Below are 57,671 nucleotides of genomic sequence, written 5' to 3' on the forward strand. Positions count from 1 at the left end.
TGGTGAATTCAGCGTGGTCGAAACCGGGAATGGAATTTACACATAAATCTGGACTTGACTCTTTCTTTAGCGATTTTAGCACTCATTTCGTAAAACTTGCGCGCAGTTTGTTCCAACTGGAGCGCAGATGGGACTAAACTTAACACCTTACGACCGATCGGCCCGCTGGGGCCGAACCGAAACCGGTCTCGATTCGGCGAGACTCGCGCCGACAGAATTATCGGTTTTCAAATTAGGGTTCTGGGCAGGGAGTGCGATTCAATCTTCGTGGCGTTGCGCGGACGAATGTGAACATGGCTTTGGAACTAGATTGCCGTTTATTCTCGTTAAAGTGCTGAATCTAATTCCATTAACGGATGTTTGGAAGTAGATGCCGATCGATTGGAATCAGAAAGAGGCTAAACGGGCACATATGAGTGAATCTGATTCCAATCGGTGATCTTTGGAACCTGTTCTCCCGCCCCAGCTTCAAAAACCGTGCAACTCAGAAAGAAATCTTACCATAGGAACTCCTATGGTAAGATTTCTCTTCTTTTTCGCACCCAGGTGTTGCAAATCCTACCATAAAAACGGCAAATCATACCATAGAACGAACAATGGTGTGATTTTAGCTAAATCAACTCCCGAAATAGAAAAAATCTTACCATAGCCAGAAGCCACCCCGAGGTTTGCTACGTAAAACGCCAAGTCTCTAAAACCGTAGCACTGTCTACACTGCTCGTTCTCATAGCCCTCATCGTTAGACCGAGGAGGCCTCGGCGACCTTGAAAACACGGAGGTCGTCTTATGCCACCGAGGTTACACTGATCGTCTGGACTGCATAGAAAAAGGAGCTGTGCCGAAGGTCTATGCTAAGACCTAACTGTACAGCCCCCTTTACGATTACTTCACCGTTTGCGATTTCCCGCCATCAAACGTAAGATCAAGTGTAAATTCTTTTACTTCTTTTTCGGATAACTGAAGTTTGTCCAAAACCTTTAATTTCATTTGCTCATCTTGAAGATCTTGGGTGAGTCCTAAACTGAATATAAACGATTCAATTTCAGGTTTCGCTTCTTCACCGCTAAGCTCCTGGTCATTCATTTGATACTCGTAGGTTTCATCAAACAAATGGTATGTTATTCCATACGATTCTTCTGCATGTACAACCAGCTCAAAATCGGTAATGCTTGGACTGGCGTAGCAATTGACGATACAAACCCGCTGAACAAGATTAGAATGAGGAGCAAGATGATGATGACTTTCTTCACAGAATTCCCTCCTTTGTGTACGTGTTTCATATTTTTTACCAATGGATGAATGACTATACTACTGAAAGAGAAACGCTAAGCGAGATATGATAAAATATGAACAGCAATAGAGAACGGAAAGGGGTCTTCCATTGGAGAAACTTGTACTTATAGACGGAAATAGTATTGCCTATCGAGCATTTTTTGCATTGCCACTCCTGACAAATGATAAAGGGGTGTACACAAATGCGGTGTACGGATTTACGAACATGCTTATGAAAATTCTTGAAGAGCAAAAACCGACACACATTCTGATTGCTTTTGATGCTGGGAAAACGACGTTTCGTCACAAACAATATGAAGCGTATAAAAGTGATCGACAAAAGACACCACCAGAGCTGTCAGAACAGATGCCGATCATTCGTGAGGTGCTAGAATCATTAAGCATTCCATCGGTTCAAGTTGAACTATATGAAGCGGATGATATTATCGGAACGCTTTCTAAGCGTGCCGAAGAACATGGACAAGACGTGCGTGTGTTTACAGGTGACAAAGATTTATTGCAACTCGTAAGCGAGCGTACTCACGTCGCCATTACAAAAAAAGGAATTACGAATGTTGATTGGTATGATGAAGCGGCAATGAAGGAGACGTACGGCATCCCAGCTACACACATTCCTGACATGAAAGGACTTGCAGGTGACTCGTCCGACAACATTCCAGGGATCCCTAAAGTTGGAGAGAAGACGGCGCTCAAGCTACTAAAAGAGTTTGGCGATATTACTGAGGTACTGGACCATGCAGATGATGTGTCGGGTCCTAAATTGCAGGAACGATTAAAAGAGTTCCGGGATCAAGCGCTTATGAGTAGAGAGCTGGCGGTCATTGACCGTGATTCCCCTGTTGATATGAGCATCGAGGCATTGGCGTATTCAGGCTTTGATTCGTCGGCTGTGCGGAAACTATTTAAGGAGTATGGCTTTAACTCCTTAATGAAGCATCTCGACAACGACGATGATAACTCAGAAGAAGCCAGCGCTGAATTGGACGATTTTACATTTCAACATGAAGACGAAGTGACGAGTCAAATGCTCGTCTCACCAGCTGCACTCATTATTGAAGACCCTGTGGAAAATTATCATCATGCGGACCTATGGGGGATGGCAATTGTAAATGAACAAGGTTCGTTCACCGTGCCGATAGAAGCGGCGCTCGCGTCGGATGATTTTAAAGGCTGGCTCGCTGACAGCACGAAAAAGAAGTATCTGTTTGACGCAAAAAAATCTACGGTAGCACTAGGTTGGCGAGACATTGCACTTCAAGGGGTTGAGTTTGATGCGCTCATTGCTTCTTACTTAATTGACCCGTCATTATCTAGTCACGATCTTGCCGACATTTCTGAACGAAGAGGACAACATACCGTGCTTACGGACGAGGAAGTGTATGGCAAAGGTGCGAAGCAAAAGAAGCCAGAAAAAGATGCACTACTTGATCATATTGCAAGAAAAGCAGCGACGCTTTGGAAACTCGTTCCGATGCTTTCAACAGAACTCGAACAGAACGATCAAAAAGACCTTTTTGAGACGTTAGAACTTCCTTTGTCCACAGTTTTAGCTGAAATGGAGCTGTTTGGGGTGTCTGTTGACCAAGAACAGTTGAGAGTGATGGGGACAGAACTAGAAGAGCGTTTAACGACGTTAGAGAAGGACATTCACACACTTGCGGGCACAGAGTTTAATATCAACTCACCGAAACAGCTTGGACCGATTCTTTTTGAACGCTTGGAGCTTCCGGTCATTAAAAAGACGAAAACAGGCTATTCCACAGCGGCAGATGTATTGGAGAAGCTCGAGGACAAGCATGAGATCATTCCTAAGCTGTTGCTCTACCGTCAAGTGTCCAAATTGAAATCTACGTACGTAGAAGGGTTATTGAAAGTGATTCATGAAGATACAAACAAGATTCACACTCGGTTCAACCAAGCGCTCACGCAAACAGGCCGATTAAGTTCTGCGGATCCGAATTTGCAAAACATCCCGATTCGACTTGAGGAAGGACGAAAGATCCGAAAAGTATTCGTCCCTTCAAAAAAGGATTGGGTCATTCTAGCTGCTGACTATTCACAAATTGAGTTACGTGTGCTTGCACATATGTCTGGTGATGAGAAGTTGATGCAGGCTTTTCATGAAGGAGAAGACGTGCATACAAAAACAGCTATGGATGTTTTTGATGTGTTGAAGTCTGAAGTGACGAGTGAAATGCGAAGAAACGCAAAAGCGGTCAACTTCGGGATTGTATATGGAATCAGCGACTACGGCTGTCTCAGAACTTAGGGATTACGAGAAAAGAAGCACAGTCTTTCATCGATAAATACTTTGAAACGTACCCGAAAGTGAAACAGTATATGGATGACTCGATTTCACATGCAAAAGATGAAGGGTATGTGACGACGTTATTAAAGCGTAGACGGTATTTGCCAGACATAAACAACCGGAACTTTAATTTGCGCGGATTCGCAGAAAGAACGGCGATGAACACACCGATCCAAGGCACTGCAGCTGACATCATTAAAAAAGCGATGGTTGACGTGGCGAATGCATTGACAGAACGAAATTATGAGAGCCGCTTGTTACTGCAAGTGCACGATGAACTCATTTTTGAAGTACCGAAGAATGAACTGGCGGATCTTGAACAACTGGTTACGCAGTTAATGAGTGAAACTCTTGCGCTGGATGTTGAACTCGTCGTAGATGTCGAGCATGGAAACACTTGGTATGAAGCAAAATAAGGAGCTAGACGTATGCCGGAACTTCCTGAAGTAGAAACAGTCAAACGAACACTCATGAGCTCGTCGAAGGAAAAGAGATTGTAGAAGCCCAAGTCGGATGGCCAAAATTGATTAAGCGTCCAGATGATGTTGAACATTTTAAAATGCTCGTTCGTGGCCAGCGTATGGAAACGATAAAACGAAAAGGAAAGTTTCTGATCTTTCATCTGAGTGATTACACCCTCGTTTCTCATTTGCGTATGGAAGGAAAGTACTCTCTTGTGACGACGAATGAGCCGGATAAGCATACACATGTACGGTTTCTTTTTACCGATGGTACGACGCTTGAGTACCAAGATGTGAGGAAATTTGGTACGATGCATCTGTTTGATAAAGGTGATGAGCTTATTCATGCACCGTTGAACAAGCTAGGCCCAGAGCCCATTCTTCCTGATTTCACAGCCGAGTACCTTCTCGGTAAAATAAAAACAACGTCTCGGTCCATTAAAGCGGTGCTTCTCGACCAGTCCATCACCGCAGGTCTTGGTAATATCTACGTGGACGAGGCGTTGTTTCGAGCTCGGATCCATCCTGGGAAGATCGCGTCTCAGCTCGATGCAGAAGAAGCAGCCCGAATTGTTATCTACGCAAAAGAGACGCTAGAAGATGCCATTCGTGCGGGCGGCTCTTCCATTCGTTCTTACTTGAATGGCAATGGGGATATGGGTATTTTCAACAACAATTGTTTGTTTATGGTCGCAAAGGCGCACCGTGTAAAGTATGCTCCGCCCCGATCGAAAAAAATGTAACAGCGGGCAGAGGCACACATTTTTGCAGTCACTGTCAGCGGTAACGAAAAGTACCTCCTCAATACGTACGTCGGATAAGTCTAAAACATAGGCTATTGTGAGTACGTAGTTTGAGGGGGCTGACTCGTTTGGATTCCTTTGTTGCAATACTTATATTGCGTTTGCCGTAAGTGTAGATGGTTTTGGTGTTGGGATGACGTATGGATTAAGAAAACTGCGAATTTCAATGATCCCGATATTGCTCATTGGTTTGTGCTCGTTCTCCGCAGTATTAGTATCTGGGATGGTAGCCAACGCCTTGTTTCAATATATACCGGTTGCGTTTGGTGATTACATTGGCGGGAGCATTATCATTCTCATCGGGGTGTACGCTATTATCCAAGCCGCACACCACTCTAACGAAGCAGGAACAGTACCATCTGTGCAAATCAAACCTCAAGCAGATGAAAAAATGCTCAAGTGGGAGTTTAAAAAGCTCGGATTAGTGATTCAAATTCTAAAAAAACCGACCGTTGCTGATATGGATAATTCCGGAAGTATTGGCGTGAAAGAATCCGTGCTTCTTGGAATTGCCTTGTCTTTAGATGCATTTGGCGCGGGATTTGGTGCCGCAATACTTGGTTATTCCATGATTTGGTTTGCTTTGTTAGTTTCGGTGATGTGTGTGTCATTTTTAATACTCGGAAAAAAAAGCGGCCGAAAACTGGCCAATGTAATGATGTTCGAAAAGCTCGCGTTTGTCCCAGGATTATTACTCATTTGTATTGGTCTCATTAACTTTATTTAAGGAGCAAGGTACGTATGATCATCGGTCTTACAGGTGGAATTGCCAGTGGAAAAAGTTTCGTTGCCGAACTATTACAGCGAAATGGCTTACCGATCATTGATGCCGACCAGATTGCCAGAAAAATCGTCGAGCCTGGAGAAAAGGCCCACGCTCTGATCAAGGATCGGTTTGGTAACGGCGTATTTCACGATGACGACACTCTCCACCGCAGAAAACTCGGGGCGATTATTTTTAACGATGAAAAAGAGCGCCAAGCGTTAAACGACATTATGCACCCGCTCATTCAGGAAGAGTCAACGCGGAAACAAAGATATTACGAAGAAAAAGGTCATCAGACGATCGTGTATGATATTCCTTTACTTGTAGAAAATAATCGCATGGACAGCGTCGACCAAGTACTTCTCGTATTTGTGGACGAAAAGACGCAATTGCAGAGGCTGATGGAGCGTGACAACAGTAGCGAGGAAGAAGCAAAGTCCAGAATGGCTTCGCAGATCCCTCTAGATGAGAAAAGAAAATTTGCAGATGAAATTGTTGATAATTCAGGATCTAGACTTGACAGTGAAAAACAAGTAGAGAAGATTCTAAAAAAATGGAATGTGCGTTCTTAATGTACAAATAGAAGAAAAACATCGTACAAGTATATGTTATATGATATACTAATTGGCGAATGAAGAATAATTAGTATATCATATTAGGGGGCACCGAGATGAAAGCAAAAGTTGCGATCAATGGATTTGGAAGAATAGGCAGAATGGCGTTTAGACGCGCCTTTTTTGAAGATGATATTGAAATCGTTGCAGTGAACGCAACGCATTCTCCAAAAACCCTCGCACATTTGTTACAACATGATAGTACACATGGGAAATTTAGTGCTCAGATTGATACAACTGATGATGCGTTTATTGTAGATGGTAAAGAAATTCGACTCATTCAAAACCGCAATCCATTGGAACTGCCATGGGAAGAGCTTGGCGTGGATGTCGTTATTGAAGCAACGGGCAAGTTTGTTACGGGTGAAACCGCAGGCATGCACATTCAAGCTGGTGCAAAGAAGGTGGTCATTACAGCTCCAGCTAAAGATGAAGATGTGACTGTCGTTATGGGTGTAAACGAAGAGGATTATGACCATGAACATCATCACGTCATTTCCAATGCGTCGTGTACAACGAACTGCTTAGCACCTGTCGTGAAAACACTTGATGACGTGTTTGGTGTGGAAAGTGGCATGATGACAACGGTTCATGCGTATACAAATGACCAAAAGAACATTGATAACCCACATAAAGACTTGCGCAGAGCGAGAAGCTGTGGACAGTCGATCATTCCTACTACAACAGGGGCAGCAAAAGCGATCTCACTCGTTTTACCTCATTTAGAAGGGAAGCTGAACGGGATGTCACTGCGCGTACCAACGCCTAACGTTTCGCTCGTTGACTTGGTATGCGACTTGCAAAGTGATGTGAGCGCAGAAGAAGTGAATGAAGCATTTCGATCTGCAGAAGAAAAAGAAATGCAAGGCATTCTCGGTGTTTGTGACGACCCTCTCGTCTCCATTGATTTTAACGGAGATGATCGATCATCGATTATAGATAGCATGTCGACAATGGTCATGAACAAGCGTCAAGTAAAAGTGTTTGCATGGTATGATAACGAATGGGGCTATGCATGCCGTGTCGTAGACCTCGTCAAGTTAATTGGTAAGAAGATTAATGAAACGACAGCTATTAAAGGTTAACATTAAGGCGAATGAAGACGTTACGTTTTCATTGTGTTTTTTCATGTTTTCTCGGAATGGAACAGCTGTTCAAGACATGGTATAGTATGAGTAGAATGCAAATTACAAAGAAATGGGGAGTGAATCAATGATCTGCCCGGTATGTCACTCGAATGGTACACGAGTGCTTGATTCAAGGCCGCATCATGAAGGCCGTTCAATCCGTCGCCGCAGAGAATGTGAGGAATGCTCCCATCGGTTTACGACATATGAAACGGTCGAAGAAACGCCAATGATCGTCGTGAAAAAAGACGGTAATCGTGAGGAATTTAGTCCGGATAAGATGCTTAGAGGGTTGATTCGCGCCTGCGAGAAGCGACCGGTTTCCATGGATACGCTTAAAGAGATTGTGCAAGAGACTGAAAAGCAATTGCGAAGCGATCCGGAGCTAGAAGTGCAAAGCGGCCGAGTGGGAGAATTAGTCATGGAACAGCTGTCCGAAGTCGATGAGGTGGCATATGTCCGCTTTGCATCGGTGTATCGACAGTTTAAAGATATTAATGTGTTTATTGATGAACTGAAAGATCTTATGAACCGCAGTGATGAAGGGGCCAAGAAGTGAACAATTCCGCTGAAGGGCCTTTTTGTGTGTAGAAAGAGAAAGCAGGTGTTGGTTTTGTCTTGGACATGGAGCGAAGTTCGGCCCGTTGATGGATATCGTGTGCGCATGATGGGACCGTTTTCGGAAATGGACCAAAAAGCACTCGTGCTGTTATACCAACCTTTAATTGGCGCTTTGGCCGTTAATGTCTATTTGACGTTATATTATCGGTTGGAAAGAGACACGTATATGTGTCAAGGAAGCACGCATCGTGAATTAATGGTTACTTTAGGCGAACAGATGCATTTGATTTTAGAAGCACGCAAAAAACTAGAAGCAATTGGGCTGCTAACGACGCTCATGCAACACCAAAACGACGGTGAAGACCGGATGTTTGTTTATGATTTAAAGACACCGTTATCAGCAAAAGAATTTTTGGAGGATCCGCTGCTCGGTGTTTTCTTACAAAATCGCATTGGAAAAAATCGATTTAAAGAAGTTCGAAGAAGATTTAGTACTTCAAAACTTACCGGTGAATGGGAAAATAAAACGGCGGCGTTTAATGATGTGTTCCAAGCGATAAAAGATTCTGAGCTTCAACAAGATCCTGTCGAAGAGCATGTGGATACAGCCACAAGTCGACAGACTGAACAGCCGGTCATTGCAGGAGAACCTTTGGATTCAGTGACGTTAAAGACATTCTTGCCTCCTTTCTTTTTACAAGAACAGTTGCTTACGAAAGAAGTGTTGGTCGTCGTACAACAACTGGCGTTTATCTACAAAATTGATGAAAAGACGATGAGCCGTTTTCTCGTCGAGGCAATGGTCGGTGACGACACGATTGATACAGAACGCTTACGCTTGAAAGTGAAGGATTGGTACCGGACGACCCACGGACAAACCCCGCCAAAACTGGGGATGCGTACGAGTAAAGTGAGTCAAGATTCAAGTAAACAACCAGTAAGTGAAGATGATAAGATGGTGCAATACTACGAGCGAATCTCTCCACTGGACCTTCTTACTAGTCTATCGGATGGTGCTTCTGTCTCCCCTGCAGATTTACGTTTAGCAGAGTCACTCGTTCATGATTATCAATTTTCGCCAGGCGTAGCGAATACACTCATTGATTATGTGATGCGAACGAACGACAAAAAGCTTGACGCTGCTCTCGTGCAAAAGATTGCGGGTCATTGGTCGAGAAAACGGATTAAAACTGTGGAAGAAGCGATGCGCCTTGCTAAACAAGAATACAAGAACCGTAAAGATGCAAAGCATAAACAAACCAATGCTCAAAAATCGGCTCCAAGAAAAGCACGCAATCAAGGTCAAACAGGCAGGATAAATTACCGAAGTGGTTGACAGAAGAGCCTAAGGAAACAAGCGAAGATACAAAGAAAAAGAAAACGAAAGAAGATCGACAAGCATTTGAATCTTTATTGGAACAATATCAACGAGGAGGTGGGGAGTAAACAATGGAACCGATTCGTGATTCAATTAGAAAGTATATGAATGAGAGTGGCTGGAGTTCGAGGTTGAAACAAACGAGTGAACGGTTGTTTCAAGACGAGCGAATTGAGCAATGGTTACAAACGCATCAGGATGAGTTAGAAGATGGAGCCATTCAGCAAGGACTTTCACAGCTATATGAATATAAAAGTTCAAGTATCGACTGTGATCGGTGTACGAGCTTGGATGGTTGCACAAACTTGATGCGAGGCCATCAACCTGAACTTTATGTTGAAAATGGTCAAATCCAAATGAGGTATTTACCATGCCCGAGTAAGAAAGCACATGACGCGAGGCGAGTGCGAGAAGGACTTGTCAAAAGCATGTACGTATCCGAAGAATTCAAGAAGGCTTCTTTTAATGCGATTGATTGGATGAATCAGATGATACAAGGGGAAAAGCGGTCATACAGTCGCTTCGGTTTGCTAATGAAACCCATCCAGGTGAGCAAGGTGAAGGCCTTTATTTGCACGGAATGTTTGGCGTCGGCAAAACGTATATTGCAGCGGCCATCCAGAACACGCTTGCCGAAAGAAACATCCAATCGATGCTCGTCTACGTTCCTGAGTTCTTTCGAGAAATGCGACAATCGGTTGCCGACGGAACCGTCACTGAGAAACTAGAAGCGGTCAAACGTGTACCTGTGTTGCTACTCGACGACCTAGGGGCAGAAACGATGTCAAGTTGGGTGCGTGATGATGTTTTAGGTGTGATCTTACAATACCGCATGACAGAAAAATTGCCGACGGTGTTTACGTCTAATTGGGATTATGATGAATTAGAAGATCACTTGAGCTTCTCCCAAAAAGGGGGGAAGAACGCTTGAAAGCCAAGCGGGTGATGGAACGAATTCGACCGCAAACAACAGAACTTTTTGTAGCGGGAAGAAATAGACGTCACACATAAATGAGCAAAGATTGTCGCAGCAAAGAAACACACTATGTTACGATAGATGTTGAATAGAATTTGATTCGGGATTAGGAGGAGTCTTCATGAGTATCGATCACATCCTTGAAAAAGCAACGGCTGGGGAACGATTGACAATGGAAGATGCGGTTAGGCTATATGAAGTTGATGAGAACAACGAACAAGAAATGGAGAAGCTCGGAAAAGCTGCAGACACAATGATGAAAAAGTGGCATCCCGATCCGATTACGACGTTCGTCATCGGACGGAATGTAAATTATACGAACTTTTGTGATACGTACTGTCGTTTTTGTGCGTTCTATCGCCCGCCAGGACATGAGGAAGGTTATGTTCTCTCCGACGAAGAAATCTTCAACAAAATCCAGGAAACCGTTGATGTAGGTGGAACGGAGATTCTTATGCAAGGTGGAACGAATCCTGATTTGCCGTTTACATACTACACAGACTTGCTAAGGAACATTAAAAAACGCTTCCCGGACATTACGATGCACTCATTCTCACCTGCTGAGATTTATAAGATGATGGATGTTTCAGGCATGGAACTTGAAGAAGTGTTGCAAGCGTTGAAAGATGCAGGACTAGACTCATTGCCTGGTGGTGGTGCAGAGATTCTTACAGAAGAGAATCGCAAGGCTGTAAGCCGTCTGAAAATAGACTGGAAACAATGGATTGAATGTATGAAGACAGCTAAGAAAGTTGGAATGCATGGAACGGCTACAATGGTCATTGGTTTTGGTGAATCCAATGAAGAGCGTGCGTTACATTTACAACGTGTTAGAGATGCTCAAGACGAGACGAACTGTTTCCTTGCGTTTATCTCGTGGACATTCCAACCAGACAATACCCGTATGAAAGGGGAGAAAATCACCCCGAACGGTTATCTGAAAAACGTAGCCATTAGTCGACTGTTTCTAGATAATGTCCCGAACTTCCAATCTTCATGGGTAACGATGGGACCAGAAACAGGAAAACGTTCGTTACATTTTGGTTGTAACGACTTCGGAAGTACAATGATCGAAGAAAACGTAGTATCTGCAGCAGGTACTACACACAAAGTAAACAATAACCGGGCGCTAGACATTATTCGTGAAGCAGGCAAAACACCTGCTGTACGTGACACGAAGTATAATACACGTCACGTGTTTGCTGAAGATGAACGAGTATCCAGAGACTTTGAAATGCAAAACTAAACCGATGGTTGAGAAGAAGTCCTAGCGACTTCTTCTTTTTATGTCTATTTTTTTGGCATGTTTGTCTTCCTAAGCCATATGATGAATCAGAGTGAAGCGCTGAACGGTACGCGTACTGTAATAATTGACGTATGGCACAGAGGGGGCTTGGGTGTGCATTCCATTGAATTTAATGATGGCATTAATAGTGTGAGTGTTTATGAAAGACTAAAAGGAAGCATTCGAGAAATCGCCGCGGATTTCTCAGTCGAGCAGCATGAAGGACAATTGCGTGTTCAACATTCTGGAACGAGTGATGAATGGTTTCAGTCGATTATTCCGTATATAGCTGCAATTCTAACCGATGAGATTGTGGAGCATTATGAGTGCAAATTCATGATCCAAAAATTCAAAAAGAGTCATGCATTGAAAGACCGTACTGAACAAGAACAAGTAATGGAATTGATGAAAGCCATACTATCAGGTGAAAGAACAGAGATCCCCATTGGAAAGCGAGTGAATCAACGTGTTGATGCGCTCTATTATTGTGTATATCAGCACCTTCAACAGTATGCCGTATTTCAATGGAACCCCTTCTTAAACTTTTGCATTGGAAGTTATATTCATTATTTGGATGATTTAACAGCAGCCGTTTTGGAAGAGTACACACTTGAACAAGAATATCAGACGATTGTAGAACAGCTTCGGTCTTATGTAGAAAGTTCAGAACCACAATGTACCGAGGTTCATCTATGGTATCCGAATCAAACGGAATTTCGCTTTTGTGATCAATCTGGAGTAGAGTGGGGACTTGCCAGAAGAACACACCATACAGAAGGCAACCTTGTCTTTGAAGAGGGACTGCTTCCGAAAGAGCGCATTATAAGTCCAATCGCTAGTCTCGCTCCAAAACGACTTTATGTTTACACAGACCGAGATGACGGTGTGATTTTGACACTTCGTAACATCTTTCAAGAGAGAATTAACCTCCGCGCCTTTGAGCAGTGGGAGTTCGTTTGAGAAAATTGCTACAAAAACAAACGGTGGACATGATGGTCGCTTAGTGAGCCGCAAAAACATGCCATAGCTCGATACTCGATCGCAACTCGCGTCGGGTTTTTTTTGTGAAGAAAATTTATGTTTCGTAAATAGTTAAAATAATATAAATTGACACTCATTTTTGTCTCATGTAAGCTAAGTACAACTCGCACTGTTGGAAGGGAGGACATGCTTATATTGTAAGCGGTTTCTTGAGTGTAGTAAAGTGGAATTTATTTAACATTTTTTGTGAAAGAGGGGAATGATTCGATGCTCCTTGTTCTTTTTTGGGGAATTGTCATCGCTAGTATATTTCTGACGGTACGACGGAAGCAGCCGATCTATTTAGGTGTGCCCATCGCTGCAATTGGTCTCTACCTTTTCGTTTCCATCATCCAAGTACCGCTTTCATTCCGTGAAACAATCACCTTTATCTTTGGTTTACGGTAATCAATGAGGAGGATTTCAGATGATCAAAGTATCAAATAAAGACGCAGAAAATTATTACAAAATTCGTATAGTTATGATTGTTTCCTTTCTTGTAATTGCGTTTACAGTTTCATTTGGTGTAGCTCTTTTTGCAGAATTCTTCTCGCAATTTTCCTTCATGGGGATGCCTCTTCACTATTATATGGGCGCTCAAGGTTCTGTACTCGTGTTTATCGTATTGCTTATCTTAAATGCTGTACTGAATGACCGATTAGATGCGAAGTATGGTGTTGATGATTCAGAGAATGAAAGAATTGTTGCTTCAAGCGGGAGAACACTAGACGAATAAAGTGATGTGAACGTCGGGAGGAGGATTATGTGGATACGCAAACACTAGTTTCTGTCGGAATGATCTTAGCTACCTTTGCTCTATATATTGTAATTGCGATTTATACACGCTCGAAAGAAACGTCTGAGTTTTATGTAGCATCAAGAGGAATTCCTCCGTTTTGGAACGGGATGGCGATTGGTGCAGACTGGATGAGTGCCGCTTCGTTTATAGGTATGGCAGGTACGGTTATGATTCTTGGATACGATGGTCTTCCATATATCATGGGTTGGACAGGCGGGTACTTGTTCTTAACCTTTTTACTCGCACCCCAACTACGTAAATACGGGCGTTTTACAGTGCCAGAGTTTATTGGAGACCGGTTTCGAAGCGATACTGCGAGGGTAATTGGTGCTGTAGCTACGTGTATTATTAGTTTTACTTACTTAATTGGACAGTTGTCCGGTTCAGGGGTCGTAATTGGACGTTTGTTTGCAATTCCTACTTGGGCTGGTGTATTACTTGGAGTGGGAATAATTGCCATTTATGCGACGCTCGGTGGGATGAAAGGGATCACGTGGACACAAGTTGCCCAATATCTCATTTTAATTATTGCTTACGTCATTCCAATTATTTTTATGTCACTGCAAGTGACGGGCAACCCACTTCCTTGGTTGACGTACGGAAATGTTATTGATGAGATTGGAGCAATAGACCGTGAATTAGGGCTCACTGAATATTTTGCTCCATTCTCAGAAAGTACACAAAGTCAATTTATTGCTCTCATGTTTACGCTAATGCTAGGTACAGCAGCTCTTCCCCATGTTATTGTGCGCTTTTACACAGTAACTACAATGAAGGCAGCAAGATGGAGCGGTGCTTGGGCACTGATTTTCATTGGGGTGTTATATTTATCAGCACCTGCATACGCCGCATTTTCGCGCTTTATTCTGATGACACAAGTTGCCGGTCAACCGATGGATCAATTGCCGGCCTGGGTGGATCGTTGGGTCGATACAGGTTTATTGTCCGTAGCTGACACAGATGGTGATGGAATTCTAAGTTGGCAAGAGATTACCGTCTCTCAGGATATGGTCGTTATGGCCACCCCAGAAATTGCAAATCTTGGCCTTTTTGTTATCGGTTTGGTTGCTGCCGGAGCGATGGCAGCCGCTTTATCTACTGCAGGGGGACTGTTAATTACGATCAGTTCATCCATTGCTCATGATGTATACTTCCGCTTATTGCGTCCAGATGCTAGTGACAAAAAGCGGTTAAAGGCCGGTCGTATTGCGATCTTTTTAGCAACGATTGCTGCTGGGTTGTTGGCGCTTGACCCGCCAGGGGTCATTACGCAAATTGTCGCTTGGGCATTCGCCATTGCTGGCGGTACGTTCTTCCCTGTCCTTTTCTTAGGGGTGTGGTGGAAGCGCATGAACAAGCAAGGGGCGATTGCCGGGATGTTAATTGGTCTGAGCACAACGCTCGGGTACATCTTTATGGCAATGAACGGATTCACGTTGTTCGGTGTCGGTGATACTGGGGCTGGGATCTTTAGTGTACCGATTAACTTGATCACGTGTATCGTCGTTTCCTTAATGACAAAAGCACCTTCACAAGAGATACAAGAAGAAGTCATTAACCTTCGATACCCCGAACAAATGACGTATAAAGATGGAGAGATTTGGCTCGATAAAGAAGACAACGTGCAGAAATAAAGATTGCTGAGACGCAGAGCTAACATTAGCTCTGCGTTTTGTTCATTGTTTCCCGGGAAATAATGCGGGTAGGTTTTTCGTCCAACAATGAAGGGTACTGCACTCATAAAGGAGTTGTTTTTTGTGTATATTTTATTCATTGTTGGAATCATCGCCTTAAACTTTATAGCGCTTTACTATGTGATTAGATGGGCAGTCGAGCACGGCATTAATGCTTCAAAACTCGTTAATAAAAATGACGACACTTTTGAGGAACCATTTGACAGTGACAAATTTTAGGGGATTTTGTAGAAATGATAGTAGTTCTGTCGGATTGTGTTGGCATTGAAGGAAACCACTTGCCGTTTCACGTCGAACTGAATACACTAATGAGTATAGGCTGATTGAATTGGTGCGTCGTATGTAATTATGGAAGGTGGAGTGGGAATGGGTAAGCTGAAAGAAGCATTGCGAGAAGCGATGGATAAAGATCGCACGTTGGCACAATCGTTAGCGAAGGTGGCAGGGTATTCCAATCCAACACCTATCTATAAATTTGTTAATCATCCCGCGCGCGAGTTTCAATCTTTTGCCACCTTGTTGAAAGTGACGGAGGCCGCATTCCCAAATCGCATTGTTGAACTTATGGAAACGTACATACCTTCCCTAGACGTAAACGGCAAAAATGCCCGCTATGCGTTAGAATATACGTCTATTGAAATGCAACACCTTCACGACCAGCATATAGAACGCATGTTGGACGCTTCAAATGCGGAGAGTGTCATCTATGCGCAATACTACAAGATTATGCAACAGATGAAAGTGCAGCTTTCTCCTGATGAAGATATGATTAAGAATATCTCCAAACTTCCAGCACCAACAGACGAAACGTACACACTTAAATACATTTCTATGGCTTATCTTTTTGCGCATGAAGGGGAACATTCATTGTTTACGTTATGCTCTAAACTCGCTTATAAGAGCATTGCCTTTTTGACAGAAGAATACATGGCGGAGAGCTATAAAATGCGGATACACGTGTTGTTAGGAGTGTCTTATACTCAACTTAATCAGCTTGAGAAAGCTAGGCATTACTTGAGGCAATTATATGACATTCATCGACCGGCGCTACAATCTTGGTTTTCGTTACATATGGGACGCTCTTATTTGTTCTCTGATTTACAAAAAGCAGAGAATTATTTTACGAAAGGAATGAATAACCCCTATTCTTTAGAACGTTTCGTTAGCTTAAATAAGCAAAGTGCAAACTTATTGTATTCGTATTGGGGTGTGAACAAACATTATCCACTCGATGAGTCATTGCCAGTAAATCAGCTATCACAGATCATTTATTTAATTAGTCAAAAAAAACACAATGAATCTGTTCAGAAAATTAAATTATTAGACACCGACGCTTTATCTGAGTGGGACCGCGCAACGTTGTTCTATTTTCAATATAGAATGACAGAAGATGATAGCTTCCTATATCAATCAATTGCTGAATGTAAGCGTTGCAATGAATGGTATTTTAGGAGCGTATGTATGAAGGAATTGAGCCATTTAAATCCTCACTTGCGAGAGGCGTTAGAAGTGTAGGTTGCAAACTCATCACATTCACTATATAATATCGGTACAATGAAATGGCACGGAAGAGGACACGGCTCAAGATACAGATTTCAGAGAGAAAAGCCATCGGCTGAAAGCTTTTCATCCAAGGTCTTGATGCTCACCCCCTCGGAGCTGCAGCGAAGAACAGTGTAATGAGTATTTGCTGCCGTACCCCGGGCGTTAACCGGTCTCAAGCGTATCAATTAATTTGTTGATGCATGAGGGTGGAACCGCGGGTATAGCTCGTCCCTTTTTTAGGGACGAGCTTTTTCGTGTTTACATTAAAGGAGATGAAAAGATGGCAGAATCAATTCAATTAACATTTCCAGATGGTGCTGTGAAGTCATTTGATGTGGGCACATCGTTGGAAGAAGTTGCAAGTTCAATTAGCTCGGGTCTAAAAAACAGGCAGTCGCTGGGAAATGGAATGACCAGTTGGTCGATCTGCGTACGCCAATTGAAAGTGATGGCCGGATCGCAATTTATACGTATAAAGATCCAGAAGGTCTTGACGTGTTGCGTCATAGTAGCGCCCACGCTTTGGCACAGGCAGTCAAGCGTTTGTACCCCGATGCGAAATTCGGTGTCGGTCCAGTCATTGAAGGTGGCTTTTATTATGACGTTGATACTTCGCATACAATTACACCGGAAGACTTGCTAAAATCGAAAAAGAAATGAACAAGATTATGGATGAGAATCATGAGATCGTTCGAAAAGTCGTTTCTCGAGAAGAAGCGAAGCAATATTTTCAGAACATCGGTGATGATTTGAAGTTGGAACTCATTGATGCGATTCCAGAAGGCGAAACCGTGTCGTTATACGAACAAGGCGAGTTCACAGACTTGTGCCGTGGGGTACATGTGCCATCTACGAGCAAACTAAAGAAAATAAAGCTAATGAACATTTCAGGTGCGTATTGGCGTGGCGACAGCAACAACCAAATGCTGCAACGAATTTACGGAACAGCCTTCCCGAAACAAGCAGAACTAGACGAGCATTTGCGTTTATTAGAAGAAGCGAAAGAACGGGATCATCGAAAACTCGGCAAAGAGTTGGAGATCTTCACCGTGAACCAAAAAGTGGGTCAAGGGTTGCCGCTTTGGCTTCCTAAAGGCGCCACCATTCGTAGAACAATCGAGCGTTATATCGTTGATCTTGAAGAGAGACTTGGCTACGACCATGTGTATACACCGGTTTTAGGTAGTGTAGATTTGTACAAAACGTCAGGGCATTGGGATCATTATCATGAGGACATGTTCCCGCCGATGGAAATGGACAATGAAGACCTCGTCCTTCGTCCGATGAACTGCCCACACCATATGATGGTCTACAAAAACAGTCTGCATAGCTATCGCGAACTACCAATCCGCATTGCAGAACTCGGAACAATGCACCGTCACGAAATGTCAGGGGCATTAGCAGGATTGCAACGTGTTCGTGGGATGACGTTGAACGATGCTCATATTTTTTGTCGTCCAGATCAAATGAAAGAAGAGTTTTTGCGCGTCGTTGACCTCATTAAAAACGTGTACACTGATTTTGGCATAAACGATTATTATTTCCGCTTATCGTACCGTGACCCAGAAGATAAAGAGAAATATGTGGATAACGATCAGATGTGGGACAAAGCACAAGCTCTTCTAAAAGAAGCAATGGATGAAACAGGTGCAGAGTATGTAGAAGCTGAAGGAGAAGCGGCTTTTTACGGTCCTAAACTAGATGTGCAAGTGAAAACGGCTCTTGGGAAAGACGAGACGCTTTCTACAGTTCAGCTAGATTTCCATCTACCAAATCAAATGGATTTGACGTACATTGGTGAAGACGGGAAAGAACACCGTCCAGTCGTCATTCACCGTGGGGTTGTCTCAACGATGGAACGCTTTGTTGCTTTCCTCATTGAGGAGTACAAAGGCGCTTTACCGACGTGGTTATCCCCAGTACAAGTTCAGCTCATTCCGGTTTCTTTGGAAGTGCACAAAACGTACACAGAAAAAGTGAAAGAAGCATTACAAAAAGCGGGAGTACGTGTCGAAGTCGATGTACGTGAAGAGAAACTTGGCTATAAGATTCGCGAAGCCCAAACGAAGAAGATCCCGTACACACTCGTTCTAGGAGATAAAGAACAAGATGCGTTGGAAGTGAACATTCGCAAATACGGGGAAACGGACACCGAGTCGCAACCTCTTGATGAATTTGTTGAACAAATAAAAGCAGAAGCTCGTAAGTAGCATGCTGTAGGAAATGGGTGTAGGGCGTTGACAATAGCCCAACCATCCTGTATAGTTATGAAGTATTGAACATGTTGCACTCAAGCAGAAGCGCCCGCTTCTCACCTGCAAAGCGTCGAAGTATTCGGCAGTTACCAGGTATGCAATCGAACGTGATGGCAGTAGCGGGCGCCGTATGTTTACGGCCCCGCTTTTTTGTGTGCAAAACTGTTTTTGTGAGCATGTTTAGATTCATATCGCTTTAAATTTGACGGAGGTGGCTCACGATTCGTAAAGATATGAAGCTCAATGATGGGATTCGTGCACGTGAAGTGCGTCTCATCGACGCTAATGGCGAACAATTAGGTGTGAAACCAAAGCGCGAAGCGCTTGAACTAGCATCGAAAGCTGAATTAGACCTCGTTCTTGTTGCCCCTAATGCAAACCCACCGGTTTGTCGCATTATGGACTACGGAAAGTACCGTTATGAGCAGCAGAAGAAAGAGCGAGAAGCTCGTAAAAAGCAAAAAGTCATTAACGTAAAAGAAGTGCGTCTAAGTCCGAACATTGAAGAGCATGATTTCAATACAAAGCTTAGAAATGCACGTAAGTTCTTAGAGAAGGGTGACAAGGTGAAAGCGGCAATTCGTTTCCGTGGACGTGCCATTACCCACTCACAAATTGGACGTGAAGTATTAGTCCGTCTTGCTGACGAATGTAAAGACCTTTCGACTGTGGAAACACATCCGAAAATGGAAGGACGTAGCATGTTCTTAATTCTTGCACCAAAGGCAGACGATAAGAAGTAAATATGTAGAGCGTTGCTCAACATGTAATGTGTAAAGGAGGAAACACCATGCCAAAAATGAAAACACACCGCGGTGCTGCGAAGCGCTTCAAGCGTACAGGATCAGGGAAATTAAAGCGCGGCCATGCAAACACAAGCCACTTGGCTGCTGCCAAAACTGAAAAGCAAAAGCGTCACCTTAGCAAACAAGCAGTAATGGACAAAAGTGATCAGTCACGTATTGAGCCGTTACTCCCATACAAAAAATAATCGGAAACAGGTAACCAGAGGAGGGATTGACGATGCCAAGAGTAAAAGGTGGAACAGTCACACGTCGTCGTCGCAAGAAGATATTAAAGCTCGCAAAGGGCTATTACGGTTCGAAACATGCGTTGTTCCGTACAGCGAAGCAACAAGTTATTAAATCAGGACAATATGCATACCGCGATCGTCGTAATCGTAAGCGTGAATTCCGTAAGCTTTGGATTGCGCGTATTAATGCCGCAGCACGTATTAACGGACTTTCGTACAGCCGTTTGATGCACGGACTTAAACTTGCGGATATTAACATTAACCGTAAAATGCTTGCTGACCTTGCTGTCAACGACAAAGAAGCATTTACAGCACTTGCTGACAAAGCAAAAGCAGAACTATAAAAAACCAGCCTACGGGCTGTTTATATGGAAAAAAGAATAATTACACGTACGTTACTACGTAGTGAAGTTGAATACGACTTATCAACTCTATAACATCAACATACAGATGTGTGTGTTGCGTTTCATTTGGGATGCAAATGAACAGCAAATACGCTTGATCTGGAAGTGCGCACTTATGACAAAGATGTGCACTCAATCGCCAGAGGAGTGCACGCTTTCGAAAAACAGAGCATACACTCCCAGCGACAACTTCAAATCCCTTTCAATCGTTCCGCATATCACAAGCGCGGCAGAACCAAAGATGAGTTCTGCCGGCGCTTGTTCGGGTTTTCCCGCTCATAATATGTGCCTGTAGCGAGTGTTAACTACGTTGTATGGTTCCTTGGTTTTCTAGACACTAAATACCCAATCGCTGCACCGACTAAAGCAGGAACGACCCAGCCGAGATCGAGTTGTGAAAGAGGTAAAAGCATCCTTAGCTCGTCAAGGAAGTTTGGTAGCAGATTCGCTTCATCTAGACCGTCCATTGCGCTAACGATGGCTGTAAGCGTGACTGAAAAGCGATAGACTGCAGTTCTTCCTCCGAAGAGGTTGTGCGTAAATGCTAGCACAATTAGCACGATGATGATTGGATAGATAAACGTAAGAACTGGTAACGAAAATGAGATGAGTGTATCGAGCCCCATATTTGCAATGAAAAAGCTAGAAAAAGTAAGGACAAACACAAACAATCGATATGAAACCGATGGGAACCAGCGATTGAAATAGCGAGCACATGAGGCAATCAATCCAACGGCCGTTGGAATACAAGCTAAGATAATCGCTAGAGCAAGAAGGACGTTTCCTGTCAGTCCAAAATACTCAAAAGCGGTCAGTTGCAAGATTTGTCCACCATTTTCATGATCCCCTAAAACGTTAGCATTTACTGCGCCAAGGTAGCCTAAACCGGTATAAATGATCGAAAGCAACAGCGCAGCATAATACTCACTTTCCAAGTGATTTTACGGGTGAGTAGTGGGTCATTTACACCTTGAGAACGAATGGCTTCGAGTACGAGAATACCAAAGACAAATGCAGCAATCGTATCCATCGTTAAGTATCCTTCAGTGAAACCAGAGAAAAGGGCGAACTGGTCATACACTTCGGTTGGTGCTGTAAAAGAACCCAGAGGCCCAAAAACCGCACTAAACAAAAGAATGGCGAGGACAACGAGTAAAAAAGGTGTAATGATCTTGCCAATCCGATCAATAAATTTACCAGGTGTCGCTGCGAGCCAGTAGACGATAGCAAAGTATAGGAATGAGAATACAAGTAATGAAAAGGCTCCGATCGTATCTAGAAATGGCGTCACACCAATCTCGTAAGAAACCGCGGCTGTTCGCGGTACGGCAAACAGCGGGCCAATCGCAAGAAAGGTAAGAGTTGTGAACAGTGTGGCAAACAACGGGTGCACCCGCTTACTAATCGCTTCAGCATCGTCAGACCCTGTATAAACAATGGCAAGGACTCCGAGTATCGGTAGACCCACACCAGAGAGAAGAAAGCCGAGCATTGCAAACCAAAAATTCTCGCCAGCTTCATATCCAAGGAATGGAGGAAAGATGAGGTTTCCTGCACCGAAGAATAAGGAAAAAAGCATAAGTCCGATAAAAAAAATCTGTTTAGTGGAGAGTGTTGAAGTGTTCATTTCTGAAGCTCCTAGCTGTTTCAATTTTGAATATGACCCAGTGTAGCACATTATGAACACGTATAAAAATTCAGATTTGTTGGTAATGCGCTTTCAATCTTACAATTTAGCAACACTTATCATGTTAATTTGTCAATGGATGCGTAACGGCTCATGTTCAAAAGTCTCTTGAGTGGTCTTCCGTCCCAATGATGAACAAGAAAGAATCCTCCAATTTCATTTTCAGTAATAAAACTCGCGCAGATAGGATTCTTATTACTTCCCCGATTCCATGAATAATAAGCATCGACGAAAATACGGCTTCCATGCTCGGGGTCTCCACTCCTCAAAATCGCACTACTGATAGTCAGTCGCTCTTTTTTAAACATAGTAAATTCAATGACGATGGGCTCAACAAAACGTAGTTTCTCATGTGTAAGAGCCAGAAAAAGTAAAGGCATATTTTGAGTACCCTTACTCTTATTTTCTAGAGATAATTGTTCGCCGAACAGCCCTAGCCCTACCAGCTGTAACGATTTCGCAACTGTTCGTAGATGTCAAGTTTTGTATCAATACGATCCGCAAGTTGCTCCGCGTAATACGCATGCGACTCACTCTTCGCCATTAACGTTTCATAGGCCTCCACAACGTCATCTGGATCATGGTACGCTAAACGTTCAGCTAGACGTTCCCTCTCATCCGGATGAAACAGAAAATTATAAGGGTCGGAACCGTCAACGTTGAATGTCGTCCAGGTGCCGAGCGTGACATCGCTGTCTTCTAATAAAAGAATGTACTCGCTTTCTGCTTGCAACGGGGCGTGTGAATCAAGCAAGTGAAGAATTCGATCGCCCTCGAGCACATATGGTTCGCGAACGTGGAGATTGTCCCCTACAGCAATATCATTCTCCGAACGATTGTCTAATACATTTAGCACTTCCACTTCGGTTTCGGTGAAAAATTCCTCTATTCCATCTTCAGGCTGTCAGTATGATAAGAAATTTCAGATTTTCGTTCTTCAAAAGTTTCGCTTACCGTAATATGAAGAACGTAATCGGCTTCGTCGACATACTCATCCGGTGTTGTCGTGTATGCAACGTTAACAACGGGGGTAATGAGGTCGTACGAAAGCCACGGTGCTTGTGCTACATCATCTGACGATGTCTCTCCCGTTCCACATCCGACGAGTATCAGGGCAACAACACCGAAAAGTGCATAACGTTTCATCTTATTACCTCCTGCAAATATAAACGGTGTGCCTGAATAAATGTTACAATTAAATTTAAATAACCTGCGACCCATTATAAATCTTCAGAGGCAATATTGAATCTCTCCAAATTAAATGTTGAAAGATTATGAGCTGTATTGTAATAGATTAACTCTTCTTTATAATCATCGACACCAACTTATAATACATACTCACTATAATGAGTCACGAAACACATGCGCGCCCCTGCACAGGCATCATCTTCGTACTCTTCGTTATGCTGTTTCTCTTCCTCTATATCATCGTCCGATCGATTGATTTGCAGGTTTCTTTAACACCTATAGTTTACTGACGCGAAAGCATCATATCCTCTCGAAAATCATCCAGCGCTATCTATCCCCTGTTTGGGAAGTGATAATCGTCTTTTTCACAATTCGTCCAATCAAAAAAGCAAGCCGTTAATGGCTTGCTTCTACTTGGTCTTTCTTTTTCTTGTTCATTAATTGTTTCACAGGGCTTCTCCACTGGATGGTGGCATGTGGATACACATCGGTGATCTCTGCTTCAATAAATTGAAAGTCTTCAAAATGCAAACCTTCAATGTTCTCAATCCGTTTAGGGTCTAACGAAATGCGCACCACTTCAAATCCGTCATCTGTTGTACCGATGTATTTCTCGCCTTCAAACATGACACCTTTATACGTAATAAGAAAGTTTTTTCTAGCGTCTTGTTGGTGATCATATAAATAAAGTTGCTGTTTATTATGAGCTTTCTCAAGCTGGTGCTTTGGGTCACGTATATATCGAACAGCGGAGTATACGAGGATGAAGAATGCGATCGCTATAAATAGAAAGAAAATGACATTCATCGATTGCCCCTCCTCTTCTCAATGGTCAGTACCTAATGTACGTCCAGAACGGATGAAATGTTTCAAAAGTAAAGAGAAAAGTTTTAATTACCTTTTCCACATCTGAACAAAAAACAAACCTCAAGGTCGCTAGGGATTGAGGGAAGTCGTGATTATAGGTATACTATAGAAAGATTGTGAAAAAACTAGGAGGCTTCTTTCATGGCGAATTTAACTAATACACAACAAATGTTAAAAGATCTAACGGATGCCAACGGTGTTCCGGGTAATGAACGAGAATCTCGTGAAGTCATGCAAAAATACATAACGCCGTTTGCTGATGAAGTAACAACAGATAATCTTGGTAGCTTAATCGCAAAGAAAACGGGAACGGCTGGTGGACCGAAAGTAATGGTCGCTGGACATTTAGATGAGATTGGTTTTATGGTAACACAAATCGACGACAAAGGATTCATTAAGTTCCAACCACTTGGTGGCTGGTGGGAGCAAGTAATGTTAGCACAACGCGTGAACATTATGACAAAAAAAGGAAATGTAGTAGGTGTGATTGGTTCCAAACCACCACACATTTTACCAGCCGAACAGCGAAAGAAGATGGTCGATAAGAAAGATATGTTTATTGATATCGGTGCCTCAGGCAAAGAAGAAGCCGAATCTTTTGGTGTAAAGCCTGGGGACTCCGTTGTCCCAATTTGTGATTTCACAGTAATGAACAATGAGAAGTTGCTCATGGCAAAAGCATGGGATAACCGTATTGGTTGTGCGCTTGCCATTGAAGTGCTCAAACAACTTAAAGATGTAGATCATCCGAATGAAGTTTACGGTGTGGGTACTGTGCAAGAGGAAGTCGGTCTTCGTGGTGCGAAAACTTCAGCGGCAGCCATCGAACCGGACATTGGTTTCTCAGTAGATGTGGGGATTGCGGGTGATACGCCAGGCGTATCAAAATCCGATGCCCAAGCTGAAATTGGCAAAGGTCCACAAATTCTCGTTTACGATGCATCGTTAATTTCTCACAAAGGCCTTCGCGATCTCGTTGTCGATACAGCAGAAGATGAGAACATTCCTTATCAGTTTGATGCGATGGCTGCTGGAGGTACTGACGGAGGTGCGATTCAACTTACGGCCAACGGGGTTCCTGCTCTATCAATTTGTATTCCTACGCGTTACATTCATACGCACGCCGGCATTCTCCACCAAGACGATTTTGAGAATGCTGCGAAGCTAATCGTCTCAGTCATTAAAAAGCTAGACGCTGAAACGGTAAAAACACTCACATTCAAGTAAAAAATAAAACACCCCATTTTGGGGTGTTTTCCACATTTATTTTACTCCTGAGCTAATTTGGTCAATCACTTGTTGCTTTTGGGTTTCATCGGCTTCATTCCAATAAACCTCAAACAATACACCGAGACCTGGTAGCATTTTTTCTTCTCCACTGGAGATCGCATCGGTAATGGTCGCTTCAATTTGTGAAGCATCACTACCCGACACATTATCCAAGATGGCATGGCGTAAATTCAATCCCATCACTCTTCCTCCTTCACTTTAAGCTAGCTTCAGTATAGGATGAGGTGATCAGGGTCATCTTATACATCGTTGAGGAGTGAGACGGTTGATCACATCTGTGAACAATGCAAAAATGAAACAAATTAAGAAATTATGGCAAAAGAAATACCGACAAAAAGAACAACAATTTCTCGTGGAAGGTCCACATTTAGTAGAAGAAGCAGTAGCGGCAAATCAAGCATCCTTACTTATTAAAGCTGAAAGTGCCAAACCGATTAGGATGGACAACTCCATAGACATCTTAGATGTCACTGATGAGGTGATGCAGTCAATCGGCACGACGCAAACGTCTCAAGGATGGATGGCGGTTTGTATCATGCAAAATCCATCAAGGCCAAGAGCTGGAAATGTTCTGCTTGTTGATGGTGTTCAAGATCCTGGAAATCTAGGCACAATGATCCGCACAGCCGAAGCCGCAGGTATGGCCGGAATTGTGTTAAGTGACGCCACCGTGGACCCATACAATGATAAAGTGATTCGATCTTCGCAAGGAGCCATTTTTCATATTCCTATTCAATATAAAGACCTTGAGGAGCAAATGACCGTATTTAGAGAAGAGGGCAAAACAATTATAGGTACAGCGATGGAAGGAAAAAGTTACCGTGCCGTTACTCCCAGTAATGAAGGGTTTGCTCTCGTCTTAGGCAACGAAGGAGCAGGTGTGCAACTTCGTTTGCTCGAGCGGACCGATGAAAATGTGACCATCCCCATTTTCGGTAACGCCGAGTCATTAAATGTAGCGGTTGCAGCAGGAATTCTCATTTATCAATGGTCGTAAAGTGAATTTTTTAGTGTAGTGAAGGCTCTGAGTGCAACGTTGTATTTGAAGTCAACAAATACATATGGACACAACGATATGTGTCGATGCATTACAGGTGGATGTCCAGTTAGAAAGGAGGGAAGCTCGCCTTTTAAGACAGGCGATTGGTCGAGCAAAATTCATTATTTTTAGACCTGAACCGTTACATAAAGAAAGTGAGGAGGCAGTTTGCGACGTATAGTCCCCAGTGGAAGACCACATAAAAGTGATTACGGCTTGACTTCACACGCGATCATGATGATGGTGGACGGAAAGTTTGCAGTCGATTTGCCTGCGCGTTGCGTATGGAACGGAGACGGGTGCAAATCCAACCATGGCGTTTTGAGAATTATTTCTCAGTTGAATCTAACAGCTTCATTCGTTTGGCTTCACGAATCACCTGATCTTTAAGCCATTCATTGTTGTCAAACAGCATAAAGTCATCAAGGCGATTGTTCTTTTTCTTCCAATAACCAACAACTACACCGTTATCGAGAATAGCGGCCTCAATATGACCCGCTTTTTTATATATTCGAGGTATATTCTCTTCGGCGATATAAAATTTGTTTTTATGAGATACTACATAAGGGTCGAATTTTGGAATGGTTCTTACGTTTGTCCCGCTTTTGTTATTCTCAATTGAACTCGGCTGTTTGTTAGATGAACTTTCATGAACGATGTTTTTCGTTCGTTTCACTGTAGTGCCGCTCCAATGTACGAAATCGTTTATCGTAAAAGGTGCATAACTTACACGATAACGATCATAAATGACTTTCAATGCCGCGTCTGAACTTAACTGCGTACTTTCATTTCTATTGGAATCTCGTCTCAACATGTACATAAAATGATGACCGTTCAAGGTTAGGCATACTTTATTCTGATAACATAAGGATTTTAATATTCCTCCCCAAGAACTAAAGGCATATCTCACGAATTCCTTATCACCAAATGTACTTTTTGCTTTATCCAGGAGTTCTTTTCCAAGCTTGGGACCATCTTCAAGCACTCCGAGTGCCCATTTCTCTAGTTGATCTTGTAGATCGCTATCGATATGGTTTTTCATATATTTACTCCAGCGATGCAGCCACTCGCTTTCGAATGTCTTCTGATAAATCGGCCAATCTTCTGAAACAATCGTGTGCAATGTACCTCGGATCGTCCAAATACGTTCGATGTTCTCATGTTTGTAATGGTTCATTAAATCATCGTAGGAGAGGTCTATTCCTCTAGCCCTGAGTGACAGGAGAGGGGTATCTATATTTTGACATTGAATACCACCGAGTTTTTTTATAACACCTCGTAGGTTACACGTTGTATGTTGATGAGTGAGTCGTTGGTTTTGAAAAAATAAAGCTGCACAATGTTTATTCATAGGACTCGCCCTCCTCAATTTTAATCAAAATACAAATCAATCGATGTATTTAAAACATTCGCATAAATTCATAGGATATACCGAGTGATCGGGAGACAGCTGTTAGCGATGTTAATGTCCTAGAGGATCTTTGTGGTGTTTATATCATACAACGTCTTTTGCTAACTTAAAAGAGGAATAGAGTTTTATGATTTATAGGGTTGCCACGAGGTGCTTCCTTTGTGAAGGAAAGAATGCATTTATTGAAAAAAGACCTGTAGATTTCAGTCAATTTAGAAGTTCATGATGAAGCCCTTGCAAGCTTAGCGAAAACCATCTATACTAAAAACAAATTACACATGCACGAACACGTTGATAGAGAGTAGTACGGTGAACACTGATGTCTAGGAGGATGGGCCAAAGACTGCAAGCCTTTCCCTTTAAGCTCACCTGAATTCACTCTGGAGTTGGCACCGGTCACAAGGTGCCCCGGTTTACTGCCGTTACCAGTGATCGAGTGATTGACTCAAGCCTTTGCATGAGTCGGTAACAAGGGTGGTACCGCGAAACCTTCGTCCTTTTTAGGGGGACGAAGGTTTTTTGTATTAACGGTGAAGACAAGGAGGAAGAGAATGATTACACGATTAGAAGAGCTGAAAGTTGAAGCCCTTACAGGCGTAACCAATAGTGAGGACCAAAAACAGCTCGAACACGTCCGCATTACCTACCTAGGGAAAAAGGGACCGATTACGGAAGTGCTCAGGGGAATGGGTAAACTTTCAGCTGAGGAACGTCCAGTCGTCGGCCAAAAAGCCAATGAAGTGCGAGAAATGATTCAACAAGCGATTGATGAGAAGCTCGCGCTGTTTGCAGAAGCAAAACTGCGCGAGCAATTGACGGAAGAGCAAATTGACGTCACCTTGCCTGGTCATAAACTGACACAAGGAGCGACGCATCCATTAACGGCCGTCGTTGAGCAAATTGAAGATATTTTTATTGGATTAGGGTTTGAAGTGACAGAAGGACCTGAAGTGGAATTGGATTACTTCAACTTCCAGATGATGAACTTGCCACCAGACCATCCAGCAAGAGATATGCAAGATTCATTTTATATTACCGACGACACGTTGTTAAGGACGCACATCTCCCCGGTACAAGCGCGAACGCTACAAGCTGCAAAAGGGGAAGGGCCGATCCGCAAGGTTAGCCTGGGAAAGTGTATCGACGTGATGAAGACGATGCGACGCATTCTCACCAGTTTACGCAAATTGAAGGTTTGTATGTCGATAAAAACGTAAGAATGAGTGACCTTAAAGGAGTATTTGACGCGTTTGTGAAGCAGTATTTCGGTAATGATCGCTTAATCCGTTTGCGTCCGAGCTATTTTCCGTTTACAGAGCCTTCAGCTGAGATTGATGTGAACTGTGGCGTCTGTGGAGGTAGTGGGTGCCGAGTATGCAAACATTCGGGCTGGATTGAAGTACTCGGTGCAGGCATGGTTCACCCAAGAGTGTTGGAAATGAATGGGTTTGACCCAGAAGTGTATTCTGGTTTTGCTTTCGGAATGGGTGTTGAGCGATTTGCGATGCTCAAATATGGAATTGATGATATCCGGCATTTCTACACGAATGACACGAGATTTCTATCACAGTTTAAAAACCTTTAATATTGCGATGAAAGTAGGTGAAGGAGACAATGCTCGTTTCCTATCAATGGTTAAATGATTATATAGATTTAAAAGACATCACCCCCGAAGAGGTCGCCGAATTATTAACTAGAGGTGGATTAGAAGTCGACCATGTCCATCGTTTTCATGATGGCATTGACCACGTGGTGATCGGTAAGGTGATTGAAACGACCCCTCACCCTGATGCAGACAAACTAACGATTTGCCAAGTCGATACGGGGGGAGAAACATCACAAATTATTTGCGGTGCTGCGAACGTTGTTGCTGCAGAATACGTAGTTGTAGCGAAACCTGGAGCCGTTCTTCCAGGGGATGTGGAAATTAAGAAAACGACAATTCGTGGCGAAGTTTCTGAAGGAATGATTTGTGCCCTTGATGAGCTAGGTGTAGCCGATCATATGATTCCAAAAGAAGAACAAGATCAAATTATTGAACTTGGAAATGATGCGGTACCCGGCGGCGACGCTCTTGACTATTTAGGATTAAATGACGTTATTTTAGAGCTAGATCTAACACCGAATCGTGCGGATGCGCTCAGCATCATCGGCGTTGCTTATGAACTATCCGCCATCTTGGACCGCCCGATTCATGTGCCGGACATCGAACACGGCGCGGTGCGCAAAAACGTCGCAGACGTTGTCAGCGTCACTGTGGAGAACGGGGAAGATGTACCATACTACGGGGCAAAAGTCGTCCAAAAGTTGAAGATTGGGCCATCGCCGAAATGGATGCAAATGCGTTTAATTGGTGCGGGAATGCGACCGGTGAATAATGTTGTTGATATTACGAACTATGTAATGCTCGAATACGGTCAGCCCCTACATGCGTTTGACTTCGATCGGTTTGGTACAAATGAAGTGGTGACGAGAAAAGCAAAGCCTGGAGAGAAAATGATTACCCTTGATGAAGCAGAGCGTGTGTTAGCAGGCACCGATGTGGTCATAACGAACGGCACAGATCCAGTAGCGCTTGCGGGTGTCATGGGTGGTGCCTCATCTGAAGTGGTGGATAGCACAACGACGATACTCCTTGAAGCCGCTCAGTTTGATGCGTTGAACGTTCGCGAAACCGCGAAACGCCTCGGTCTTCGTAGTGAGTCTAGCATGCGATTTGAAAAGGGGATTAATCCCCAAGGCACGAGTGAAGCCGCAGAGCGGGCAGCGTATCTTCTTGAACGATATGCCGAAGGCTCGGTGTTAAATGGCATTGTTGAGTCGGGCGAGATGCCGCAATATCAACAAGAGGTTGAAGTGAATTTAGGCCGAGTAAACCAACGGCTCGGGACGAGCTTACATGTTGAGGAAGTTGAGCAGATTTTGTATCGTCTCGGATTCACGGTGGAGTCACTCGGCGAGTCTTGGCGAGTCATCATCCCTGCAAGAAGGCTTGATTTAAATATTGAAGAAGACTTAATGGAAGAAGTGGCTCGGATTCATGGTTATGACAATATCCCGAGCACCTATCCTATAGGGGAACGAACGGGTGGCAGCTTAACGAACACCCAAAAACTGAAACGAAAAGCGCGGCGTTTCTTAGAAGGGGCAGGCATGAACGAAGCAATTACGTACTCCCTGACAAGTGAAGCGAAGTCTGTACAATTCATGTTAAAGGAAACAGCAGCGGATGTACGCGTGCTCATGCCAATGAGTGCAGAACGTCAAGTGCTTCGCCGTAGTCTCATTCCCCACCTTCTCGATAGTGTTGGGTACAATAAGAACCGTCAACAAACGAATGTGGCGTTCTTTGAAATGGGTTCGGTTTTCTTGCCAACGCCAGATGACAATCTTCCACATGAAGAGTTGCGAATCGCCGGTGCACTCACGGGCGCATTCGGAGAGTCTAGCTGGCAGAAACAACGACGAGCGTTGATTTCTTTGCCGTTAAAGGAATCGTCGAAGGGTTAGCGAAACAGCTAGGAGTTCACCATGAATGGACATTCCAAAAAGCAGAGCTCGCTGGCTTGCACCCTGGACGGAGTGCAGAAATTCTCATGGGTGATGAGCTCATTGGGTTTATCGGTGAACTTCACCCGACCGTTTCGAAAGAGCGGGGGCTAGCGGCAACGTACGTGTTCGAACTGAACGCTGATGTGCTATTCAAAGAACGAGATACAGTAATGAAATACGATCCGTTACCGAAGTTCCCAGGTGTAAGGCGAGACCTTGCCATCGTTGTTGATGAAAAAATATCCGCTTCTGAAGTACAACGGGCCATTGAAGACAATGGCGGCAAGTGGTTAAGGGATGTTGAACTATTTGATGTATACGAAGGGGAGCATTTGCCAGCTGGCAAGAAGTCGCTTGCGTATGCGCTGTCGTTCTTAAATAAAGAAGAGACGCTCACTGACGAAGACATTCAAGTCGTTCACGAGCAAATCGTAAGCAAGCTCCAATCGAGACTAGGGGCTTCATTAAGAGGGTAAAGAAAGAGAAGCAGTCACAAACGGCGTGATTGCTTCTTTTTTGTAACCGAATTGCCCCATAACTCGTAGAGAATATTAGAGGATTGATTTTCTTATGTAGTTGATTTTGATATGATGAAGTTTAGAGTGTGAGAGAATAGCGATAAAGAGCAATTGCGAGTGGTCACGGATAGGAGGAACCGGTGATGAACGGAAGAACTCGAACGACTGTGTCGATTTATGGACATCAATATACCATTGTTAGCGAAGAATCAGAAGACCATGTGAACGATGTGTCAAAGTACGTGGACGAAAAAATGAAAGAAATGAAAAGAGTAAATCCTTTTTTAGATACATCGAGACTTGCGGTGTTAGCCGCTGTTAATATTGCAGACGACTACATTAAAGCTCAAAAAAAGAATCAGCCGACGCGGCTGAAGACGAGGACTAGTGAATGTTAAGTGTATTAATCCTACTCATTTTAGTGACGAACTTTTTTATTGGGTTAAGACGGGGGTTTATTCTCCAGTTGTTTCACCTTGTAAGCTTTTTCGGTTCATTAATCGTCGCTTACTTATTTTATAGTGACGTTGCGGAATACTTACGTTTGTGGGTCCCATACCCACAGTTTTTAGATGACCCAAGCAATATGTTTATATCCGCATTTAACTTTGAAGCGGTTTATTATAACGGCATTGCGTTTGCGATATTGTTCTTTGCGACAAGAATACTGCTCCACATATTAGCTTCAATGCTCGACTTTGTTAGTCACTTACCTGTCCTCAGGTCCGTGAATCGCTTGCTCGGTGGGGCACTTGGATTCGTTGAGGCATATCTTATCGTGTTTGTACTACTCATCGTTGCAGCGTTGCTGCCTGTTGATGTCGTGCAGCAAACGATCGGCAACTCATCCATTGCCCGATTAATCATTGATCATACCCCGTTCCTATCCGGCTGGTTGCAAGAGCTATGGATTTCGCCGGTGGACGTAGACTAATTCAATAGCAGGAGGCTGTTTCGTTGGATAAAAAGAACGTCATACAATCGTTAGAGACGATTGCGACATATATGGAAATTGCCGGAGAAAATCCGTTCAAAATATCGGCTTACCGTAAAGCAGCCGCTGCTTTAGAAAGAGAAGAGCGGACATTACTAGAAATTGAGAAGCCAGAGAGCCTAACAGGAATCGGTAAAGGTACGGCAAGCGTTATTGAACAGCTTCGAGATACAGGGAAGTCCGACGTATTGGATGAATTAAAAGAAAGCATTCCTGCAGGATTACCGCCATTATTGCAATTACAAAGTCTAGGCGGAAAAAAAGTCGGGAAGCTCTACAAAGAGTTAGGGATTACGGATGCCGATTCGTTAAAAGAAGCGTGTGAAAAGCAACAAATTCGAGAACTGCAAGGATTTGGAGTAAAAACAGAGGAGAAAATTCTCCAAGCGTTAAACGAAGTTGGGAAACGGCCTGAGCGTTTGCCAGTGAGTGACATGCTGTCGGTGGCTGAAGAAATTGAGGAGCAATTGCGTACGTTTACACATATCCTTCGTTTTGAACGTGCAGGCAGCCTACGCCGTATAAAAGAGACAGTGAAAGATGTGGATTACGTCATTAGTACAAGTGACGCTCAATCGGTACGTGAACAACTTAAAACGCTTACTGACATTGAAGAGATTGTTGCCGATGGAGATACGAAAGTGTCGTTTGTTCTTCTGAAGAAACATCGCATTGGCGTCGATTTTCGATTAGTCGAAGATGAAGCGTTTGCAACAGCCCTTCATCACTTTACAGGATCAAAAGATCATCATCTATTGATGAGAAAGCTCGCCAAAGATCAAGGGAAAAAAATCAACGAATACGGTGTGGAGCAGGATGCAGCTGGTTCTTTAGTGCAATTTAAAGATGAACGTCAGTTTTTTGAGCACTTTGGTCTTACGTATATTCCACCAGAAGCAAGAGAAGGAAGTGGGGAGATCGAGCGGTCTCGACACGGTCATTCGTACATTCAGCTAGAGGACATTCAAAGTGACTTGCACATGCACACGGTGTGGAGCGATGGCGCAAACTCCGTGAAAGAAATGGCGGAAGATGCGAAAAAGCGTGGGTACAATTACATTTGCATTACCGACCATTCCAAGTTTTTGCAAGTAGCGAACGGGCTGAATGAAGAACGTCTTGCGAGGCAAGCAGAAGACATTAAAGACGCGAATGAGCACGTATCAGGCATTCGAGTGTTAAAAGGAACAGAAATGGACATTCGTCCTGACGGTACACTTGATTTTCATAATGATGTATTACAAACGTTAGATTTTGTCATTGCGTCAATCCATTCATCATTCTCGCAATCGAAAGAGCAAATCCATGAACGTCTTGAGGCGGCATTTCGCAATCCGTTCGTTCATATGATTGCCCACCAACGGGAAGAATAATCGGTCAGCGAAGCGGTTATGAAGTGGATATTGATTGGCTCATCTCCAGAGCAAAGGAAACAGGAACAGCGCTAGAATTAAATGCAAACCCTAATCGCTTGGACTTATCAGCCGAGCAGCTAAAAAAGGTAGTCACAAGTGGCGTTGTGATTGCGGTGAATACGGATGCCCATCGCCAAGAAATGATGGATCATATGAAGATTGGTGTGGCAACGTTAAACAAAGCATTCGTCCAAAAAGAACAAGTCATGAATACATGGACATATGAGCAATTCCAGCAGTTTACGGGTCATAAACGAACGCTTTTTGAATGATTGAGGTGAAAAGTCATACAACCGAATATGCTTAAGACATTAGAATACGATAAATTGAAACACCATTTGGCAGAGCATGTGAGCTCTGCCTTAGGAAAAGAGCGAGTCGCCGAGCTTACGCCATCAGCAGATTTTCATGAAGTGACGGAATGGTTGGATGAGACGGATGAAGGTGTGCATGTACTTCGTTATCGTGGGCACATCCCTCTCGGCGGCTTGCACGATATTCGCTCCGAAGTGAAGCGAGCGGCACTTGGCAGTGTGCTTGAGGCAAAGTCATTTAATGAAATCGCCGAGACGATTCGATCAGGCAACGTCATTCGGCAATTTACAGAACGTCTGCTCTCTGAAGAAGAAGATTTGAAATTACCCATTATGACGGCCGTCGTAGAGGACATTGCTCCGTTAAAAGAATTGGCACAGACGCTCCGTCAAGCGATCGGTGAAGATGGACATGTTCTAGACAGTGCAAGTTCGGCATTGCGAAGCGCAAGACAACAAATCCGAACATTAGAGTCAACCGTGCGGTCTCGCTTGGAACAGTTTCTTCGGGCGAAAGACGCCGACACCAAATTGTCTGACCGGGTGATCACGGTAAGGAACGATCGTTATGTGCTTCCTGTAAAAGCGGCATATCGTCATAGTTACGGGGGCATGGTGCATGATCAGTCCTCATCGGGACAGACCGTATTTGTAGAACCGCAATCGGTCGTAAACGCGAACAATCAACTACGAGAAGCACGCATGAAAGAAAAGCAAGAAATCGAAAAAATTCTGAGAGAATTGACCGGTGAAGTCGGTGTGTATGAAGCCGTGCTGCTTGAAAATGTTGAGCAGTTGGGGCGCATTGATTTCATGTTTGCCAAAGCCCGGTACAGTCATGAGATTACTGCGGTGAAGCCGAAATTAAACGAGCGGTTTTATCTGTCCTATCCAGAAGCAAGACACCCGCTTTTGATGGTGATTCGGTCGTTCCAACAGACCTTGTACTTGGCGATGAGTACACGTCGCTTGTCATCACAGGACCGAACACAGGCGGGAAAACCGTTGCGCTCAAAACGACAGGACTTCTCACACTTATGGCTCAGTCAGGTTTGTTTTTACCGACAGCTGAAAAAGCAGAAGCATCGGTGTTCTCCAATGTGTATGCCGACATCGGGGATGAGCAGTCCATTGAGCAAAGTTTAAGTACTTTTTCGTCCCACATGACAAACATCGTAAGCATACTGGGAAATGTGGATCATGAAAGCCTCGTACTATTTGACGAGCTAGGAGCAGGGACCGACCCGGCTGAAGGTGCGGCTTTAGCTGTTTCCATCTTAGATGAAGTACATGCCCGTGGCGCGCGAACGGTTGCGACTACTCATTATACGGAATTAAAGGGCTATGCTTACAATCGCGAAGGCGTGCTAAATGCGAGTGTCGAATTTGATGTCGCCTCGCTTAGCCCGACGTACCGATTACTCATCGGCATCCCAGGCAGGAGTAATGCGTTTGCGATATCAAGACGACTCGGCTAGATGAGAACATTATTACTTCTGCGGAAAGTGAATTACAAGCCGATACGAAACAGGCAGAACAGATGATCACCTCGCTTGAAGACCAGCAACAAGAGGCAGAGAACGCGATGAAAGAAGCAGAGACCATTCGTCTTGAAGCTGAAAAGCTTCACGGGGAGTTAAGCGTAGCATTTTCTCACTTGGAATCAGAAAAAGCGAAGGTGCTTCAAGAGGCTGAAGAGCGGGCTGCCAAAGAAGTGGCGAGAGCGAAAGAAGAAGCAGAATTAATTGTTTCTGAGCTTCGAGAACTCCAAAAACAAGGTGTACAGGTGAAAGAACACGAATTGATTGAAGCGCGCAAAGGGTTGGATGATGCGGCACCAACGCTTACGAAAAAGCAAAAACAAGTGAAGCGTAAAGCGCAAGAAGCGTTCACATTTACTCCTGGTGAAGAAGTGTTTGTACCCCGGTTTTCACAAAAAGGCCAGGTGATTGAGAAGTCTGGAGACAAAGACTACCTCGTCCAAATCGGTATAATGAAAATGACGGTCTCAACCTCAGACCTTGAGAAAACAGAGCAACCAAAAGCGAAAGAGATTCGTCCAGTAACTCGGGTAAACACGAGCGGTTCGCAAGTAAAGCCTGAACTTGACCTTCGTGGTGAACGGTATGAAAATGCATTGCAGCGTTTGGAGAAGTATCTAGATGAAGCCGTACTTGCAGGGTACCCGCGTGTGCACATCATTCACGGAAAAGGGACGGGAGCATTGCGTAAAGGTGTAAAATCGTACCTAGCCAAACATCCGAGCGTAGTGAGTACGCGAGATGGTGGGATGAACGAAGGCGGGATCGGAAACACCGTTGCAGATCTGAAATAAAAAGAGGAAGGGTTCATCCATGGACGTATTGTTAGAATACACTTGGGTTATGGTCATCGCTCAGTACAGCGTTTCAATTTTAGCTTTAATTGTGTTTATGGTCATTTTTGAGTGGATTACCCCATATAAAAATTGGGAAGCCATTTCTCAAGGGAACCTAGCGGTTGCATTAGCAACAGGCGGAAAAATATTTGGTGTTACAAACATCTTTAAGTTTTCAATCGAAAACAATGATTCGCTGTTGCAAATGTTAATGTGGGGAAGCTTCGGATTTATTCTGCTCGTTGTTGGCTATCTAATCTTTGAATTTCTAACGCCATTTTTCAATGTGGATGAACAGATTGCCGATGACAACCGGGCGATTGGATTATTGGCATTCATACTTTCTGTAGGATTGTCGTTTGTCATTGGCGCAGGAATTACGAATTCTTAGGAGGATGTATGGACAAGCTTTGGAAAATCCTCGTTGCCTGTTGCATCGGTTTCATGCTTGCAGGTGTGATTTATCTATTGTTTCTCGTGTAAAATAACCGAGCAGGGACTATTCTCCTTGCATCGGTTTTTTTATTATATTAGTAGAGTATTAATTTGAAGACTGAAATCAGAAAAAGCTTGTACTACAGGCGTGAAATTGAACCCCTCAGCAAAAATATTCACAATATATTTATTAATGATAGCGTTTCCATTGAAATGATTGTAGACTATAAGTAGGAATAGATAAAGGAGGCCAAATATGACAGTGGAACAAGTGAAGCATGATTGGTTTGACTACTATCCAAAAGGGGTGGCGCCGAGCTTTTCTTACACTGAAGCTGCATTATCGGACTATTTAGTCACAGCAGCGAAAGAAAAGCCGAATAGCAAGGCCATTCATTTCATGGGCACAGACATGAACTACAAAGAACTTTTCACCTATGCGGCCAAGTTTGCGAGAGTGCTGCAAGATGTAGGAGTGAAAAAGGGGACCGAGTGGCAATTATGCTTGCGAACACGCCGCAATCGGTCATTACGTATTACGGTGCATTGTTTGCGGGTGCCGTCGTCGTACAAACGAACCCGTTATATGTTGAACGTGAGATTGAACATCAAATGGTGGACTCTGGCGCAAAAGTCCTCGTTTGCTTAGACATGGTGATGCCAAGAGTCGAGAAAGTACGACAGAACACAGAGATTGAGCACGTGTTTGTGACATTTATTAAAGATTTCCTTCCATTTCCGAAAAATTTGATCTATCCGTTTATTCAAAAGAAGAACATGGGAATGAAAATTGAGTCGATTACGACGAGCAAACACATAACCTTAAAGACAAACTAAAAGCCGCTAGTGAATCGTATGAGAAGGTATCTGTTTCTCCGAAAGAGGACGTTGCTCTTATTCAATATACCGGTGGTACAACGGGTGTCCCAAAAGGTGTTATGCTCACGCACCACAATCTCGTTTCCAATACGGAGATGTGTACGAATTGGACGTACAAAAAAGGTGATGAAGGGGCTCACGAACATGTGCTAGCCGTATTGCCATTCTTCCATGTGTACGGAATGACCGTTGCACTCAACTTGGCGATGATGAACGGTTACACGCTCATTATTCTTCCGAAGTTTGATCCTGAACAAGTCATTAAAACAATTGCTAAACAAAAGGTAACGCTTTTCCCTGGAGCGCCTACAATGTATACGGCTTTAGTGAATCATCCAGAGATAGATAAGCATGATTTATCATCAATTAAAGTGTGCTTGAGTGGAGCAGCGCCTTTGCCAAAAGAAATTCAAAAGAAGTTTGAGGAAAAGACGAAAGGGCGACTCATTGAGGGATACGGGCTGACTGAAACGTCACCAGTTGCGGCGGCTAACCCCATTTGGGAGAACCGAAAAAATGGCAGTATTGGATTGCCTTGGCAGATACAGAACTTGCGATTCTCAATGCGGATACTGGAGAATTTTTAGATAGAGATGAAGTCGGTGAGATCATCATTCGGGGTCCGCAAGTTATGAAAGGCTACTGGAACCGACAAGAAGCGACTGACGCCGTATTTCATGAAGATTGGTTTAAAAGTGGAGATATGGGGTATCGGGATGAAGAAGGATACTTCTATGTGGTCGATCGGAAGAAAGACATGATTATCGCTGGTGGGTTTAACATTTATCCACGTGAAGTGGAAGAGATTTTGTACGAACATGAAGCAATCTTAGAAGCTGCCGTCGTCGGTGTCCCTGACGAATACCGAGGAGAAACGGTAAAAGCATTTGTTGTTACGAAAAAGAATCAAGAAGTTACGGAAGAAGAGTTAAATGAATTTTGCCGTGCTCGACTAGCGGCTTACAAAGTGCCGCGCATTTATGAGTATCGGGAAGAGCTGCCGAAAACTTTGGTTGGAAAAGTCCTTCGTCGTGTTCTTGTTGAAGAAGAACAAGAAAAAGCAAAGAATGCTTCCGCTCAAGAAGGAAGCTAAACTTCTGATGGTCAACCATAGGCGGCAGTCCGGTCATCATGAAACTCCGGGCTGTACCTTTCTTTTCGTCCCGTTGACAGCGCTTTATTTTTTCTGTAGAATTTATGAATGAATAATCATTCATAACTTGAAGAGGGAAGAAGGAGCAACCGCCTATGGCAGTGGACAAAAAGAATTCCGAAAAGTACCACCTCATCATTGATGCCGCGGTGCGCGTCATCGCTAAACACGGATATCATCACGCACAAGTGTCTAAGATTGCGAAAGAAGCGGGTGTTGCTGATGGGACGATCTACTTGTATTTCAAAAATAAAGAGGACATTCTCATTTCCTTGTTTCGCCTCAAAATGGGTACGTTTATTTCGACGATTGAAGAGCGATTAAAATCATGCAAGACAGCAGATGAGAAATTGCGCTATCTTGTCGAAAAACATTTAGCGCAATTGTCGGACCAGCCCGACTTAGCGGTAGTTACTCAGCTAGAACTTCGGCAGTCAGCAAGAGAGTTACGTCTAAAAATTAACGACGTATTAAAGGGATATGTACATGTGATGGAGAATGTTATAGATGAAGGGAAAGAGGAGGGAATCTTTCAAGACCAGCTCGATACGAAGCTAGCGAGACAAATGCTTTTTGGAACGCTAGATGAGATCGTTACAAACTGGGTAATGAAAGAAGGTAAGTATGACTTGTCGGAACTTGCGCCTTCTACCTACCGAATGCTTTTGGCTGGATTCCAAAAGACATCATGATTGAGAGGGGTTCTAACGAAATGATTGGAGTAACAAAGGAAGGGTCAGTTGCCTGGGTTCAGGTGAAACATCCTCCTGCGAATGCACTGTCAACAGAACTGCTTACACAATTGGATGAGCGGATGACCGAGCTTTCCCATGACGATGAAATTTCTGCCATCATATTGCACGGTGAAGGGCGATTCTTTGTTGCCGGTGCCGACATTAAAGAATTTGAAGGAAAGAAGGGCAGTGATCTCGCTGACGGCGGACAAGCCCTTTTTAATAAGCTAGAGTCGTTTAACAAACCGATTGTTGCTGCCATTCACGGCGCAGCGCTTGGTGGCGGTTTGGAATTGGCGATGGCCTGTACGATTCGCATTGCAACTGAAGATGCCAAACTGGGCTTACCTGAAACAAATTTAGGCCTCATCCCAGGTTACGGTGCACTCAGCGATTGACAAAGCTCGTAGGTCCTCACAAAGCGGCAGAAATGATGCTCACTGGCCTACCGATTACTGGGCTGATGCCTTAACGTGGCGCCTTGTGAATGACACGGCGAAAGATGAGCAACAATTGCTTGAAAAAGCCGGAAAACTTGCACAAACGATCGCTGAAAAAAGTCGGCTCACTTCTGAGCGTATCCTTGACCTTGTGCAAGAGGCGCATCATGGTGAAGACTTCGATAAAGGCTTAAAAAAGAAGCCCAGTATTTTAGTGAAGTGTTTGACAGTGCCGATGCAAAAGAGGGTATTGCCGCATTTTTAGAGAAGCGAAAACCAGAATTTTCCAATCGATAGACCAATGGAGGAGGAAGCCTTATGAACATTTATGTAGTTATGAAACGTACATTTGATACTGAAGAGAAAGTCGAAATAAAAGACGGGCGTGTTGATGAGGAAGGTGCAGAGTTTGTCATCAACCTTATGATGAATATGCCATTGAAGAAGCGATCGTATTAAAAGAAGCGCATGATGGTGAAGTAACCGTCGTTACTGTTGGGGATGAAGAAGCAGAGAAAGAGCTTCGTACAGCGCTCGCAATGGGAGCAGATAAAGCAGTCCTTCTTGACACTGAAGATTTAGAAGACGACGTTGACCACTATACCATTTCTGAAATGCTCAATGCATTCTTTAAAGACAAAGAGTATGACATCATTCTTGGCGGAAACGTAGCGGTTGATGACGGAGCTGGCCAAGTAGCCCCTCGTCTTGCTGAACTTCTTGACATTAACCAAGTGACGACGATTACGAAACTGGACATCGAAGGAACAAAAGCAACAATTGAACGTGATGTGGAAGGGGACGTCGAAGTCGTTGAGACTGAATTGCCTCTGCTTGTTACGTGTCAACAAGGGTTAAATGAACCGCGTTACCCTTCACTTCCGGGGATCATGAAAGCGAAGAAAAAGCCGTTAGAAACGTTGGACCTTGACGACCTTGGACTGGATGAAGATGAGCTGGAGGCAAAAACAAAAACGGTTGATCGCTTTTTGCCACCTGAAAAACAAGCAGGGAAGAAGCTCGAAGGCGAACCTGCTCAACAAGTAGAAGAACTCATCAAGCTCTTAAAAACAGAAGCAAAGGTCATATAAGGAGGAATTTCTAATGTCTAAAAAAGTACTCGTACTCGCAGAAGCTCGTGATGGAGAATTGCGTAACGTATCATTTGAAGTAATTGCTGCCGGTAAAAAGATCGCGGGTGATGGTGGCGAAGTTTATGCACTACTCGTTGGCGATGGGGTAGGATCATTTAGCGATGCCCTCATTAAACAAGGTGCCGACCAAGTGCTAGTGGCTGAGCACGCTGATCTAAAAACGTATACGACAGATGCCTATAAACAAGTTCTTCTACAAGTAATTGAAGAACAAAGCCCAGATGCGCTACTAATCCCGCACACATCTTCTGGGAAAGACTTGGCTCCGAGACTTGCGGCGAAGCTATCTTCAGGTCTTGTCTCAGATATTATTGACATTGAACTTGCTGGAGATGAAGTGGTGTTTACCCGCCCGATCTACTCGGGTAAAGCATTCGAGAAAAAGAGTGTAACAGGCGGAATGTTGTTCGCAACGGTACGTCCGAATAACATTGCAGCTCTTGATGAAGATGCAAGCCGTAGTGGAGATACAAAAGACGTAAGTGTTGAACTTAAAGACCTCCGCTCAATCATTAAAGATGTTGTGAAGAAGACAAGTGGCAAAGTCGACCTTGCAGAAGCAAAGGTTATTGTTGCAGGTGGTCGTGGCGTGAAAAGTGCCGAAGGGTTCGAGCCGCTTGAAGAACTGGCTGACATTTTAGGTGGCGCAGTCGGAGCTTCACGTGGTGCTTGCGACGCTGAGTATTGTGACTACTCCTTACAAATTGGACAGACGGGGAAAGTCGTCACACCTGAACTTTACATTGCTGTCGGAATTTCTGGAGCGATTCAGCACCTTGCAGGTATGTCAAACTCAAAAGTCATCGTGGCCATTAACAAAGACGCAGAAGCGCCGATCTTTGACGTAGCTGATTATGGACTCGTTGGTGATTTGTTCGACATCCTCCCAATCCTTACAGATGAATTCAAAAAAGTAAAAGCGGGAGCATAATTCCAGCAGTCAAAAGATAGAAAAGGCGGAGAGTTGAGCGGTGCTCCCTCCGTCTTTTATTTATGATTCGGACACACTTCGGTGCATAAGTATTGACGAATGGAGATGTGTCCAGTATAAAGGGAACAGGTGAAAGCTGATCGAGCAGATCATTTTTCACATGAATGGCTGAATGCTATAATTAATGAGTGAGTAAGCTAGTAAAGAAAGGAGTCTAAACCCAATGGCAATTGTAAATGTAACAGACCAAGATTTTGATCAACAAACGTCAGAAGGCGTTGTGCTAGCAGATTTTTGGGCACCTTGGTGTGGACCTTGTAAAATGATCGCTCCAGTTCTCGAGGAAATCGATGGCGAGATGGGCGATAAAGTTAAGATCGCTAAGCTTGACGTTGATGAGAATAAAGAGACAGCCGGTAAATTCGGCGTTATGAGCATCCCAACACTAATGGTTTTCAAAGACGGTGAACAAGTAGAGCAAGTCGTCGGTTTTCAACCGAAAGAAGCGCTTGTAGAACTTCTTGAAAAGCACATGTAAACGAGTGAAAGCCTGATTACTTCAGGCTTTTTCTTTTACGTTAGATTGAGGAGGTGGGCAGATGGAAACAATTAAAGAAAAGTTAAGCGTGCTCCCTTCAAAGCCGGGCTGCTACTTAATGAAGAATAAAACGGGGACAATCATTTACGTAGGAAAGGCGAAAGTGCTTCGTAACCGTGTTCGTTCTTATTTTATCGGAAGTCATGACACAAAAACGCAACGTCTCGTTAGCCAGATCGATGATTTTGACTACATTATTACATCGTCAAACGTTGAGGCACTCATTCTTGAAATGAACCTCATCAAAAAATACGAGCCGAAGTACAATGTGCTTCTTAAAGATGACAAGTCGTATCCGTACTTGAAGATTACGAACGAAGAACATCCACGCCTCATTACGACAAGAGATGTAAAAAAAGATGGAGGGAAGTATTTCGGTCCTTACCCGAATGCGTTCGCAGCGAATGAAACAAAGAAATTACTTGATCGTTTATATCCGCTAAGGAAATGCCGGACGCTACCGGACCGTGTATGTTTGTATTATCATATCGGACAATGTTTAGCTCCTTGTGAATTTGAAGTTACCGAGGAGACAAACAAAGCGCTCGTCTCTGAAATTCAACGGTTTCTAAACAATGGGCATCAAGCAATTCGAAAAGAAGTTGAACAGAATATGTTGCAAGCTTCTGATGAGATGAACTTTGAACGAGCTAAAGAATTAAGAGATCAGATTCAACACATTGACGCAGTTATGGAAAAACAAAAGATGACGGAAGTGGACGGTGTTGACCGTGATGTGTTTGCTTATGCTTACGATAAGGGGTGGATGTGTGTACAAGTCTTTTTCGTAAGACAAGGAAAGTTGATTGAAAGGGATGTTTCAATTTTTCCTTTTTATCAAGATCCTGAAGAAGACTTTTTGACATTTGTCGGTCAATTTTATTGGGAAGGCGCTCATATCAAACCAAAGGAAATTTTAATTCCTTCAGGGGTGGACAAAAAAGAAGTTGAAGAGCTTTTGCAAACAACGATCCATGTTCCGATGCGGGGGAAAAAGAAAGACCTTGTAAAGTTGGCAAACCAAAATGCTGAAGAAGCATTACAAGCGAAGTTCAGTTTGCTTGAACGCGATGAGGAGCGAACGGTAAAAGCAGTGGAGCACCTCGGAGAAGCAATGCAAATGGATGCCCCTTATCGAATCGAAGCGTTTGACAACTCGAACATTCAGGGCACGAACCCCGTATCTGCAATGGTTTCCTTCGTTGACGGGAAGCCGCACAAAAAAGAGTATCGTAAGTATCGGGTCAAAGATGTGACAGGTCCTGATGATTACGCGTCAATGAAAGAAGTAATCCGAAGAAGGTATTTGCGGTTGCTCCGCGAACAAGCCCCAATGCCTGACTTAATTTTGATTGACGGTGGAAAAGGCCAACTGTCTGCAGCATTATCGGTGTTAGAAGATGAGCTGAATTTATCTGTACCTGTTGCAGGTCTTGCAAAGGATGAGAAGCATAAGACTTCCCAGTTGTTGTTAGGTGAAGACGCGCGCGTGATTCCATTAGCGAGAGATAGCCACGCCTTTTACTTGTTGCAACGAATTCAAGATGAAGTGCACCGCTTTGCATTAACCTTTCACCGAGAGTCGAGGGGGAAAAGCGTTCGCCGTTCTGTGTTGGATGACATCAATGGTGTCGGAGAAAAACGAAAACAAATGTTGTTGAAACATTTCGGTTCCATAAAAAAGATGAAAGAAGCGACGATTGACGATTATGTAAATCTTTCCATTCCAAGAAATGTCGCTGACGACATTTTAAAGACATTGAATCGCGAATAAAAGAAGCCAAGCCCAACAAAGGGATGGCTTCTTTATGACCTACGATCATTCGTAGGATCAATATGTACGTGCAGGCGAAGCTTGCGCCGTTTCTTTTCTATGACTGTTTCTGCTGCTGCCCCAAATAGCCATTCATATTGCGCAGCAATGAAACCTGCTTCCAAGTAGCGAGAAAAAAGCGCGCGCTTTTCATCCTCCATTAGATGTAATTCAAACGTGCTTTGTTTTTTCGAATCTTTAATCAGACTGAGCGAACCCCACCCAGCTCTTTCAAAAAACGAAGGGATGTCATCTACGCTGTCAAGCGGATGCTTCCGGGCAATCAACTTGCCACCCCAGTACATAATCTCATCTTCCTCTTCATTCAAAAGTTCTGGTAGAAGCGTCTCCCTGACGAGCTCGTACCCAAAATCTGTATACTTTCTCTCTGTATCAGACAACCGAATCTCCCCCAATTCACTTCTCTATTATAAGCGTTTCTCGTGTAGAAAACTACTCGATTCACAAAATACGTTCGTTAAAATCACGTATCAAAATGTAAAAAAGATCACGGAACCAAAAACGAATCCGGGTGTTTATTTTCAGTAAATTCTTACGTTACAATCGAATCTTCTTTTCTCAGTTAGGCGAAATATCTGCTTTCTTGACGATGATTGTGTACGAGGGTACAATAAATATGTCGGAATTTTGAATGGACGGAACGATGCTCAAGCATCTTGAAAACGCTTTGTTACATTTTTATAAAGTGGTATGCTTGTATTGACAATGGTCATACATACTGCGTTCCGTTTTATTGTTAAAGAAATTATGACGACACGGGGGAGGTTTAGCGCCGTGTTCGTGTAATGTTTGTTGGGAGGGTTTCATCGCTTTATAAAACAGAGAATATTGGGTAGGGTAGGTATGAGTAAAAAGGGTCAGCAGAAAAAAGAGGGGAGCCTTATCAATGCCTCAGAATAAGGAATTTTTTAATCGAAGATTACACTCACTGCTTGGTGTCATTCCTGTAGGTGTTTTCTTAATCCAGCACTTCATCATTAACCATTTTGCTGTATACGGAGCAAGTTCATTTAATGCCGCTGCGCATTTCATGGAAAGCCTTCCGTTTCGTTATGCACTTGAAGTATTTGTGATTTTCCTCCCGCTTCTATACCATGCAATTTACGGTTTGTATATTGCCTTTTTAGGGAGAAGCAACACCCGTCAGTATGGATATTTTAGAAACGTAATGTTTCTATTACAAAGAATTTCTGGTGTGTTTCTTGTCATCTTTATTGCGTGGCACGTTTGGGAAACAAGGATTGCTGCAGCCTTCGGTGCAGATGTAAACTATGATATGATGGCGGATATACTTAGCAGTCCGTTTATGCTCGTATTTTATATTGCTGGTGTTTTAGCTGCAACGTTCCACTTTGCAAATGGTCTTTGGTCGTTTGCCGTATCTTGGGGACTCACTGTAACACCAAGATCACAAAAAATCATGACATACGTAAGCATTGGGGTATTCCTCGTGCTCTCATTTATAGGTATTCGCGCAATTATCGCGTTTTTAGATCCAGCTTTAGCTAACATGTAAAGGAGTCGGTGATCAATGAGCAACGGAAACATTATTGTTGTCGGTGGCGGACTTGCCGGACTAATGGCAACAATTAAAGCGGCAGAAGCAGGAAAGAACGTTGAATTGTTCTCTGTCGTCCCTGTAAAGCGTTCACATTCCGTTTGTGCTCAAGGTGGTATTAACGGTGCCGTTAATACAAAAGGTGAAGGGGATTCACCTTGGGAGCACTTTGACGATTCGGTATATGGCGGAGACTTTCTCGCCAATCAACCCCCTGTAAAAGCAATGACGGATGCAGCACCAGGAATTATTCACCTGTTGGATCGTATGGGAGTTATGTTTAACCGTACACCAGAAGGTTTACTCGATTTCCGTCGTTTCGGAGGTACGCAACATCACCGTACGGCTTATGCAGGAGCAACGACAGGTCAACAGCTACTTTATGCGTTGGATGAACAAGTCCGTCGCTATGAAGTTGCTGGTCTCGTTAAGAAATATGAAAACTGGGAGTTCACATCAGCAGTCATTGATGACGATGGGGTTTGCCGTGGGATCACGGGTCAGAACCTTTCTTCCATGGAAGTTGAGAGCTTCCGTGCGGATGCGGTCATTATGGCGACAGGTGGACCAGGAATTATTTTCGGAAAGTCAACAAACTCAATGATTAACACGGGGTTTGCAGCTGCGAAGCTCTACGAACAAGGCGTATATTATGCAAACGGTGAATTCATCCAGATCCACCCGACCGCCATTCCTGGAGACGATAAACTTCGTCTAATGAGTGAATCGGCACGTGGTGAAGGTGGTCGAGTATGGACGTACAAAGATGGTAAACCTTGGTACTTTCTCGAAGAAAAGTACCCAGCTTACGGGAACCTCGTTCCTCGTGACATCGCCACACGTGAAATTTTTGACGTGTGTGTAGAGCAAAAGCTCGGCATTAATGGCGAGAATATGGTATATCTTGATCTTTCCCATAAAGATTCCCATGAGTTAGATGTAAAGCTTGGTGGAATTATGGAGATTTACGAGAAGTTTATGGGTGATGACCCGCGTAAAGTTCCAATGAAGATCTTCCCTGCTGTTCACTATTCAATGGGTGGTATGTGGATTGATTATGACCAAATGACGAACATCCCTGGCTTATTTGCGGCAGGTGAGTGTGATTACTCACAACACGGAGCGAATCGTCTTGGTGCGAACTCCTTGCTTTCAGCAATCTACGGGGGTATGGTGGCTGGACCAAAGGCCGTTGAATATATCCAAGGATTGGATAAGTCTGCTGAGGATCTTTCATCGACACTTTTTGATGCAGAGCGCAAGAAAGTTGAAGATGAGTATGAAGGCATCTTGAAAATGGACGGAAAAGAAAATGCCTATGCGTTGCACCGTGAACTTGGTGAGTGGATGACAGACAATGTTACCGTCGTTCGTGAAAACGCGAAATTACTTCAAACGGATGATAAGCTTCAAGAGTTAATGGAGCGCTGGAATAACATTAACATGCATGACACGAGCCGTTGGTCTAACCAAGCTGCGCCGTTCACACGCCAGTTGAAAGGGATGCTTGATCTCGCTCGCGTCATTACGCTTGGTGCTTATAACCGTAATGAAAGTCGCGGTGCGCATTACAAGCCAGAATTCCCTGATCGTAATGATGAAGAATTCCTAAAAACAACAAAAGCGAAGTATGATGCGGCCAATCACAAGCCGGTATTTGAATACGAAGATGTCGATACATCGCTAATCACACCGAGAAAACGAGACTACTCAAAGAAAAAAGCCTCTGATAAACAAGGAGCTGGAAAATAATGAGCGAACACAAAACCGTCCGCTTTATCATCACTCGTCAAGACACCCCTGACGCCAGTCCATACACGGAGGAATTTAATATTCCTCACCGTGAGAATATGAATGTTATTTCTGCACTCATGGAAATCAGAAGAAACCCAGTGACTGCAGACGGGAAAGAATCCGCCCCTGTCGTTTGGGATATGAACTGTTTGGAAGAAGTTTGCGGGGCATGCAGTATGATTATTAACGGCAAGCCACAGCAATCGTGTACAGCACTCATTGATCAACTTGAACAACCGATTCGCCTAGAGCCGATGAAAACATTCCCTGTCGTTCGTGACCTCGTCGTGGACCGTAGCCGTATGTTTGATTCGTTGAAGAAGGTGAAAGCGTGGATTCCAATTGACGGCACGTATGATCTTGGGCCAGGACCACGTATGGCTGAGAACAAGCGTCAATGGGCGTATGAGCTTTCGAAATGTATGACGTGCGGAGTTTGCCTTGAAGCATGCCCAAATGTGAACGACAAATCGGACTTTATTGGACCTGCACCGGTGTCGCAAGTACGTTTATTCAATGCGCACCCAACAGGTGAAATGAACCGTGAAGAGCGTCTGAACGCACTTATGGGTGAAGGGGGACTGCAAAATTGCGGGAACTCCCAAAACTGTGTAGAGTCATGCCCGAAAGGGATTCCACTAACAACGTCAATTGCAGCGCTTAACCGCGATATGACTTTGCAGTCTTTCAAGAACTTCTTTGGAAGCGACAATCTATAAACAAACAGACCGAAACCGGATGTTCACATCAGAACGTCCGGTTTTTTAGATCTTGTCTGCCTGATCCCTCAATCAGTTATTACGATGATCGCCTGTAAAGACCCATGATCTGGTGCTTTGAGGCAATGATTAAATTTGGATTTCACCTAGTCTAATCAGTTCAATTACAGCCTGTGAACGTCCTTTAACGCCTAACTTTTGCATGGCATTAGAAATATGATTACGGACTGTTTTTTCACTGATGTAGAGCTGTCCGGCAATTTCCTTCGTTGTTTTGTCCTGCACGAGAAGGTCAAAGACCTCCTTCTCCCTTTTCGTCAGAAGGGAGCGCGGACCACGTTCCAAGTCCTTCAATCGTGTCACCCTTTCTAATCCAGGCCACCCTCTTTGTGTGTCCGGCTCTCAATGGAAATTGGACGATTAGAAGAAAGCATTTAGTCTCCATATCGTATGTGAGAATGCACTCGTCGGTGAGTGATGGAGCGAAAAGCGGCGAACAACTATACCGAGGAGTTTCGCTTTCAACTAAAAGCAGTAGTGGTCACTTGGACGTGTTTCAGGCTAAAAGTAGTGTCAATCACGCACACTTGTGTTTTAGATTCTCAGCTTATCGTATTCACAAAGCTCTTTTAATGTTAAAGTTTCTGCTAAAAAACTTGAAAGCTTAAAAAAATGGGCGAAATCGTGATGAATGCGTGAAAATAATTGGCGTAAACGCTCCGTAATGATAAAATATGAATTGACAAGCTAGGCGATAACTAAGTTTAGCTTTCAAACGAGTGACGACTTATACGTAAAAGAGGAGTGGATCCCATGCAAGAGAAGACGTTTACGATTACCGCTGATACAGGTCTGCATGCGAGACCTGCAACACAGCTCGTTCATAAAGCAAGCCAATTTTCATCAGAAATAGAAATGGAAGCAAAAGGTAAAAAAGTGAACTTGAAGTCGATTATGGGTGTTATGTCGCTTGGCGTTGGTAAAGGAGGAGAAATTAAAGTCGTTATCAATGGAAACGACGAGCAAGAAGCGATGGAAGCTATTACAGCACAAATTCAAGAAGGTTTGGGCGAATAATGTCTCACACTCTACAAGGAATTGCAGCTTCCAACGGCATTGCCATCGCGAAAGCGTTTGTTTATGAACAGGCGCAATTAGACATTGTAAAAGCACCGAAAAAGGGTGCTGAGGATGAAGTGACTTCCCTCCAAAACGCCATCCAAAAGGCAAAGACAGAATTAGAAGATCTAAAAGCGAGAACAGAGGAGAATCAAGGCAAGGAAAACGCAGAGATCTTCTCTGCCCATTTACTCGTGCTTGAAGATCCTGAACTGACAGGTGCAGTCAAGACAAAGGTTCAAGAAGAAGAAGTGAGCGCAGCGTTTGCACTAAACGAAACGGCGAACATGTTTATTGCTATGTTTGAAGACATGGACAATGAATACATGCGAGAGCGGGCAGCAGACATTAAAGATGTGTCGCAACGCTTACTGCGCCACCTCCTCGGTGTGAATACTGCTGCACTATCTGAAATCAACGAGCAATCCATTGTTATTGCCAAGGATTTAACGCCTTCGGATACAGCACAGTTAAATAAGGCATATGCACTAGGATTTGCCACAGACATCGGTGGTCGCACATCGCACTCTGCGATTATGGCGCGTTCATTAGAAATTCCAGCTGTCGTTGGATTGTCGAAGATTACCGAAGAAGTCGAACATGGTGATATGATCATCGTAGACGGAATGAACGGGAACGTGTATGTTCATCCAAATAAAGAAACGATTGCTCACTTTGAAACTGAGAAAATCCAGTTCGAAGAAAGAAAGAAGCAACGCGCGAAGCTCATTAACGAGCCTTCAACGACCCGTGATGGACATACGGTTGAACTTGCGGCCAACATTGGTTCTGCAGCTGATTTAGATGGTGTGATTCAAAACGGTGCAGAAGGTATTGGACTATATCGTACCGAGTTTCTTTACATGGAGCGTAATGAATTGCCCAATGAAGAAGAACAATTCGATGCGTATCGTACCGTCGTTGAGAAGTTGGAGAACAAGCCTGTTGTCATTCGCACACTAGATATTGGTGGCGATAAAGAGCTTCCGTATTTGGATCTTCCTCATGAAATGAACCCGTTTCTAGGTTTTCGAGCCATTCGTTTATGCCTAGAGAAACAAGACATGTTCCGCACACAGCTAAGAGCTCTCATACGAGCGAGTGCCTATGGCAATTTGAAAGTGATGTTCCCGATGGTGGCAACACTAGAAGAATATCGAGCGGCAAAGCAGCTCATTGAAGAAGAACAAGAGAAGCTTCGAAAAGAAGGAATTTCATTTGATGAGAACATGGAAGTTGGCATCATGGTCGAAATTCCATCTACCGCTGTTGCAGCGAAGCAATTTGCTAAGGAAGTCGACTTTTTTAGCATTGGGACAAATGACTTAATTCAGTACACACTTGCTGTGGATCGAATGAGTGAAAAAGTAGCCAATCTCTATCAACCTTACCACCCTGCGATTTTGCAACTTGTGAAAGGTGTCATTGATGCTGCGCATGCCGAAGGCAAGTGGACGGGAATGTGCGGAGAGATGGCTGGTGATGAAGTTGCGATTCCTCTGCTACTCGGGCTTGGGCTTGATGAGTTTAGCATGAGTGCGTCGTCAGTGCTCCCGGCTCGAGAGCAACTCATGTCCCTTGACTATGAAGAAGCACGTAAGCTCTCAGCAGAAGCTTTGTTGTGTGGAACAGCTGATGAAGTGAAGTCCCTTGTTCAAGAGAACCGATGATCATCTTAAGCCGCCTGTGCTTGAAACCAGGCGGCTTTTTCATAAGTAACATCACTACATAGTGAGTGGAGGCTAATTGTGTGAATACAGACCAGGTGGAACAAATTGAGCACTCTTTAAGACGAATTTCTTTTACAGTGAAACAAAAAGGTAGAGAAATTCTAAACCAATTTCCAATCACTCCGCCCCAATTCATCGCGCTCCAATACCTCAAAGACAAAGGCGACTTGACGATTGGCGAACTATCATCGAAGATGTACCTTGCATTTAGTACAACGACGGACTTGGTGGACCGTCTAGAGAAGAACAAACTTGTTGAAAGAGTGAAAGATCAGAAGGACCGAAGAGTCGTGCGCGTGCATATATTATCCGAGGCCGTGAGATCATTGATGAGGTGATTCAAAAACGCCAGGAGTATTTGTATGAGGTGCTGGAACATTTTTCCGATGAAAAAGTTGAACAGCTTCAAGTGACGTTACATGCACTGCATCATGAAATGTCGAAAGAGTAACAGATAAAAAGAGGCGAATATGCGTGAATTTACCTATTGGTGTTATTGATTCTGGGGTTGGTGGATTAACCGTTGCAAAAGAAATCGCTCGCCAACTTCCGAAGGAACAGATGATTTATATCGGAGATACAGATCGTTGCCCGTATGGTCCGAGGCCTTACGAGGAAGTCCGTCGTTTCACGTGGCAAATGATCGAACGGCTGCTCCAAAAAAGGATTAAGATGCTTGTCATTGCCTGCAACACCGCAACGGCTGTCATTCTCGAAGAAGCAAGACAGAAATTATCGATCCCCGTCGTCGGCGTCATTCACCCTGGGGCAATTGCAGCGCTAAATCATACCGTCAGCAAACGAGTCGCCGTAATTGGGACAGAAGGCACGATTTCTAGCGGGGCTTATCCTGAAGCAATACAGGCCATTCAAGGAAGCCAAGTTGAGGTAACAAGTCTAGCTTGTCCACCATTTGTGCCTCTTGTAGAACAAAACCGAACGTCCTATTCAGAGGCATACAACGTTGTAAAAGAAACGTTGAAACCTTTGGAGTCTGTAGATTTTGACACGCTAATCTTAGGCTGTACCCACTACCCTCTACTAAAAGAGGTAATTCAATCAGCTGTAGGTGAGCATGTCAAAGTGATTTCTTCGGGTGCAGAAACGGCAAGAGAAGTGAGTATGATTTTACAACACGACCGGTTGTCTGCGACTTCAGAAGAAGAGCAGGAGAATCTCTATTACACGAGTGGATCCGTGGATGCATTTAGAAAAACGGTGAGTACGTGGTTAGAAGATTCAAGTGTGAACATATCTCCGATCAGCTTTGCGTCATCCGCGATGAATCAATAATTCTCGCGGATTTTTCTTGTCCAAACCCGCTGGTCTATTTTCCGAATGGGGCTCGTATACTATACGAGATTCGTGAATTTAGGAGGGAAGAGGCATGAGAAGCTGGAGTATGAAAGCCATGTTATTGTTTGGGGCCGTGCTTGTCGTACAGGCGTGTGGTAGTGATGAGGAAGAAGTGGCAACAGACCTTGACCAAAGCCAAGTCGTTACAGAAATAGAGACCACAGATGAACAAGGTGAAGGGGAAGCGAGTAGTCAACCAGAAGAAGGGGAACGGTCAGGGGATGTAACGGAACGTGAGCTCTACTTAATGGATCAATACGGGTATGTTGTTCCTCGAACATTCCGGTTTCCTCCAAATGAAGAAGTTCTAAAGCAATCGCTCGAATTTATGGTCGCTGAAGGACCTGTAACCGAGCACCTTCCGAGTGGCTTTCAGGCAGTATTACCTGCAGATACTGAGATTCTAGGAGTGAATATTACGGAGGATGGCACAGCGGTCGTTGATTTTTCGCCATCATTTGAAGAATACCCGAGAGAACAAGAAGAAGCGATCTTACAAGCGCTCACGTGGACACTTACACAATTTGAGAATGTTGAGCAGATCGAATTGCAAATCAATGGCCATACTCAAGAGAACATGCCACAAGGCAATACACCTGTACAGTCTTTAACGAGAGATATTGGCATTAACCTTGAAGGGGATGCACCCGTTGATATTACAGCGAGCAGAGCGAATACGTTATACTTTATCCGTGAACAAGAGGAAGATGTTTATTTTGTACCTGTAACTAGACGAGCCGACAGGGATGACAATCAAGCATTAGCAGTCGTTGACCAACTCCTCGAAGGTCCGGCGATTCAATCGAACTTACTCACAGGCATCCGATCAGGTGTGCAGTTAATTGAAGAACCGACGCTAGAAGATGGAGTGTTGACGTTGAACTTTAATGAGGCATTACTCACAGAGAATAGCGGAACAGCCGTATCAGAAGAAGCACTTACGATGCTAACGCTTTCGTTAACGGAACTAGAAGGTGTGAATGAGGTATCTTACCAAGTAAATGGGACTCAAGCGTTAAATCGGAGCAACGGAGAGACACTTACCGAACCTGTCACACGTCCGGTTATGCTAAATCGCGGTGAGTTTTAGCAGCATTTTTGGATTCATGATATACTAGTAGAAAATGAGGCGGCATCTGCTGCCTTTTTCTTATGCAATGATTAAAGAGGAAGTAGGGTATTCAGTTGAGGAACGACGGAAGAGAAACGAATGATATTCGTAAAACAACAATGGAAGCAAATTATATTAAACATCCAGAGGGATCGGTACTCATCTCAGTCGGTGATACACGAGTCATTTGTTCAGCGACAGTTGAAGAACGGGTTCCTCCTTTTTTAAGAGGTCAAGGAAAAGGATGGATTACAGCAGAGTATAGCATGTTGCCAAGAGCGACTGAAAAGCGAAATATTCGAGAATCATCTAAAGGGAAAGTGACAGGGCGCACGATGGAGATCCAACGATTAATTGGACGAGCGTTGCGAGCGGTCATTGACCTTGACAAGCTTGGCGAACGAACGATTTGGGTGGACTGTGACGTAATACAAGCAGATGGTGGAACGCGAACGGCCTCGATCACAGGCGCTTATGTTGCTACAGCCCTTGCCTTGTCCAAACTACTAAAAGATGAAGTGATTCAAGAGCAGCCCCTCGTTGATCAACTCGCCGCAGTCTCTGTCGGGATTAGTCAAGAAGGCGAAGTGCTTCTTGACTTATGTTATGAAGAAGATGCGTCTGCTGCTGTCGACTTGAATGTCGTTATGACAGGCAAAGGTGAGTTCGTAGAGTTACAAGGTACAGGAGAAGAAGCGACATTTTCAGCGCGACAACTCACTCACATGTTAGAGTATGCAGAAGCGGGGATTTCAACTTTACTTCACATCCAACAAGACGTGCTCCAGTCTGCAGAAGCTAGAGAATCTTAAAAATAGAGGTGAGACGGATGAAAAAGATTGTGTTAGCTACCGGCAATGAAGGCAAAAGAAAAGAATTTGAGCGCATGCTCGAAGGAAAGGCCGAAATTCAATCGTTAAAAGATTATCCGGACTGCCCAGAAGTTGAAGAAACAGGTACAACGTTTGCGGAAAACGCCAAACTCAAAGCCGCTTTTGTCGCACAGTACACGGGGTTACCCGCTCTCGCTGACGACTCCGGTCTCGAAGTTGATGCCCTTGATGGTGCTCCCGGTGTGTATTCTGCAAGGTTCGCGGGGCTTGAGAAAGACGATGAAAAAAACAATCAAAAACTACTCAATGAGCTTCGAGACGTCTCTGACGCGGAACGTACGGCGAGGTTCGTGTGTGCACTCGCTTATATCGACCTAAACAAAAAGACCGAAGAGATGATCCTTGGCCATTGTGAAGGAACAATCGGCCGAGAGCCAAAAGGGGAAAACGGCTTTGGCTACGATCCGCTTATGTATATCCCGTCCTTTGGAAAAACGTTGGCGGAGATGAGTGCTGATGAAAAGAACAAGATCAGTCACCGAGGACGTGCCCTCGAGCAATTACAGAACGTGTGGAACAAACTGTAACGGAGGTGACAGTTATGACTAAACTTGTCGTACTGAGTGATACACACGGCGATCGTGAATGGCTTAACCAAATCTATGAACGCCATGCCAAAGATGCGGATGGCTGGTTCCATTGTGGCGACGCGGAACTAAATGGAAATGATCCACTAGTACAACCGTTTCGGATTGTAAATGGGAATACCGATATGGATATGCCGTTTCAAGACGTTCTTGAAACAACGGTTCAAGGTGTGAAAATATGGCAAACACATGGGCATTTGCTCCGTGTAGCCCGAGGCAATCACGAAGCGCTTCATAGCATTGCCAAAGAAAAGGGTGCACACGTCGTCCTATACGGTCATACACATGTCGCTGAAGCACATGAAAATGAAGGCACGTTATTTCTAAACCCTGGTAGCCTCGTGCAACCTCGCACAGATCGACCACCAACGTATAGTATCGTGACAATCGCTGAAGGTCAGGTGACGTCAATACGATTTTTAGAACGTGATAGCGGAAAAGAAATTGAAGATTTAACGTGGCAAGCGAAGTAACCGTTGATTGCTGCTCATCAAGCAGCAATCAATCCCAAAAAAAATTACAAAAACCGATTGACTCATTAGCAATTTTTAGGTACTATATTAATTGTCGTCATTAACTCTTTTTCACCTTTGTCCCAGTAGCTCAGCTGGATAGAGCAACAGCCTTCTAAGCTGTGGGTCGGGAGTTCGAATCTCTCCTGGGACGCCATTTTCATTTACTTAACCACGTTTTTGACGCAAGATTGACGCAAGATTTTATTTTACCCCTCTTTTTTGGAAAAGAATTGCTCGAAAAGTTGGGCTGCCTCACGATCAACTTCAACAATTGAATGACCATATATATCCATCGTCGTTCCGATCTTTGAATGACGCGCTCGAGAGCTGATGGATTTCATTGGGAGATTTTGAGAAATTAAAAACGTAATGGATATATGACGTAAATCATGAAACCGCACCTTCGGGAGTTGGTTTTTTTTAATGAATCGAATCCACCACTGGCTGATTGAATCTGGTCGAATGGGACGGCCATGATCATTGCAAAATAGAAATACATTATCTGGATACTCCCACTTATCCCTCATGAGCATCTTCCACTTCTTTTTATCAAGAAGTAGTTTCTCGACCATCACCATAAGAGTCTCCGGTATGGCTGCTACCCCCTCTAAATGATTCTTGGTAGGTATGATTTCTACCCCGCCTCCTGACAACTCACCTAGAGATTTATCAATTCGAATAGCACATTCGTCGATTAATATACTGTTGTCGTCCAATGCCGCAATTTCTGCTTCCCTTGCTGATGTTATAAAAGCAATCCAAAAGAGAACTTGCTTATCTAATGGCTCTGTTTTTATCGCATCAATTAATGCCCAAATTTGCTCTTTGTTGTAGTTAATCTGAGCCTTGCTTGATCGTTTTGATGGCAACTTGATTTGCTATGTCCTCTTAATTTAACTTGTAGGTATGGGCACATTCGAGCAAGCAGTTATAAGCTATGTACACAAGGTGGATGGATGACGGTGATAGAGCGCACGGTTTCTTATCTAAGCGCGCACTGTCTTTTTGTAAGTCAGCGATGTAGTTTACAAGGTGTCTCGTTTTGATGTCCTTGATATTTTTTGTGACTCAATCAAGGGAACAAAACAATCTTGGGGCCTTACACTGGATGAAAAACAACCGTGCTCCTCTTAGCGAAACAGCCACTCATTTTGGAC

The 57,671-nt window shown here is 43.8% G+C and carries 45 protein-coding genes, 1 tRNA gene, 14 pseudogenes and 1 other annotated feature; of the genes and pseudogenes, 49 read left to right on the plus strand and 11 right to left on the minus strand.

Going from position 1 to position 57,671, the window contains the following annotated elements:
• Positions 1–882 precede the first annotated feature (882 nt).
• Together JCM19039_RS25440 and JCM19039_RS26495 are read right to left on the minus strand one after the other, a co-directional pair.
• Positions 883–1,083, minus strand: a complete 201-nt coding sequence (locus JCM19039_RS25440) for a YusW family protein (RefSeq protein WP_373975428.1) — start codon at positions 1,081–1,083, stop codon at positions 883–885.
• A gap of 35 nt (positions 1,084–1,118) precedes the next feature.
• Entirely contained in the window at positions 1,119–1,250 is a 132-nt protein-coding gene (locus JCM19039_RS26495) for a hypothetical protein (RefSeq protein ID WP_255343652.1), read from the minus strand.
• 131 nt (positions 1,251–1,381) lie between these two features.
• On the opposite strand from JCM19039_RS26495, the pseudogene polA reads away from it, so the two are divergent.
• The 20 genes and pseudogenes from polA (at position 1,382) to rplT (ending at position 20,262) form a co-directional block, all read left to right on the plus strand.
• Positions 1,382–4,017, plus strand: a pseudogene (polA, locus tag JCM19039_RS10275) (DNA polymerase I).
• A gap of 12 nt (positions 4,018–4,029) precedes the next feature.
• Positions 4,030–4,849 (plus strand): annotated as a pseudogene (mutM, locus tag JCM19039_RS10280) (DNA-formamidopyrimidine glycosylase).
• A 110-nt stretch (positions 4,850–4,959) separates the two neighbouring features.
• Complete coding sequence (gene ytaF / locus JCM19039_RS10285) at positions 4,960–5,592, plus strand: sporulation membrane protein YtaF (protein WP_042426808.1); 633 nt, start codon at positions 4,960–4,962, stop codon at positions 5,590–5,592.
• A 14-nt stretch (positions 5,593–5,606) separates the two neighbouring features.
• Positions 5,607–6,203: a dephospho-CoA kinase gene (gene coaE, locus JCM19039_RS10290; RefSeq protein WP_042426811.1), complete on the plus strand. Its 597-nt coding sequence runs from the start codon at positions 5,607–5,609 to the stop codon at positions 6,201–6,203.
• A 98-nt stretch (positions 6,204–6,301) separates the two neighbouring features.
• Positions 6,302–7,330, plus strand: coding sequence for a glyceraldehyde-3-phosphate dehydrogenase (locus tag JCM19039_RS10295; protein WP_042426812.1), 1,029 nt, complete (start codon positions 6,302–6,304; stop codon positions 7,328–7,330).
• A gap of 127 nt (positions 7,331–7,457) precedes the next feature.
• Positions 7,458–7,931, plus strand: a complete 474-nt coding sequence (nrdR, locus tag JCM19039_RS10300; RefSeq protein WP_042426815.1) for a transcriptional regulator NrdR — start codon at positions 7,458–7,460, stop codon at positions 7,929–7,931.
• Positions 7,932–7,985: 54 nt separating this feature from the next.
• Positions 7,986–9,269 carry a replication initiation and membrane attachment family protein gene (locus JCM19039_RS10305; protein WP_152550170.1) on the plus strand — a complete coding sequence of 428 codons (1,284 nt, stop codon included), beginning with the start codon at positions 7,986–7,988 and terminating at the stop codon, positions 9,267–9,269.
• A 146-nt stretch (positions 9,270–9,415) separates the two neighbouring features.
• Positions 9,416–9,616, plus strand: a pseudogene (locus tag JCM19039_RS27940) (hypothetical protein); the annotation flags it as partial.
• Between the two features lie 170 nt (positions 9,617–9,786).
• A complete protein-coding gene (locus JCM19039_RS25445; protein ID WP_052398693.1) occupies positions 9,787–10,242 on the plus strand; it encodes an ATP-binding protein in 456 nt (151 codons plus the stop codon).
• A 166-nt stretch (positions 10,243–10,408) separates the two neighbouring features.
• Positions 10,409–11,533 carry a cyclic dehypoxanthinyl futalosine synthase gene (gene mqnC, locus JCM19039_RS10315; protein WP_042426823.1) on the plus strand — a complete coding sequence of 375 codons (1,125 nt, stop codon included), beginning with the start codon at positions 10,409–10,411 and terminating at the stop codon, positions 11,531–11,533.
• A gap of 153 nt (positions 11,534–11,686) precedes the next feature.
• On the plus strand, positions 11,687–12,532 hold the full coding sequence (ytxC, locus tag JCM19039_RS10320; RefSeq protein WP_042426825.1) for a sporulation protein YtxC: 846 nt from the start codon (positions 11,687–11,689) through the stop codon (positions 12,530–12,532).
• 288 nt (positions 12,533–12,820) lie between these two features.
• Positions 12,821–13,000 (plus strand): hypothetical protein, encoded by a 180-nt coding sequence (locus tag JCM19039_RS10325; protein WP_042426828.1) that lies wholly within the window; start codon positions 12,821–12,823, stop codon positions 12,998–13,000.
• Positions 13,001–13,019: 19 nt separating this feature from the next.
• Positions 13,020–13,328: a DUF4212 domain-containing protein gene (locus JCM19039_RS10330; protein ID WP_042426831.1), complete on the plus strand. Its 309-nt coding sequence runs from the start codon at positions 13,020–13,022 to the stop codon at positions 13,326–13,328.
• Between the two features lie 29 nt (positions 13,329–13,357).
• Positions 13,358–15,025, plus strand: a complete 1,668-nt coding sequence (locus tag JCM19039_RS10335; RefSeq protein WP_042426833.1) for a sodium:solute symporter family protein — start codon at positions 13,358–13,360, stop codon at positions 15,023–15,025.
• Positions 15,026–15,148: 123 nt separating this feature from the next.
• The gene (locus tag JCM19039_RS24380) at positions 15,149–15,304 is read left to right on the plus strand and encodes a hypothetical protein (RefSeq protein WP_193744204.1); all 156 of its coding nucleotides are present in this window, start codon (positions 15,149–15,151) and stop codon (positions 15,302–15,304) included.
• 147 nt (positions 15,305–15,451) lie between these two features.
• On the plus strand, positions 15,452–16,600 hold the full coding sequence (locus JCM19039_RS10340) for an AimR family lysis-lysogeny pheromone receptor (protein ID WP_042426836.1): 1,149 nt from the start codon (positions 15,452–15,454) through the stop codon (positions 16,598–16,600).
• A 310-nt stretch (positions 16,601–16,910) separates the two neighbouring features.
• Positions 16,911–18,840, plus strand: a pseudogene (gene thrS / locus JCM19039_RS10345) (threonine--tRNA ligase).
• Between the two features lie 76 nt (positions 18,841–18,916).
• Positions 18,917–19,043, plus strand: a sequence feature (ribosomal protein L20 leader region).
• Positions 19,044–19,118: 75 nt separating this feature from the next.
• A complete protein-coding gene (gene infC, locus JCM19039_RS10350) occupies positions 19,119–19,628 on the plus strand; it encodes a translation initiation factor IF-3 (RefSeq protein ID WP_042398632.1) in 510 nt (169 codons plus the stop codon).
• Between the two features lie 47 nt (positions 19,629–19,675).
• Complete coding sequence (gene rpmI / locus JCM19039_RS10355) at positions 19,676–19,876, plus strand: 50S ribosomal protein L35 (RefSeq protein WP_042398635.1); 201 nt, start codon at positions 19,676–19,678, stop codon at positions 19,874–19,876.
• A gap of 32 nt (positions 19,877–19,908) precedes the next feature.
• The gene (gene rplT, locus JCM19039_RS10360) at positions 19,909–20,262 is read left to right on the plus strand and encodes a 50S ribosomal protein L20 (RefSeq protein ID WP_042426839.1); all 354 of its coding nucleotides are present in this window, start codon (positions 19,909–19,911) and stop codon (positions 20,260–20,262) included.
• Positions 20,263–20,627: 365 nt separating this feature from the next.
• Here rplT and brnQ read toward each other — a convergent pair.
• The 3 genes and pseudogenes from brnQ to JCM19039_RS10375 all read right to left on the minus strand — a co-directional run bounded on the left by brnQ (position 20,628) and on the right by JCM19039_RS10375 (position 23,155).
• Positions 20,628–22,000 (minus strand): annotated as a pseudogene (gene brnQ, locus JCM19039_RS27945) (branched-chain amino acid transport system II carrier protein).
• Positions 22,001–22,448: 448 nt separating this feature from the next.
• Positions 22,449–22,865, minus strand: a complete 417-nt coding sequence (locus JCM19039_RS10370; RefSeq protein WP_152550172.1) for a hypothetical protein — start codon at positions 22,863–22,865, stop codon at positions 22,449–22,451.
• Between the two features lie 29 nt (positions 22,866–22,894).
• Entirely contained in the window at positions 22,895–23,155 is a 261-nt protein-coding gene (locus JCM19039_RS10375) for a hypothetical protein (protein WP_042426846.1), read from the minus strand.
• A 257-nt stretch (positions 23,156–23,412) separates the two neighbouring features.
• On the opposite strand from JCM19039_RS10375, the pseudogene JCM19039_RS25460 reads away from it, so the two are divergent.
• A pseudogene (locus JCM19039_RS25460) lies at positions 23,413–23,564 on the plus strand (cytochrome d ubiquinol oxidase subunit II); the annotation flags it as partial.
• 29 nt (positions 23,565–23,593) lie between these two features.
• Here JCM19039_RS25460 and JCM19039_RS10380 read toward each other — a convergent pair.
• A complete protein-coding gene (locus tag JCM19039_RS10380) occupies positions 23,594–24,004 on the minus strand; it encodes a hypothetical protein (RefSeq protein ID WP_042426849.1) in 411 nt (136 codons plus the stop codon).
• 201 nt (positions 24,005–24,205) lie between these two features.
• Between JCM19039_RS10380 and JCM19039_RS10385 the strand changes: the two genes are divergently transcribed.
• Positions 24,206–25,291, plus strand: coding sequence for a M42 family metallopeptidase (locus JCM19039_RS10385; protein WP_042426852.1), 1,086 nt, complete (start codon positions 24,206–24,208; stop codon positions 25,289–25,291).
• 36 nt (positions 25,292–25,327) lie between these two features.
• Here the strand turns inward: JCM19039_RS10385 and sspI are convergent, their stop codons facing one another.
• Complete coding sequence (gene sspI / locus JCM19039_RS10390; protein WP_042398645.1) at positions 25,328–25,534, minus strand: small acid-soluble spore protein SspI; 207 nt, start codon at positions 25,532–25,534, stop codon at positions 25,328–25,330.
• An 85-nt stretch (positions 25,535–25,619) separates the two neighbouring features.
• Between sspI and JCM19039_RS10395 the strand changes: the two genes are divergently transcribed.
• Entirely contained in the window at positions 25,620–26,351 is a 732-nt protein-coding gene (locus tag JCM19039_RS10395; RefSeq protein WP_052398694.1) for an RNA methyltransferase, read from the plus strand.
• A 370-nt stretch (positions 26,352–26,721) separates the two neighbouring features.
• Here the strand turns inward: JCM19039_RS10395 and JCM19039_RS10400 are convergent, their stop codons facing one another.
• On the minus strand, positions 26,722–27,744 hold the full coding sequence (locus JCM19039_RS10400) for a DNA glycosylase AlkZ-like family protein (protein WP_042426854.1): 1,023 nt from the start codon (positions 27,742–27,744) through the stop codon (positions 26,722–26,724).
• A gap of 611 nt (positions 27,745–28,355) precedes the next feature.
• Between JCM19039_RS10400 and pheS the strand changes: the two are divergent.
• From pheS to uvrC, 14 genes and pseudogenes are all read left to right on the plus strand, one after another.
• Positions 28,356–29,389: pseudogene (pheS, locus tag JCM19039_RS10405) on the plus strand (phenylalanine--tRNA ligase subunit alpha).
• 29 nt (positions 29,390–29,418) lie between these two features.
• A pseudogene (gene pheT, locus JCM19039_RS10410) lies at positions 29,419–31,832 on the plus strand (phenylalanine--tRNA ligase subunit beta).
• 185 nt (positions 31,833–32,017) lie between these two features.
• Positions 32,018–32,272 carry a cell division protein ZapA gene (zapA, locus tag JCM19039_RS10415; RefSeq protein WP_052398695.1) on the plus strand — a complete coding sequence of 85 codons (255 nt, stop codon included), beginning with the start codon at positions 32,018–32,020 and terminating at the stop codon, positions 32,270–32,272.
• Entirely contained in the window at positions 32,266–32,808 is a 543-nt protein-coding gene (locus JCM19039_RS10420) for a CvpA family protein (RefSeq protein WP_042426859.1), read from the plus strand. Before zapA ends, JCM19039_RS10420 begins: the two co-directional genes overlap by 7 nt.
• 71 nt (positions 32,809–32,879) lie before the next feature.
• A pseudogene (gene polX, locus JCM19039_RS10425) lies at positions 32,880–34,555 on the plus strand (DNA polymerase/3'-5' exonuclease PolX).
• A gap of 15 nt (positions 34,556–34,570) precedes the next feature.
• Positions 34,571–36,932: pseudogene (locus tag JCM19039_RS10430) on the plus strand (endonuclease MutS2).
• 19 nt (positions 36,933–36,951) lie between these two features.
• The gene (locus JCM19039_RS10435; protein ID WP_042426862.1) at positions 36,952–37,365 is read left to right on the plus strand and encodes a DUF350 domain-containing protein; all 414 of its coding nucleotides are present in this window, start codon (positions 36,952–36,954) and stop codon (positions 37,363–37,365) included.
• A 300-nt stretch (positions 37,366–37,665) separates the two neighbouring features.
• Positions 37,666–39,381, plus strand: a pseudogene (locus tag JCM19039_RS10440) (long-chain-fatty-acid--CoA ligase).
• Between the two features lie 155 nt (positions 39,382–39,536).
• Positions 39,537–40,133, plus strand: coding sequence for a TetR/AcrR family transcriptional regulator (locus tag JCM19039_RS10445; RefSeq protein ID WP_042426864.1), 597 nt, complete (start codon positions 39,537–39,539; stop codon positions 40,131–40,133).
• A gap of 20 nt (positions 40,134–40,153) precedes the next feature.
• Positions 40,154–40,912: pseudogene (locus tag JCM19039_RS23795) on the plus strand (enoyl-CoA hydratase).
• A 21-nt stretch (positions 40,913–40,933) separates the two neighbouring features.
• Positions 40,934–41,706, plus strand: a pseudogene (locus JCM19039_RS10455) (electron transfer flavoprotein subunit beta).
• A 13-nt stretch (positions 41,707–41,719) separates the two neighbouring features.
• On the plus strand, positions 41,720–42,700 hold the full coding sequence (locus JCM19039_RS10460) for an electron transfer flavoprotein subunit alpha/FixB family protein (RefSeq protein ID WP_042426867.1): 981 nt from the start codon (positions 41,720–41,722) through the stop codon (positions 42,698–42,700).
• 223 nt (positions 42,701–42,923) lie between these two features.
• Positions 42,924–43,238: a thioredoxin gene (gene trxA, locus JCM19039_RS10465; RefSeq protein ID WP_042402928.1), complete on the plus strand. Its 315-nt coding sequence runs from the start codon at positions 42,924–42,926 to the stop codon at positions 43,236–43,238.
• 61 nt (positions 43,239–43,299) lie between these two features.
• Positions 43,300–45,072, plus strand: a complete 1,773-nt coding sequence (gene uvrC, locus JCM19039_RS10470; RefSeq protein ID WP_042426870.1) for an excinuclease ABC subunit UvrC — start codon at positions 43,300–43,302, stop codon at positions 45,070–45,072.
• A gap of 32 nt (positions 45,073–45,104) precedes the next feature.
• Here the strand turns inward: uvrC and JCM19039_RS10475 are convergent, their stop codons facing one another.
• A complete protein-coding gene (locus tag JCM19039_RS10475) occupies positions 45,105–45,512 on the minus strand; it encodes a DUF2507 domain-containing protein (RefSeq protein WP_052398696.1) in 408 nt (135 codons plus the stop codon).
• A gap of 506 nt (positions 45,513–46,018) precedes the next feature.
• Here JCM19039_RS10475 and JCM19039_RS10480 point away from each other — a divergent pair.
• From JCM19039_RS10480 to sdhB, 3 genes are read left to right on the plus strand one after another with little or no spacing between them, the layout of a single operon-like run.
• Positions 46,019–46,648 carry a succinate dehydrogenase cytochrome b558 subunit gene (locus tag JCM19039_RS10480; RefSeq protein ID WP_042402931.1) on the plus strand — a complete coding sequence of 210 codons (630 nt, stop codon included), beginning with the start codon at positions 46,019–46,021 and terminating at the stop codon, positions 46,646–46,648.
• A 15-nt stretch (positions 46,649–46,663) separates the two neighbouring features.
• The gene (gene sdhA / locus JCM19039_RS10485; protein WP_042426876.1) at positions 46,664–48,442 is read left to right on the plus strand and encodes a succinate dehydrogenase flavoprotein subunit; all 1,779 of its coding nucleotides are present in this window, start codon (positions 46,664–46,666) and stop codon (positions 48,440–48,442) included.
• Positions 48,442–49,203: a succinate dehydrogenase iron-sulfur subunit gene (gene sdhB / locus JCM19039_RS10490; RefSeq protein WP_042402934.1), complete on the plus strand. Its 762-nt coding sequence runs from the start codon at positions 48,442–48,444 to the stop codon at positions 49,201–49,203. Before sdhA ends, sdhB begins: the two co-directional genes overlap by 1 nt.
• Positions 49,204–49,332: 129 nt before the next feature.
• On the opposite strand, the gene JCM19039_RS10495 is transcribed toward sdhB, so the two are convergent.
• Positions 49,333–49,557, minus strand: a complete 225-nt coding sequence (locus JCM19039_RS10495) for a response regulator transcription factor (protein ID WP_042359623.1) — start codon at positions 49,555–49,557, stop codon at positions 49,333–49,335.
• 459 nt (positions 49,558–50,016) lie between these two features.
• Between JCM19039_RS10495 and JCM19039_RS10500 the strand changes: the two genes are divergently transcribed.
• The 9 genes and pseudogenes from JCM19039_RS10500 to JCM19039_RS10540 all read left to right on the plus strand — a co-directional run bounded on the left by JCM19039_RS10500 (position 50,017) and on the right by JCM19039_RS10540 (position 56,668).
• Entirely contained in the window at positions 50,017–50,280 is a 264-nt protein-coding gene (locus tag JCM19039_RS10500) for a phosphocarrier protein HPr (protein WP_042402937.1), read from the plus strand.
• Positions 50,280–51,992, plus strand: a complete 1,713-nt coding sequence (gene ptsP / locus JCM19039_RS10505) for a phosphoenolpyruvate--protein phosphotransferase (RefSeq protein ID WP_042426879.1) — start codon at positions 50,280–50,282, stop codon at positions 51,990–51,992. The genes JCM19039_RS10500 and ptsP overlap by 1 nt, the downstream gene beginning before the upstream one ends.
• Before the next feature lie 80 nt (positions 51,993–52,072).
• Positions 52,073–52,503 (plus strand): annotated as a pseudogene (locus JCM19039_RS10510) (MarR family winged helix-turn-helix transcriptional regulator).
• A 23-nt stretch (positions 52,504–52,526) separates the two neighbouring features.
• On the plus strand, positions 52,527–53,345 hold the full coding sequence (gene racE, locus JCM19039_RS10515) for a glutamate racemase (RefSeq protein WP_042426882.1): 819 nt from the start codon (positions 52,527–52,529) through the stop codon (positions 53,343–53,345).
• 94 nt (positions 53,346–53,439) lie between these two features.
• On the plus strand, positions 53,440–54,498 hold the full coding sequence (locus JCM19039_RS10520) for a GerMN domain-containing protein (protein WP_042426884.1): 1,059 nt from the start codon (positions 53,440–53,442) through the stop codon (positions 54,496–54,498).
• Between the two features lie 95 nt (positions 54,499–54,593).
• The gene (rph, locus tag JCM19039_RS10525; protein WP_042426887.1) at positions 54,594–55,331 is read left to right on the plus strand and encodes a ribonuclease PH; all 738 of its coding nucleotides are present in this window, start codon (positions 54,594–54,596) and stop codon (positions 55,329–55,331) included.
• A 17-nt stretch (positions 55,332–55,348) separates the two neighbouring features.
• On the plus strand, positions 55,349–55,939 hold the full coding sequence (locus tag JCM19039_RS10530; protein ID WP_042426890.1) for an XTP/dITP diphosphatase: 591 nt from the start codon (positions 55,349–55,351) through the stop codon (positions 55,937–55,939).
• Positions 55,940–55,953: 14 nt separating this feature from the next.
• Entirely contained in the window at positions 55,954–56,472 is a 519-nt protein-coding gene (locus JCM19039_RS10535; RefSeq protein ID WP_042426892.1) for a YfcE family phosphodiesterase, read from the plus strand.
• Between the two features lie 119 nt (positions 56,473–56,591).
• Positions 56,592–56,668 (plus strand) — tRNA-Arg (locus JCM19039_RS10540).
• A gap of 52 nt (positions 56,669–56,720) precedes the next feature.
• Here JCM19039_RS10540 and JCM19039_RS21985 read toward each other — a convergent pair.
• Complete coding sequence (locus tag JCM19039_RS21985; protein ID WP_052398697.1) at positions 56,721–57,383, minus strand: site-specific integrase; 663 nt, start codon at positions 57,381–57,383, stop codon at positions 56,721–56,723.
• Positions 57,384–57,671 lie beyond the last annotated feature (288 nt).

This window comes from Geomicrobium sp. JCM 19039, assembly GCF_000698145.1.
GTDB lineage: Bacteria > Bacillota > Bacilli > Bacillales > Marinococcaceae > Geomicrobium_A.

What these genes read in the sequence shown, in the direction of transcription:
- JCM19039_RS25440 (WP_373975428.1), bottom strand. Translation starts at nt 1,083, where the DNA reads ATGAATGACCAGGAGCTTAGCGGTGAAGAAGCGAAACCTGAAATTGAA.
- JCM19039_RS10520 (WP_042426884.1), top strand. Translation starts at nt 53,440, where the DNA reads ATGAGAAGCTGGAGTATGAAAGCCATGTTATTGTTTGGGGCCGTGCTT.
- JCM19039_RS10500 (WP_042402937.1), top strand. Translation starts at nt 50,017, where the DNA reads ATGCAAGAGAAGACGTTTACGATTACCGCTGATACAGGTCTGCATGCG.
- JCM19039_RS10535 (WP_042426892.1), top strand. Translation starts at nt 55,954, where the DNA reads ATGACTAAACTTGTCGTACTGAGTGATACACACGGCGATCGTGAATGG.
- JCM19039_RS10340 (WP_042426836.1), top strand. Translation starts at nt 15,452, where the DNA reads ATGGGTAAGCTGAAAGAAGCATTGCGAGAAGCGATGGATAAAGATCGC.
- nrdR (WP_042426815.1), top strand. Translation starts at nt 7,458, where the DNA reads ATGATCTGCCCGGTATGTCACTCGAATGGTACACGAGTGCTTGATTCA.
- infC (WP_042398632.1), top strand. Translation starts at nt 19,119, where the DNA reads ATGAAGCTCAATGATGGGATTCGTGCACGTGAAGTGCGTCTCATCGAC.
- JCM19039_RS10530 (WP_042426890.1), top strand. Translation starts at nt 55,349, where the DNA reads ATGAAAAAGATTGTGTTAGCTACCGGCAATGAAGGCAAAAGAAAAGAA.
- JCM19039_RS10480 (WP_042402931.1), top strand. Translation starts at nt 46,019, where the DNA reads ATGCCTCAGAATAAGGAATTTTTTAATCGAAGATTACACTCACTGCTT.
- ptsP (WP_042426879.1), top strand. Translation starts at nt 50,280, where the DNA reads ATGTCTCACACTCTACAAGGAATTGCAGCTTCCAACGGCATTGCCATC.
- rpmI (WP_042398635.1), top strand. Translation starts at nt 19,676, where the DNA reads ATGCCAAAAATGAAAACACACCGCGGTGCTGCGAAGCGCTTCAAGCGT.
- sdhA (WP_042426876.1), top strand. Translation starts at nt 46,664, where the DNA reads ATGAGCAACGGAAACATTATTGTTGTCGGTGGCGGACTTGCCGGACTA.
- coaE (WP_042426811.1), top strand. Translation starts at nt 5,607, where the DNA reads ATGATCATCGGTCTTACAGGTGGAATTGCCAGTGGAAAAAGTTTCGTT.
- JCM19039_RS10445 (WP_042426864.1), top strand. Translation starts at nt 39,537, where the DNA reads ATGGCAGTGGACAAAAAGAATTCCGAAAAGTACCACCTCATCATTGAT.
- JCM19039_RS10330 (WP_042426831.1), top strand. Translation starts at nt 13,020, where the DNA reads ATGATCAAAGTATCAAATAAAGACGCAGAAAATTATTACAAAATTCGT.
- sspI (WP_042398645.1), bottom strand. Translation starts at nt 25,534, where the DNA reads ATGGGATTGAATTTACGCCATGCCATCTTGGATAATGTGTCGGGTAGT.
- JCM19039_RS10295 (WP_042426812.1), top strand. Translation starts at nt 6,302, where the DNA reads ATGAAAGCAAAAGTTGCGATCAATGGATTTGGAAGAATAGGCAGAATG.
- sdhB (WP_042402934.1), top strand. Translation starts at nt 48,442, where the DNA reads ATGAGCGAACACAAAACCGTCCGCTTTATCATCACTCGTCAAGACACC.
- trxA (WP_042402928.1), top strand. Translation starts at nt 42,924, where the DNA reads ATGGCAATTGTAAATGTAACAGACCAAGATTTTGATCAACAAACGTCA.
- JCM19039_RS10460 (WP_042426867.1), top strand. Translation starts at nt 41,720, where the DNA reads ATGTCTAAAAAAGTACTCGTACTCGCAGAAGCTCGTGATGGAGAATTG.
- JCM19039_RS10385 (WP_042426852.1), top strand. Translation starts at nt 24,206, where the DNA reads ATGGCGAATTTAACTAATACACAACAAATGTTAAAAGATCTAACGGAT.
- JCM19039_RS10375 (WP_042426846.1), bottom strand. Translation starts at nt 23,155, where the DNA reads ATGAAACGTTATGCACTTTTCGGTGTTGTTGCCCTGATACTCGTCGGA.
- JCM19039_RS10420 (WP_042426859.1), top strand. Translation starts at nt 32,266, where the DNA reads ATGTTAAGTGTATTAATCCTACTCATTTTAGTGACGAACTTTTTTATT.
- JCM19039_RS10380 (WP_042426849.1), bottom strand. Translation starts at nt 24,004, where the DNA reads ATGAATGTCATTTTCTTTCTATTTATAGCGATCGCATTCTTCATCCTC.
- JCM19039_RS10400 (WP_042426854.1), bottom strand. Translation starts at nt 27,744, where the DNA reads ATGAATAAACATTGTGCAGCTTTATTTTTTCAAAACCAACGACTCACT.
- JCM19039_RS10325 (WP_042426828.1), top strand. Translation starts at nt 12,821, where the DNA reads ATGCTCCTTGTTCTTTTTTGGGGAATTGTCATCGCTAGTATATTTCTG.
- uvrC (WP_042426870.1), top strand. Translation starts at nt 43,300, where the DNA reads ATGGAAACAATTAAAGAAAAGTTAAGCGTGCTCCCTTCAAAGCCGGGC.
- zapA (WP_052398695.1), top strand. Translation starts at nt 32,018, where the DNA reads ATGAACGGAAGAACTCGAACGACTGTGTCGATTTATGGACATCAATAT.
- JCM19039_RS10435 (WP_042426862.1), top strand. Translation starts at nt 36,952, where the DNA reads ATGGACGTATTGTTAGAATACACTTGGGTTATGGTCATCGCTCAGTAC.
- rplT (WP_042426839.1), top strand. Translation starts at nt 19,909, where the DNA reads ATGCCAAGAGTAAAAGGTGGAACAGTCACACGTCGTCGTCGCAAGAAG.
- mqnC (WP_042426823.1), top strand. Translation starts at nt 10,409, where the DNA reads ATGAGTATCGATCACATCCTTGAAAAAGCAACGGCTGGGGAACGATTG.